Below are 54,620 nucleotides of genomic sequence, written 5' to 3' on the forward strand. Positions count from 1 at the left end.
GCGAGCCTGGTGGCCAGCACGCGGGTGTTGGCGCAGTGCCGTTCCATCCGCAGCGGCAGCGTCTGCATCCCCCGCAGGGTCAGCCATGCCGCGAACGGGTCGGGGGTCGCGCCGAGTTCGATCGCGAAGTGCCACACCTTGCGATAGAGCTCGTCGTCGGCGAAGACGGCGATGCCGCCGAGCACGTCGGTGTGTCCCGACAGATACTTCGTGGTCGAGTGGACGACGATGTCCGCGCCGTGTTCGAGCGGGCGGCAGAGCACGGGCGAGGCGAAGGTGTTGTCGACGACGGTCACGAGGCCGAGGTCCTTGGCCGCCGCGCACATCGCGGGCAGGTCGGCGACCTGGCAGACCGGGTTGGCGATGGTCTCCAGGTAGACGAGCCTGGTCTCGGGGCGGGCCGCCGCGCGCAGGGCCGCCGGGTCGTCCTCGGCGACGTAGCTGACGGAGATGCCGAAGCGGCTCACGAGGTCGTTGATCATCGCGGCGGTCCCGCCGTACAACGCCTTCTGGGCGATCAGGTGGTCGCCGGGCTTGAGCAGGCCGAGCAGCACCGAGTTGATCGCGCCCATGCCCGAGGCGGTCGCGACGGCGGCGACGCCGCCCTCCAGACCGGACACGGCCTCCTCCAGCGAGCGCACCGTGGGGTTCGAGAGCCTGCCGTAGACGAAGGCTCCGTCGGGCCTGCCCATGCCGTCGGCGAAGACCTCGGGGTCGTCGAAGACGAACCCGGAGGTCTGGTAGATCGGCACGGAGATCGGGACGCTTCCGCTGATCACGGGCTTGGGTAGGTGAACGGCACGGGTCTCGGGACGCAGTTGGCTCATACCGATAAGAATGTCCTGTTTGACGGTTCCATGTCAGATCCAATCACCGATAATTGGTCCATGGATGAGGCCAATCTCGCGGATCTCCTCGGCCGGTGGGCGTCCGGACGGGGCCCGCTCTACCTGCTGCTCGCCGCCCGGCTGCGCGACCTGATCGACGACGGGCTGCTGCCGCCAGGCGCCACGCTGCCGCCCGACCGGGTGCTCGCCAAACGGCTGGCGGTGGCCAGGGGCACCGTCGTGGCCGCCTACGACCTGCTCCAGCAGGAGGGACGCGTGGTCAGGCGCCGGGGCAGCGGCACCCGCGTGGCCTCGGCCGACCTGCCCGCCACCCGCGCCACGAACGAGGTGGGCAGCAATCCGCTGCTGTCGCACATCCTCCACCCGCCGGACGGCGTCACGCTGCTCACCTGCGCCGCCCCCGACGAGCCGCCGACGCTGCTGGCCGACGCCTTCAGCGAGGCCGTCACGCTGCTGCCCCACCGCGACCTCGGCTACCACCCCGCCGGGCATCCCGCGCTCCGCTCGGCGATCGCCGCCTACTACACCGGGCGCGGCCTACCGACCGACGCCGCCGAGATCATCGTCACCACCGGCGCCCAGCAGGCGCTGACGCTGCTCACGGGGCTGCTGGTCAGTCCCGGCGACACCGTGCAGACCGAGGCGCCCACCTACCCCGGCGCGCTGGAGGTCTTCCGCCACGCCGCCGCGGTGGTACGGCCCGGCGTCGACGCCGCCCAGCGGCCCGCGCTGATCTACGTCACGCCCACGGCCAGCAACCCGACGGGCGCGATCATGGATACGGCCGAGCGGAGGCGGCTGGCTGCCTCGGCCACCGCGCACGACGTCCCGCTCATCGACGACGAGGTCTGCGCCGAGCTGTGCTTCTCGGGCGACACCCCACCGCCGCTGGCCTCCTTCACGCATGGCGAGCAGGTCATCACCATCGCGTCGCTGAGCAAGCTCGTGTGGGGCGGGCTGCGCCTGGGCTGGATCCGCGCCGCCGCGCCGCTGGTGGCCCGCCTGGCCAGGCTGCGCGCCATCCACGACCTCGGGGGCGACGTGCTGTCCCAGCTGGCGGCGGTCTCGGTGCTGTCCAGGCTCGACGCCGTACGGCGGGCACGGGTCGAGGTGCTCCGCACCGGCCACGACCACCTGCTGGGCCAGTTGCGGGCCAAGCTGCCGTCGTGGGAGTTCGCCCCCGCGCTCGGCGGGCAGACGATCTGGGTCAGGCTCCCGCGTGGCGACGCCGACGCCTTCGCCCAGGTCGCGCTGCGGCACGGGGTGGCGATCCCGCCCGGCCGCTCGTTCGATCCTCTGGGCGGGCACGCCGACCACCTGCGGCTGCACTTCCTGTTCCCGCCCGCGGAGCTGACGGCTGCGGTCGACGCGCTGGCTGCCGCGTGGAATGCCTACGACGGCGCCCACCACACCGCCTCCCGCCACACGCTGATCGTCTGACGCCCCGTCCGGGTCGCGGCCGGATGTGGGGATCGAGGACGGTCGGATGGCATCGACGGGACCCTGCGGATGGTCTCCGGGAGGACCCGGAACATGCGGGGACGACGGGCGCCCATCCGAACTCGCTCCCCGGAACCCGCAGGCACCCGAGGAGCGAGAACCCCACGTCGCATGGCCTCGGGAGGACCCCGGGGTATGCGGGGACGACGGGCGCCGACCGGAACGCAGGCGTCCGGGGAGCGAGGGACTCCACGTCGCATGGCCTGGAGGGGAGCCCAGGGCAGGCGAGGACGAGGGGCACCGGGGAACCGCGAGCATCGAGGGCCCATGTGGCGGCCTTCCGGGGCGGGAGCCGCGAGGAACCGGACGTCGGCTGGCCTTCCGAGGCGGAAAAGCGGGGCAAGTCGTGAATTCTTCACTGCCCACCGCCGACGCCGGCCCGAAGAATCAACCCCATGATCCAGGTGAACGGACTCACCAAGAGCTACGGAGACTTCCAGGCGGTGAAGGGCATCTCCTTCGAGGCCGCCCCAGGCGAGATCTTCGCGCTCCTCGGCAGGAACGGCGCGGGCAAGACGACCACGATCGAGGTGCTGGCCGGTTTCCAGCGCGCCGACGCGGGCGAGGTGCGCGTGCTCGGCCTCGACCCCGGCAAGGACCGCAGGGCGGTACGGCGGCGCACCGGCATCATGCTGCAGGAGGCGGGCTTCTTCCCCGACCTCACGGTGGCCCAGACCGTCGACTCGTGGCGCGACTTCACCGCCTCGGCCCGGCCGACGGGTGAGGCGCTGGAGCTGGCCGGCCTGCTCGACAGGGCGGGGACGAAGGTGCGGCAGCTGTCGGGCGGCGAGAAGCGCAGGCTGGACCTCGCGCTCGCCCTGCTCGGCCGTCCCGACGTGCTGTTCCTGGACGAGCCGACCACCGGGATGGACCCCGAGGCGCGGCGCAACACCTGGGACGTCGTCCGCGACGTGGCCGCCTCGGGCACGACGATCCTGCTGACCACGCACTACCTGGACGAGGCGCAGCACCTCGCCAGCCGTATGGCGATCATGGACAGGGGCGAGATCGTGGCCGGCGGCGGCATGGCGGAGACGCTGGCCGCGCAGGCGGGCCGGGTGTCGTTCGAGCTGCCCAGCGGCATTTCGCCGGAGGATCTGCCGCTGCCGGCGACCATGGCGGGGCGCGTGGCTACGTGCCGGGCGGAGGATCCCGACCTGGCCGCGCAGACGTTGCTGAGCTGGGCGGCCGAGAAGGGCCTGCGGTTGCGCGGCCTCGAGGTGCGGACGGCGTCACTCGAAGACCTGTTTCTCGAAGGGATTGACCATGCGTGAATTGGTGGCGGTGGCCAGGTTCGGCGGACGGCTGTACTGGCGGGACAAGGTCGCGCTGTCGACCTCGGTGGCGTTGTCGCTCGGGCTCGGCATCGGCCTGCCGTTCATGATGGCGAAGGTGCAGCCGGGAGCCCCTGGTGTGCTGTTGGACACGCACCTCGGCCTGCTCGCAATGATCATGACGCTGACGGCCTTCATGCAGGCGGCGATCACGCTGACGGCGCGCAGGGACCAGCTGATCCTGAAGCGGATGCGCGCCACGGGCCTGAACGACCGCGAGATCATCGGTGGCGAGCTGACGAACGTCGCCGCGCAGAGCGTGCTGCTCGCGCTGGTCGTGTGCGCGGTGCTCTACGCCGGAGCGGGCCTGCAGCTCCCACGCAACCCGCTGGTGCTGGTGCTGTTCGTGGTGGTGGGCGCGGGCGTGCTGGCGCTGCTCGGCGCGGCGTGGACGGCGGTGATCTCCAGGACCGAGATGGCCGCGACCATGTGCATGCCCTGGTTCCTCCTGGCGGGCGTGGGTGCGGGCGGCTTCGGACCGGTCCTCCAGTTGCTCCCCTCGTGGGTGGGTACGGTGCTCGGCGTACTGCCCACCAGCGCCATCGCGGAAGGCGCGCGCTTCGCCTACACCGGGGAGGGCGACGTCGTCCTCGCGCTGCTGAAGCTGGCAGCCTGGGCGGCGATCGCGTTCGTCACGTTCCGCTCCAGGTTCCGATGGGAGCCCAGGAAGTCATAAAAGCCATAATTGGTCGCACCATGACTTTTGACGCCTCCCGCCGACTCGCGATCGCCGTGATTGCCACCGTCTCCGCCTGCTACACAGTGATGGCGGTCGTGCTCTATCTGCTGTCCACCGCGCTCGTCCACGTCCCCGTGTCGATGAGCCTGTGGGCCCTGGCGGCGGGGCTGTGCATCGGCGTCGTCCACTACCTGCACGTGCGGGCGGGCCTGCGGGGCGAACAGCCCCCGCTGTTCCCCGCGACCCTCGTGGTGCAGGTCGCGGCCACCTACCTCACCGACCTGATCCTCCCCTACGGCTGGTCCGCCGTGGTCTCGCCGCTCCTCGCGGGGTCGCTGCTGATCCTGCTGCCGGGGCGCGTCGCGTGGCCGCTGGTCGCGCTCGCCACGGGGTTCCAGTTCTGGCAGTTGTTCGTGGCGACGCAGGGCTACTGGGCGCTCACGCTCTTCTACTCCGTCACCGTCTTCAGCACCGGCACGATGATCTACGCGCTGGTCAGGAGCGTCAGGATGGCTGAGGAGCTCGACAGGGCGAAGGCGGAACTGGCGGAGGCGGCGGTGCTCAAGGAGCGGCTGCGGATCTCCCGCGACCTGCACGACGGCCTCGGCCGCAGCCTGACCGCCATCGCGTTGAAGGGCGATCTGGCCGCACGGCTCGTCGAGCGCGACCCGGTCTCCGCCAAGACCGAGGTCGGCGAGCTGGTGCAGGTCGCCCGCGAGGCCGTCCAGGACGTACGGCAGGTGGCGCGCGGCTACCGGCAGATGTCGCTGCCCGGCGAGGTCGACAGGGCGGTCGCCCTGCTGGAGGCGTCGGGCGTCGCCTGCCAGGTCAACCTGGCCGCCGCCGCGCTGCCCCGCCCCTCGGAGGAGACGCTGGCATGGGGCGTGCGCGAGGGCGTCACGAACATCCTGCGCCACAGCCGCGCGACCACCTGCTCCATCAGCACCTCCGTCAGAGCGGGCACAGCACGCCTGGAGGTGGTCAACGACGGCGTCGGGGCGCCGGAGCCGGAGGCGGTGTCGGAGGCGGTGTCGGCCCAGGCCTCGGCACAGGTGTCTGCGCAGGCGTCGGCACAGGTCTCGGCCGGGGTGTCGGCGCAGGTGTCCGCGGGTAACGGGCTGACCGGTCTCGGCGAGCGCGCCCGGCAGGCGGGCGGCACCGTCACCGCCGAACCCTCGGGTCCGAACGGTTTCCGCCTCACGATGGAGGTCCCCGCGTGATCAGGGTGCTGCTCGCCGAGGACATGCACATGATCAGAGCCGCGCTGACGGCGCTGCTGCGCCTCGAACCCGATATCGAGGTCGTCGCCGAGGTGACCAGGGGCGACGAGATCGTCCCCACGGCGATGGACGTCCGGCCCGACGTGGCGATCGTCGACATCGACCTGCCCGTGGTCGACGGCATCACCGCCGCCGCCACGCTGCTCACCCGGCTGCCCTCGTGCCGGATCCTGGTGCTGACCGCGATGGGCCAGCCAGGTCAGGTACGGCGGGCGCTGGAGGCGGGCATCGAGGCGTTCCTGGTGAAGGACGCGCCAGGAGACCGGCTCGCCGACGCCATCCGCAGGACCGCTGCGGGCCTGCGGGTGCTCGACGCCGACCTGGTGTCCTCGGCGATGGAGTACGGCGAGAGCCCGCTCACGCAGCGCGAACGCACGGTGCTGGCGGAGGCGGCGCGGGGGGCGACGGCGGAGGAGATCGCCTCGCGGCTGCACCTGTCGGCGGGGACCGTGCGCAACTACCTCACGGGCGCGATCGCCAAGACGGGCGCCCGGAACAAGATCGACGCCATCAGGATCGCGGAGGACGCGGGCTGGCTCTGACCGGGCGGTTCGGGTCCCCACCACGCCCGGATGGCGGGCTCAGGAAGCCCCCACGACCGCCCGGAGTGGGCGGCGCCGGGGCGATCGCCACCACCGCCCGGAGTTGGGCGGTGCTGGGGCGGTCGCCACCACCGCCCGGAGTTGGGCGGCGCCGGGGCGGTCTCCGCCGCCGCCCCGGAAACCCACGTCAGACGTCGGTGACCCGGATGCCCGCGTGCGCCTTGTACCGGCGGTTGATCGAGATGAGGTTCGCCGTGAACGCCTCGACCTGGTGGGCGTTGCGCAGCCGCCCGCCGTACACGCCGCGCGCCCCCGGGATCTCGGACGCGAGCGCACGCACGAGGTCGGTGGCCTCGCGGTCGTCGCCCAGCACCAGGATGTCGAGGTCGATCTTCTCCACCGCGGGGTCGAGCAGCAGCACGGCCGACACGTGGTGGAAGGCGGCCACGACCCGGCTGTCAGGCAGGACGGCGGCGGCCTGCTGGGCGGCCGAGCCCTCCTCGACCGGCAGCGCGTAGGCGCCCTGCTTGTCGAAACCCAGCGGGTTGACGCAGTCGATCACGATTTTTCCGGACAAGGGGGTGCGGAGGGATTCCAGCGTCGCCTTGTGCCCGTCCCACGGCACGGCGATGATCACGATGTCGGCCTCGGCCGCGACCTCGGCGTTCTCCGCGCCCCTGGCGCCGTTGCCGATGGACTCGGCCGCCTCGTGGGCGCGCCCCGCGTTGCGCGAGCCGATGAGCACGGGGTGCCCGGCCAGGGCGAATCGACGGGCCAGGCCCTTCCCCTGGTCGCCAGTGCCGCCCAGGATGCCGATCGTCAACCCGCTCACTTCAGGAAGGTCAGTCATATCGCAGAATCATGCCAGTACCGGGGTTCGTGTGCCGAACCCAGGTCCCCCGTGGACGAGCCGTACCGACAGAAAGCGGCCGCGGAAAGGACACAGGTCAGGCACCATGGACGGATGGACGCAGGCTCGGTGGCTTTCCTTCGCGAGGTTCTGGCCGAGACGGGCTGGCTGGAGCGCACACGCGAGCTGGGCATGGCGCTGCGGGCCACCCGCTCCCCCGGTGGCCTGCTCCTCGTCGGCACGCCCGACGACGAGCCCTGGCACCTCACCGCGCACCTCGGCGACGAGGCTCGGCTGTCGGGGATGCCGCAGCTGGCGCCCACGCTGGTGCGGTGGCAGCCGCCCCTGCGGGCGCCGGCGCACCTGCGGGTCGGCCTCGACCGCATCGAGCGCGCGGGCAAGGGCGAGACGCTGTTCGTGGTCGCCGAACGGCAGGCGCCGGTGCCGCTGCTGGAGCGGGTCGACGACGCCAGGCGCACCGGCGCGACGATCCTCGCGCTGGAGGGCGGCGACCGCGAGCTGGCGGCCCTGGCGCACGACGCGCTGGCCATCCCCGCCGACGGCCCCGTCAGCTTCGACGGCGTCCAGCACCTGGTGAGCGCCGCCGCGGGTGAGCTGCCGCAACGTCCCGGGCTACGGGACCGGCTCGCCAGGCTCCTGGAGCGGGTCAGCGGCCCCCAGGTGACCGACTAGAAGCGGGTCGGCGGGCCTCACGTGGCCGAAGAGAAGCGGGTCGGCGGCCCTCAGGTGGTCGGCCAGCGCCTCCTCGATCGCCGCGATCACGACGGCGTGCACGGGGTCGGGCTCTCCCGATCGGGTACGGCCCAGCCGGGTGACGGCCTCGAGCCTACGCGCCCCCACCTCGGCGATCTCGCTCACCCTGACGAACCCGTCAGGCACGTCGAGCAGCGCGAGCTGGGGCACGATGGCCACCCCGTGTCCGGCCGCCACCAGGGCGAGCGTCGGCGGGAACTCCTCGATGACGTGCACCCGCCTGGGGGTGAACCCGTGCAGCGCCGCCAGCCGTTCGAGCGCCTGGCCGCAGGCCTGGTCGGGCCGCCCCGCCACCCATGGCGCCGCGGCCAGCTCGGCGACCGTCGTGGGCGCGGACGGCCAGGTGGGCGGCACCACGACGCGGAACGGGTCGACGTGGAACGTCCGCGAGACCAGCGACGGCTGCGCCGGGGTCGGCAGGCTCGCGTCCCGCTCGGTGATCACCAGGTCGACCCCGCCCAGACGCAGTTCCTCCAGCGCGGGCGGCCCGACCAGCTCGCGGATCACGGGCGTGATCCGCGGATGCCGTACGGCCAGCGCCCCCAGCGCGGGCACCAGCAGGTGCGTGATGACCGTGGGGAACGCGGCGACGGTCACGGGCCCGGCGAGCCGTTCGGCGAACAGCGTCAGCTCCCGCCTGGCCTCGGCGAGCTCGTCCTCGATCCGGTCGGCGTATCCGGCCAGCACGCGCCCTGCAGGGGTGAGGGACACCCTGCGCTGGGACCGGTCGATCAGCGCCAGCCCGACCTCGCGTTCGAGCTGTGCCAGCTGCTGGGAGACCGCGGAGGCGGTCAGATGCAGCGCCTCGGCCGCCCGCATCACCCCGCCGCGCCTGGCGACCTCGCGCAGGACCCGCAGCCGCCGGGGATCGATCTCCATTAGCTCAGCTTAACCCGAACTGAAGATTTCGTTATTTGCGCTGCACCAACGCCGCTCACCACAATGGGCCGCATGATTGTCGAGCTCAGCCACCGGATCACGGAGGGCATGACCACTTATCCAGGTGTGCCGGGCCCCGTCCTCGGCTCCCACCTGACCAGGGAGGACTCCCGCGAGGTCTACGCCCCCGGCACGGAGTTCCACCTCGGGACCATCACCATGGCGTGCAACACGGGAACCTACGTCGACACCCCGCATCACCGCTACGCCGAAGGCCCCGACCTGTCGCAGGTGCCGGTGGACCAGCTGGCCGACCTGCCCGGCCTGGTCGTGCGCGCCGCAGGCCGCCCGAACGTCGGCATGGACCTGCTGGACGGCCTCGACGTGCGCGGCATGGCCGTCCTCCTGCACACCGGATGGGACAGACACTTCGGCACGCCGGAGTACCAGCAGGGACACCCGTACCTGACGGCCGAGGCGGCGGCGTGGCTGGCCGAGCAGGGCCCGGCGCTGGTCGGCATCGACTCGCTCAACATCGACGACACCCCGCCGAGAGGCGAGCGCCCCGCCCACACCCTGCTGCTCGCCGCGGGGATCCCGCTGGTCGAGCACCTGACCGGGCTGGCCGGGCTGCCCGACAGCGGATTCCGCTTCCACGCGGCGCCGCCGATGATCTCCGGCCTCGGCACCTTCCCCGTCAGGGCGTACGCGGTGGTCTAGTCGTCGTCATCCTGATCCTGCTCGTCCCATGCCTTGTTGCGGTCGGCGGCGCGTTGCAACGCGCCCGCCGCCTCCTCTTCGGAGGCGTAAGGGCCCATGCGGTCCTTGTTCGGGCAGCCCTGGTCGGGCTCGACGCGCATGTGCTTGAGGCAGAACCACCACTGACCATCGCTCACGGGGTGAATTGTGCCCCGTAAACTCGGTTTCATGACCACACTGCTCCAGCCCGGGCGGATCTCGCCCATGCGCAAGGTTCCCGCCCACATCCAGCGGCCGGAGTACGTCGGCAGGAAGCAACCCAAGACCGGCGAGGCAGACGTCAAGACCCCGGAGCTCATCGAGCGGATGCGCGTCGCGGGCAGGATCGCCGCGCAGGCCCTCGAAGAGGTCGGCAAGCACATCGCCCCCGGCGTCACCACCGACGAGCTCGACCGGATCGGCCACGAGTTCCTGCTCGACCACAACGCCTACCCGAGCACGCTCGGCTACCGCGGCTACCCCAAGTCGCTGTGCACCTCGATCAACGAGGTCATCTGCCACGGCATCCCCGACGACACGGTGCTGCGCGACGGCGACATCGTCAACATCGACATCACCGCTTTCATCGGCGGCGTCCACGGCGACACCGACGCCACCTACCTGGTCGGCGAGGTCGACGAGGAGTCGCGCCTGCTGGTCGAGCGCACCCGCGAGGCGATGATGCGCGCGATCAAGGCGGTCGCTCCCGGCCGGCAGCTCAACGTCGTGGGCCGCGTCATCGAGGCGTACGCCAAGCGGTTCGGCTACGGCGTCGTGCGCGACTTCACCGGGCACGGCATCGGCACGACGTTCCACTCAGGGCTGATGGTCCCGCACTACGACGACCCGTCGCTGCAGGTGGAGCTGGTGCCGGGGATGACGTTCACGATCGAGCCGATGCTGACGCTCGGCACGATCGACTACGAGATCTGGCCCGACAAGTGGACCGCCGTCACCAAGGACCGCAAGCGGACCGCGCAGTTCGAGCACACGATCCTGGTCACCGACACTGGCAGCGAGATCCTCACCCTGCCCTGAGTACGGCGGGCCCTGGGTAAGGCGGGCCCTGAGTACGGCGGGGCCGCCCCGCCGTACCGGATCAACGCCTGCGTGGCATCAACGTCTGCGTGGCACGCTGCCCGTCACGGTCGTGCCCTCGCCCTGCACGCTGGTGACCGACAGGTTGCCGCCGAGCTCGGCCATCAGCGCGCGCATGCGGGCGATGCCCCTGCGCTCGTGCGGCATGGCGAAGCCGTCGCCGTCGTCGCTCACCGTCAGCCGCAGCCCCTGCCTGCCCGCGGTGACGGCCACGGAGACCGTGGCGGCGCGGCTGTGCAGCTCGACGTTGAGCAGCGCCTCCTCGACCACGGCGAGCACGCCTCTGGCGATCGTCGCGGGCACGTCGCTCTGTGGAAGTGCCCAGACCTCCACGGCGATGCCCGTGCGCTGCGACCAGTCCGTCAGATATTCGTCGAGGGCCTCTGCCAGGCCCTGCCCCCCGCGCATGCGCGTCTCATCCACCAACTCCGCACTCGCCTTCCTGAGCACATAGCGGACGATCACCGAAGCCGTGCCTGGCGCCCCCACGATGGCCAGGACCGGCGGCTCACCACATGTGATGCCCGTCTCCCCCGCCCGCAAGGTTACCGGGCGGTTGGGAAGCGCGCGGGCGAAGATAGAAGGCCGTAGCCGCGTGGCTACTCGCCCTGGTCGCGGCGGTTGAGTTTGGCCAGGTAGTCGTTGTAGGAATCGAGCTCCGCGTCGCCCGTGCCGCCGGTGCGGGCGGCCAGCGCGTCGGCCCTCCTGTCGGCCCTGCGCGCCTTCCTGTCGTCGTCGCGGTACCACTGGAAGGCCAGTGCGAGCAGCACGATCAAGGTGGGGATCTCGCCGAAGCCCCAGGCGATCGCGCCGCCGTCCTGCTGGTCGAGCAGCGACGACTCCCCCCAGGTACGGCCGAGCTGTTCGTACCACTCGGCGGCGACGACAGTGCCCATCATCATCAGCGCGATGCCGAAGAAGGCGTGGAAGGGCATGGTGACGAACAGCGTCAGCAGGCGGCCGACGTGCGGCAGCTTGTGCGGCGCGGGGTCGACACCGATGATCACCCAGAAGAACAGCGACCCGCTGGCCAGGAAGTGGAGCGTCATCGTGATGTGGCCGAGGTGCTCCTCCATCGCCGCGCCGAACAGCGGCGTGAAGTAGAGCGCGTAGGTCGAGGCGATGAAGATGGCGGTGGCGACCGCGGGATGGGCGACGACGCGGACGAACCTGCTGTGCAGGATGACGTTCAGCCACTCGCGGGGTCCCCTGTCACCGCGGCGGGCGGCGGGCTTGAGCGCGCGCAGGGCCAGCGTGACGGGCGCGCCGAGCACCAGGAAGATCGGCACCAGCATCGCGAGCGTCATGTGCTCGATCATGTGGACGCTGAACAGCACCTTGGCGTAGCGGGCCATGCCGCTCTGCGTGGCGATGACGAGGATGGCGACGCCGACGAACCAGGCGACGGTGCGGCCCCACGGCCAGGCGTCGCCGCGGCGGCGCAGCCGTACGACACCTGCCGCGTAGAGGCCGCCGAGTGCGGCGGCGAGCAGCGCGAAGAACAGATCGAGCCACCACAGGGTGGCCAGGTTGGCGAGCGAGATCTGCGGCGGCATCGCGAAGCCGAGCAGCTCGAAGGCGCGGTCGGCGGGCAGCGTCGTGGCGGGCGGCGTGGTGCGCGAGAGCGCGACGGCCAGGCCCATGGTGGCCGACATCAGCACGAGCTCGCCGACGGCCAGGCGGGTGAACGCGCCGGGCTTGCCCTTGTCGAGCTGGCCGACCGTGTGCTGGCGGTGCCACCAGCCGATGTAGCCGAGAATGACGAACGCGACGGTCTTGGCCACGAGGAGCACGCCGTACGCGGAGGTCCACAGGTCGCTGATCGCGGTCAGCCTCGCCAGGACGCTGAAGACGCCGGACAGGCCGACGCCGATGTAGCACCACACAGCCATCCTGGAGAAGCGGTTGGCCGCCACCTCCAGCTGCGGCTGCCTGCGCAGCCCGTGGATGATCAGCACGGTCAGCCCGCCGACCCACAGCGCCAGCGACACCAGGTGGACGGCCACGCCGGTGGTGGCCAGGCCATGGTTCGGCGAGGAGGAGACGTGGCTGGTCAGCGCGGGCGGCAGCAGCGTCACCAGCGCCAGGATCAGCAGGCCCGCCGAGGCGCCGGCGGTGATGACCCCGCGGGAGAACAGCGCGATGGCGACGCCGAACAGCACCACGAGGGTGAGCGCGATGCCCTGGCCGACCTGGCTGGCGAAGCTGGACAGCTCGTTGCCGCCGAGCACGTCGGCGACGGGCAGGCCGAGCTGCTCCGACAGCGTGAAGATCATGGTGAGCGCACCCGCGCCGGCCCAGACCAGCGCCGTCCAGGAGGACTGCTGCACGTAGCGCAGCGCGGACTTGCCGAGCATGCCCTTGTCGTTGGGCAGGAAGGCGGTGGCGGCCAGCAGGAGGCCGACGGTGACGACGCCCGCGAGGTCCATCGTCATCTTCGCGATCGGCAGGCCCCACCGGGTCAGCGTGCCCTCGTCGGGCAGGCCCGGGATGATCCGCGGGAACGCCGCGCCCCCGGCGATCATGCCGATGACCAGGGCGACGAGCGCCGCCCCTGCCAGCGCGAGCGCGAGCCGCGCGGTTCTGGTCACTTCTTCTTCCTGGCGCTCAGCAGGAAGCCGATGCCGATGCCGACCAGCGCGCCGATCACGATGATCAGCCAGACGGGGAAGCTCGGGGTGGACTGGGCCGCCGGCTGCGCGGCAGGCTGCTGTACGGCCGGCTGGTCCGCGGCCACGGCAGTTGCGCTCTTCTGGGGAGCCGCGGAGGCGGGCTCCTCGGAAGGAGCCGCAGAGGCGGGCTGCTCGGAAGGGGTCGGCTGCGGCGCGCCCTTCACCTTGAACGGGATCTCGCCCTCGATGGGGTGCCCGTCGGAGGAGACCACCCTGAAGGCGATCGTGTAGCCGCCGTCGGGCAGCACGCCCTTGAGCCGCTGCGTCACAACCTTGCCGTCGATCTCCGGCTTGCCCTCCTGCACCTCGGCGCCGTCGGCGGAGCGCACGATCACGAACGGGAGCTTCGGAGTGGCGTTGAACTCCAGCTCCACCTGCTCCAGCGTCTTGACGGTGGAGTCTTTCTTCGGGTCGCTGCTCTTGAGCGCGTCATGGGCGAACGCGGGCGGCGCCGCGACGACGACGGCGGCGACCAGGCCCGTGAGCAGGGCGGCGAGCAGGGCGGTGAGGGCCGCCAGCGGGGATCTGTTCATGGCATCCCCAAGGCTACCCACCGCCCTGCCCGGTAGTGACCTCGCTACAGCCCCACGCAGGCCAGGGCCCGGTGGTAGGCCTCGACCGTGGCCTCCTCGTCGCCGAGCTCCTCCAGCGTCTCGGCCACCGCGTACCACTTGGTGGCCGCCTGACGCGAGGTGGAGACCCGCTCCATGAAGCCCACCGCCTCGCGGACGCTGGCCAGCGCCGCCTCGGTGTCGCCCATGGCGCCCTGCGCCCTGGCCAGCAGCATCCGCATGTGCGCGTCCATCTCGGGCGTCTGGTCGGCCAGCAGGGCTTCGGCCGCCCTGGCGTGCTCGGCCGCGCGCTCGGGGTTGCCCGCGGTCAGCTCGACCGTGGCGAGCTGCAGCTCGGCGATGGCCTGGTCGGTCACGCCCGCCGAGGTCTCGGCGATGTCCTTGGCCGTCTGGGTGAACAGCTCTCTGAGCTTGTCGGTGTCGTGCGGCTGGAGCCTGGCGCGGTGGGCCGCCACGGCGCCGCGGAGCCTGGCCAGGTTGCGGGGGGCCGTGGCGTTCTCCGACTGGATGGCGTAGGCCCGCTCGACGAGGTTGAGCGCCTCTTCTGCCCGCCCGACGGACTCGGCGATCCTGGCGGCGTTCCAGCTGGCCGCGACGGCCGAGCGCGGGGTGCCGAGGAGCTCGGCGGCGGCCAGCAGCTCGGCGGAGAACTGGCGGGCGCGCAGCAGGTCGCCGCGCACCCAGTAGACCGACAGCAGCGTCGCGCCCAGCTCCACCAGGCCGTCGGTCCAGGCGGGGCGCACCGCGCCGGTGAGGATCCGCTCGCCGACCTCGACGGCGGCGACCAGCTCGCCCCTGTCGCGGTAGCAGCGGCACAGCGCCAGCGCGATCTCCACGTGGCGATCGGCGCTGAGGCCCTCGCCGTCGAGGCGCCTGAGGATTCTGATGGCCTCGGCGATGTCGCCCGTGGCCTCGGTGGCGAGCGCCAGGCCGTACTCCGCCTCTTGACGAAGAGCGGTCAGACCCGTCAGGTTGTTGTCCGCGACAAGCTCGGCGAACCTGGTCCGGGCCTCGTGAACCTCGCCGTTCTCCAGGGCGAGCCGCGCGTAGCCCAGCCCGAGCTCGAGGTCGTTCATCTGCTCGGCGGTCACGCCGTTGACGAGGTAGCTGAGCGAACAGTCGAGCTTCTGGGCCAGGAGCTCCAGCACCGCGGGGGTTGGCGTACGCTTACCGCTCTCGATCAGAGAGACATAACTGTCCGACAACTCAGGGTGGGCGAGCTGGGCCTGCGACAGGCCACGCTGGCGGCGGACCGTCTTGATACGGAGTCCGACCAGATCAGATGTAGTCACGGCGACGTCTCCCTGGGATGATGTACTTCACGCACCACCTGAGCGAGGGAGAACCCCCCATGCGCAAGCGACTTGTCATGTCCGCACTCACTGTCCTCTTCGCGGCTGTTGCCACGGTTGGAGGACATGTTACGACCGCTGGCGCCGAAGTGTCTCCTAAGCGGCCGTACGACTACCTCTGCTGCTAGTACGGCCGGTGCTTACTGGAAGACGCCGCTTCGTCAAGCCCTCGAATCGCCACAATTCGGGGGCTTTCGGCATTCCTATGAGGGATTAACAGCGTAGCCAGCCCGTCTATATTTCAACTACAGGCGATATCGATCTTCGATCGGCTGTGTGCTTGAGGCTAGGCTTGCGGCGAATTCCGGAGGCTTGTGTGTTCATCGCTCTCCTGGGCCCGGTGTTCGGACGGCTCCAAGGACGCGAGGTCCCTCTCGGCGCACCACGTCAGCAGGCGATCGCGGCGATGCTCGCCTGCTCGGCCGGCAAGGTGGTGCTGAAAGAACACCTCATCGACGGCCTCTGGGGTGACAACCCGCCGAAAAGCGCCGAACAGAGCGTCTACACGTATGTCGCCGGATTGCGCGGTGTCCTCGAACCCGAGCGTGGCTCGCGTGGAGAGCCGAGGATACTCGTCGGCGTCCCCGGCGGCTATGCCTTACGCGTCGATCCTCTCCACGTCGACTGCGTGGCCTTCTCCGGCCGCCTCGACGAGGCCGCGCGGCGGCGTGCGGAAAACGATTTCGACGGCTGTCTGCGCTGTCTCGACGAGGCGCTGGCACTGTGGCGGGGGCCCGCGCTCCCCGGGGTGCCGGGGCCGTTCGCCGAGGCGCGCCGGCTCCACCTCGACGAGCTGCGCGTCACCGCGATGGAGCGCAGGGCCGAGGTCATGGTCGAGCTCGGCAGGCACCAGGAGGTCCTTCCCACGCTGCTGGGGCTCGTGGCCGAGCAGCCGCTGCGCGAGGGGCTGCGTGAGTCGCTGATGCGCGCCCTGCATCTGGACGGCCGCCAGGCCGAGGCGCTCGAGGTGTTCAGGGAGGGCGAACGGCTGCTGGCCGAGGAGCTCGGCGTCGATCCCGGCGAGCGGCTGCGCGCCTGCCGCGACGCGATCCTGCACGGCCAGACCCCACGCTCGGCGGACCCAGCGCACGAGGGGCATCCGGCGCACCCGGCGGCGACGGTGCCTGCGGTGGTCGCGGCTGTGACAGTGCCGCGCCAGCTCCCCCGCGACCTGCTCGGCTTCGTCGGCCGTACCACCGAGCAGCTCAGGGTCCGCTCGCACCTCGCGCCGTGGGACGAGGCGCCGCCCACGCCCGTGGTGGCGATCTCGGGGCCGCCGGGGGCGGGCAAGTCGGCGCTGGCCGTCCATGTGGCGCACGCCGTCGGTCATCGTTTCCCCGACGGGCAGCTCTACGTGAACCTGCGCGGGGGCACCCCGGGGGTCAAACGGCTGGCCCCGTCCGAGGCCCTCGGCAGGCTGCTGCGGGCGCTCGGCACTGCGCCCGAGCGGGTGCCGCTCGACCTCGACGAGGCCGCGGCGCTGTGGCGCGGCCTGCTCAGCGGGCGGCGGGTCCTCGTGCTGCTCGACGACGCGGCCAACCTCGCCCAGGTGCGGCCGCTGCTGTCGGTCCCCGCGGGCTGCGCGGTGCTGGTCACCAGCAGGGAGACGCTGACGCCCGCCGACGACTGCGTGCAGGTACGCCTGGGGACGCTGCGGGAGTCCGAGGCGGTCACCATGCTGGCCAGGCTGACCGATGCCGGCCGTACCTCCGCCGACCCCGCCGCGACGACCAGGCTGGTCAGGTTGTGCGACGGCCTTCCGCTGGCGCTGCGCATCGCGGGCGCGCGGCTGGCCAGCCGTCCCGACTGGAGCGTCGCCATGCTGGTCGACCGCCTGGCCGACGAGCAGCGCAGACTCCACGAGCTGGAGTACGGTGACCTGGCCGTCAGGTCAGGCCTGACGGCCAGCTGGCAGGCCCTGAACGACAGCGACCATCCCACCGACAGGACGGCGGCCAAGCTACTGGTCCTGCTGGCCCTCGTCAGGGTGCCCGACGTGAGCACGCGGGTCGCGGCGGCCCTGCTGGACACCCCGGCCGCCGAGGCCGAGCGCGCCCTCGACCGGCTGGTCGACGCCAACCTCGTCGAGCGGGGCCGCGCCTGGCACTACCAGATGCACGACCTGGTCAGGCTGTTCGCCGGCGAGCACGCCGTGACCGACCGCGTCGCCTGCCTCGACCGGGTGCTCGGCTACTACCTCGTCTCCGTCGAGCACGCCACCCGCCTGATGGACCCGCACAGGGTGCAGGCCGACATTCCCGCCGTCCAGATGCGCCCGCACCCGCTGACCGGCCGCGACGAGGCGCACGACTGGCTCAACGCCGAGGAGCCCAACCTGGTGGCCGCGGCCGCCCAGGCCATGGACGACCCCGACGAGCGGATCGCGCGCCTGGGAGCGGCGCTCAGCATCGCCCTGCGCTGGTTCCATCGACATTCCTACCGCCTGGTCGACATGATCTCGCTGTGCCAGCGGGCCCTCGCGGTCGCCAGGCGGCTCAGCGACGACACGATGGCGCTGGAGGCCCATGGCGGGATCGCCAGCGGCTTCGGCCACCAGGGCCAGGCCGACACAGCCGTCCGCCATCTCACCGAGGAGCTGAGGCTGGCCAGGAGGCTCGGCGACAGGTTCGCCGAGCAGCGCGCGCTCGGCAACCTGGCCAACTCCTACGTCGACGTGGGCCGCCACGACCTGACCCTGCGCCACGCGATGGCGCAGCTGAGGATCGCCACCGAGATCGGCTCCCAGGTCGGCCAGCGCTACGCGCTCCTCATGGCCGGACACGCCAACGGCCGGCTGCGCAGGTACGACGCGGCGGAGGAGTGCCTGTCCAGCGCGCTGACGATGGCCAGGGAGGTCGGCGACCTCGGTCACGAGGGCGCCATCCTGGGCGCGCTCGGCCTGGTGAAGGTCGACAGGGGCGACCTCGAGGCCGGGGTCGAGGCGCTGTCGTCCGGACTGGCGCTCGCCCGCACGGTGAAGTCGCTGAACACCGAGATGAACTGCCTGATCGCCCTGGCCAGAGCGCATCGGCTGCTGGGCCGCCCCCGCCGGGCGCGCGCCTTCCTGAGCGAGGCCATATCGATGTCGCGCGCCCTGCAGTCCGCCGAGTTCAGCCGCCTGGTGGCGGAGGAGCGGGAGGCCCAGGGGGCGGTCGACGCGCTACCGCTCGCCGGCCTGGTCTGATCGACGGGCGCTCGGAGACGCGGACGCCCTGATCCGGCAGGTGTGCCGACCCTACGGCGGGCTGATCGGCGGGCGGGCCGGTGAAACGGCGGGCGGGCTGAACGGCGGGGGCTGGTCAGCGGGCTCGTAGGGCGAGGAAGAAGTCCACCCGGTCGGCCATCGTCGACAGGTCTCTGCCCGTCAGCTCCTCCACGCGCCTGATCCGGTACCGCACCGTGTTCACGTGCACGTGCATCCGCTCGGCGCACGCGTTCCACGACCCCGCCGTGTCGAGGAAGGCGCCGAGGGTCCGTACCAGCTCCGACTGGTGCTTGGCGTCGTAGTCGAAGAGCGGCTCCAGCAGCCGCCGGGTGAACGAGCGCCGCACGTCGCCTGGCACGGTGGCCAGCAGGAGGGCGTGGGTGTAGATCTCGTCGCTGGTGACGACCCCGCCGGAGCGGGCCTGGGCCATGCGGAGGGCGTGGCCGGCCTCCTCGATCCCGCCCCTGATCGATGATGCTCCGGTGAGGGCGCCGCTCACGCCGATCGACACCGTGGTGTCGCGCAGCGCCGACAGCACCCCGAGACCCGCGCGCAACCGGTCGGCCAGCGCGGAGACAGGACCGGCCAGCGGGACGAGCGCCACCGCGCCCACCACACCGACCGCGCCCGCAGCGCCGCCCGCCGTACCGATATCCACCGTGCCCACTGCGGCGACGATGCCGCGGCCCAGCAGTTCCTCCAGCACCTGCCCACCCAGCGTGGCCGGGTCGGGGCCGCGGGTGGCCCCCGGGCGCAGGGCCGTCGCCGTCACCGCCGCGTACGGCTCGCCCGGCCCAAGACCGCACGTGCGCAATCGGGCGTTGAGCTCGACGGGGTCGGCCTCGGCGGCCAGGGCGGCGGCGACGAGCTGTTCGACGAGCCGGCGCTCGACCCGCCTGCCCTCCTCCATCCTGGTGCGTTCGAGCGCCACGCAGGCGGCCAGCTCGAAGCCGAGGTCGGCGCGGCCGAGCAGGTCGCCCTCGCAGGCCAGCACCCACCCTCCGGCCCGGTGCCCCCGCCCGATGCCGAACAACGTGTGGCCGTGCGCCACGCACGGCAGTCTGGAGGCCGACAGGTAGGCGCGGGCCAGCGCCAGGGGTTCGGCGCAGGAGCCGACGACGACCTCGCCGATGGAGGAGAGCACCGCGCCGCGCACACCGAGCTCGGCGGCGGTCGCGGAGAACAGCTCGGCCAGGCCCGCGCCCTCGGCGACGGCGTCGACGATCCTGCGCTGGCGGCCGAGCGCGGCCCTGACCTCGCCCGACAGCCGCGGGGCCGCGACCTCTTCGACGGCGCGGAAGGAGACGGGGGTCGGGATCTCCAGCAGCGGCAGGCCGGCCTCGGCGCACGCGTCCACCAGGTCGCCGGGGACGTGGCCGAGCCACGCCAGGCCGGCGCCGAGTGCCGCCACTCCCGCGGCTTGCAGTGCCGCGACGAAGCGGGCGGAGTCGGCGGGCTCGTGGCGCCACATCAGCCCGCTGAGCACCAGCTCCCCGCCGGTGAGGTAGCGCCCGGGTTCGGGCAGGTCGGTGACGTGCACGGCGGTGAACTCGGTGTCCTCGTCCCCCGTCAGCAGGGTGAGGCCGAGCTCGGAGACGGCGAGCAGGTCCCTGATGCGCACTTGGAGGAATATACAAGCGGACCCAAGGACGGCTTACCGTGTTTTCACATCACAGACATAGGCCGCCCCTTCGCGGGGTGCTGTACTCGGAAGATGACGGAGACGGTCAGCACGACGCGGCAGGGCGTCGGCGAGAGCGTCAGGAGGCCTGACGCCACCCTCAAGGTGACGGGCGAGTTCGCCTACTCCTCCGACCTGTGGCTCGACGGCATGGTGTGGGGCGTGACACTGCGCAGCCCGCACGCCTCGGCGTGGATCAGGTCGATCGACATCGGCCCCGCGCTGGCCATGCCGGGGGTGCTGGCCGTACTGACGCACGAGGACGTGCCGGGCGAGAAGTTCTACGGCCTGGAGCACAAGGACCAGCCGGTCCTGGCCATCGACCAGGTCCGCTACCAGGGCGAGCCGGTGGCGCTCGTGGCGGCCGAGCATCCGGAGACCGCGCGCAGGGCCGCGGCGGCCATCGTCGTCGACTACGAGGTGCGGGAGGCGGTCACCGACCCCCGCCTGGCCACGGAGTTCGTCAGGAGGCAGCCGGTCAGGGTCGGCGACACCTTCGCGGCCGAGGTCGTCGTCACCGGCGAGTACGAGGTCGGCATGCAGGACCAGGCCTTTCTCGGGCCCGAGTCGGGCCTGGCCGTACCGGCCGAGGACGGCGGGGTCGATCTCTACATCGCCACGCAGTGGCTGCACGTGGACCGCGACCAGCTCGCTCCCTGTCTGGGCCTGCCCCCTGAGAAGGTACGGCTGACGCTGGCGGGCGTGGGCGGCGCGTTCGGCGCCCGCGAGGACCTGTCGATGCAGGTGCACGCCTGCATGCTGGCGCTGCGTCTCGACCGGCCCGTCAAGATCGTCTACGGCCGCGAGGAGTCGTTCTTCGGGCACGTGCACCGCCACCCCGCCTGGATGCGCTACGAGCACGGCGCCACCCGCGACGGCAAGCTCGTCTACGTCAGGGCCGAGATCCTCCTCGACGGCGGCGCCTACTGCTCCTCCTCCCCCGCCGTCGTCGGCAACGCGGCCTCGCTCGGCGTCGGCCCCTACGAGGCGCCGAACGTCGACATCGTGGCCACCGGCGTCTACACCAACAACCCGCCGTGCGGCGCGATGCGCGGGTTCGGCGCGGTGCAGGCCTGCTACGCCTACGAGTCGCAGATGGACAAGCTGGCCGCCGCCTGCGGGCTCGACCCGGTCGAGATCCGCGTCCGCAACGCCGTCTCCCAGGGTTCGGCGCTGGCCACCGGCCAGATCATCGACTCTCCCGCGCCGCTGGCCGAGATGCTGCGCGAGCTGGCCGCGATGCCCATGCCGGGCCCCGCCGCCGAGGACCTGCGCGACCTGCCGGGCGGCGTCTCCCAGACCACCCACGGCGAGGGCGTACGGCGGGGCGTCGGCTACGGCGTCGGCATCAAGAACATCTGCTTCTCCGAGGGCTTCGACGACTACTCCACCGCCAGGGTGCGGGTCGAGCTGATCGGCGGCGAGCCCCACGCCACCGTGCACACCGCGGCCGCCGAGGTCGGGCAGGGCCTGGTGACGATCCAGGCCCAGATCGCCCGCACCGAGCTGGGCATCGACAAGGTCACGGTCGCCACCGCCGACACCAAGGTGGGCTCGGCCGGCTCGTCGTCGGCCTCCCGCCAGTCCTACGTGACCGGCGGCGCGGTCAAGGCGGCCTGCGAGGCCGTACGGGAACGGTTCGAGGGCCTGCCGGTCGTCGAGGCGCTGGAGAAGCACGGGCCGATCGAGGAGACGCGGGAGTTCCGGCACCGGCCCACCTACCCCATGGACCCCGTCACCGGGCAGGCCGACTCCCACACGCAGCTCGCCCTGTGCGTGCACCGGGCGGTCGTGGACGTCGATGTGGAGCTGGGCCTGGTGAAGGTGGTGGAGCTGGCCGCCGTCCAGGACGTCGGCCGGATACTCAACCCGGCCGCGCTGGAGGGGCAGATCCACGGCGGCTCGGCGCAGGGGCTCGGCCTGGCGCTGATGGAGGAGATCCAGGTGCGCGACGGGCGGGTGCTGAACCCGTCCTTCACCGACTACCTCATCCCGACCGTGCTCGACATGCCGCCCATGCAGCTGTCGATCATGGAGAATCCCGACCCGGCCGCGCCGTACGGGCTGCGGGGGGCGGGCGAGCCGCCGACGCTCTCCTCCACGCCCGCGATCGTGGCCGCCGTCCGCGACGCCACCGGCGTCGCGCTGACCAGGGTGCCGGTACGGCCCGAGCACATCGTCGGGATCCCCACACGCTAGGTTGGATCGTCCACAAGCCCAACCACAACGGCCCAACCAACACGGAGGAACAAACCCCCATGTCCGAAGCGCGCGAGGCGGCCAAGGCCGAGTTCGAGAAGTTCGACACCGACCACGACGGCGTGCTCACCGCGGTCGAGATCCGGCAGGTGAACCAGGCGCTGGGCGGTCACGGGGTCACCGACGAGGAGATCGAGGCGTTCGTCGCCTCGGCCGACCGTGACGGCGACGGCAGCATCACGCTGGACGAGTTCGTCGCCCTGGTCGGCGGCGGCAAGCACGAGCAGCGGTAGCCGCAGGGCGAACCGGGGTAGATAAACGATCATCCCCCTTCGACGGCAAGGGGGATGATCGTGCTCGACCGGCTGTTCGAGCTCTCCGCGCGCGAGGCGACGGTCGGGCGCGAGATTCGTGGCGGGGTCACGACCTTCATGGCGATGGCCTACATCATCCTGCTCAACCCGATCATCCTGGCCGGCGCCACGGACGTCACCGGGGCGCGCCTCGACATCGGCCAGCTCACCACGGCGACCGCGCTGGCGGCGGCGGTCAGCACGCTGCTCATGGCCTTCGTCGGCAACGCCCCCTTCGGGGTGGCGGCCGGGCTCGGGCTGAACGCCGTCGTCGCCTACCAGGCGGCCCCGTTCATGACGTGGGCGCAGGCGATGGGCCTGGTCGTGCTCGAAGGCCTGGTGATCATCATCCTGGCGGTCTCCGGCATCCGCCGGCTGATCATGGACTCGATCCCGCTGGCGCTCAAGCACGCCATCAGCGTGGGCATCGGGATGTTCATCACGCTGATCGGCCTGGTCGACGCGGGCTTCGTCTCCGGCACCGGCGCCACTCCCCTGCAGCTCGGCGCGACCGGACGGCTGACCGGCTGGCCCGTGGCCGTCTTCTCCTTCGGGCTACTCCTCATGATCGTCTTGTTCGTCCGCAAGACGCCGGGCGCGATCCTGCTGTCCATCGTGATCACCGCGGTCGTCGCGATCGTCGTGAACGCCGTCGCCGTGATCGACCCCAAGCAGTGGGGCGTCGTCGTGCCCAAGGTGCCCGAGGCCGTGATCTCTCCGCCCGACTTCGGGCTGATCGGCCAGGTCGACGTGTTCGGCGGGTTCGCCACCGCAGGGGTGGTCACCGCCTCCATCGTGCTGTTCACGCTCGTGCTGTCGGGCTTCTTCGACGCGATGGGCACCATCATCGGCGTCGCCGACGAGGCCTCGCTGGTCGACGAGCAGGGCAGGGTGCCGCGGCTCGGCGCGATCCTGACGGTGGACGGCGTCGCGGGCGTGATCGGCGGGGTGTGCAGCGCCGCGCCCAACACGGTGTTCGTGGAGTCGGCGGCGGGCGTGGGAGAGGGCGCCCGCACCGGTCTGGCCAGCGTCGCGACCGGTGCGCTGCTGGGGCTGACCATGCTGTTCACACCGCTGGCCGAGGTGGTGCCGGCCGCCGCCGCGGCTCCGGCGCTCGTGCTGGTGGGCGCGCTGATGATGACGCAGAGCCGTAACGTGCCGTGGGAGGACCTCGAACTGGCGGTGCCCGCCTTCCTGACGATCGCGCTGATGCCGTTCACCTACAGCATCACCAACGGGGTGGGAGCGGGCGTGATCGCCTACACGGTCATCAAGGCGGCGCGCGGGAAGTTCTCCGAGATCCCCTGGCTGCTGTGGGTGGTCTCGGCGGTGTTCCTGGCCTACTTCGCGATCAGCGGCCTCTTCTGACAGATTGCTCACCGTCCTGACCAGGTGAGACAGTTGAGGAGAACGAACAGGGGGCTGCCACGATGAGCCACCTTCGTAGGTACACCGCCGTGAGTGCCGTCGGCGTCGCCCTGCTCGGCGTCCTCGGCGCCGCGCCCGCGACCGGAGCGCGGGCGCAGCCCACCACGTGGCGACTGGCCGAGATCAGATTCCATCCCACCGATCCTGACGCCGTGTTCGAGTCGGTGCGCGCGCCCAGCGTGCGGGGCGGCGAGATCCGGATCCGCGTCCCGGGCGAGAGGTACCAGCTCTGCCCCGGCGGCAAGGAGACGCTCCGCTTCAGGTGGAACTTCACCCGCTCCGTGCGCCAGCTCCGCAGCGGCGACACGATCACCGCGTCGATGCAGTTCAGGACCGAGTCCGTGGCCGACCCCTGCGCGGGAGAGCTGGGCGGGCGCAGTGCGGGGCAGGTGGTCGGCGCCGACGGCATGGGCAACCCGTTCGACGCGCAGGAGAGCCGCGAGATGGACGGCGGCTTCACCGGCTCGGTCGGTGAGGGACCGCTGCGGGCCGTCCCGTTCGTGCGGCCGGTGCCGACGTCCCTGTGCTGCAAGACCGGCCGGGTCAGGGTCGCCGCGAGCTCCTACGTCCCGACGCGGCCGAAGACGTGGTTCGCGCTGCTCATCGAGACGCCCGGGTACTCCAACCTGGTCATCTACGTCTACGAGGTCGTCTCGGGGCCCTACCGGCCGTGAGCCTCAGCCGTCCTGGGGGTCGCAGGCGAAGCCGTCGGCGTCCTTGTCGGTGTACCAGAGGTACTGGGGGTGCCGGCCCTTCTGGTACGGCCCGCCGTACCCTGCCGCCTTGGCCTCCGCGCAGCTCGGGTAGCGCTTCTCCGCACCGGCGCTGAGCGAGGTACCCGATTCCTGGGTGCCGGTGCCCTGGGTGCCGGTAGGGGCCGTGCCGGTCGGAGTCGTACCAGTAGGTGTCGTGCCGGTGGGGGTTGTGGCGGGGGCGGGCGTGCCGGTGTCCGAGCCCGGCGTGGTTCCGGGCTGGGGAACGCCGGTCTGAGTGGTTCCCGGTGGGGTGGTCCCCTGGCTCGGGGTGACCGGCGCGCTCGGGGTGGCGGGCGGCGTCACGGCGCCCAGCATCGCCTTCACCAGCTCGTCGGCCTTCTCCTTGGTGAAACCCGCGATGCTGAGGCTGTCGCCGCTCATCTGCTGGGCGACCGTGGGGGCGGCCAGCACGGTGGCGTTCTGCTCCTGGCCGACCACGATGGCGATCTGCTGGTCGACGCGCTCCTTGATCAGTGCGGCGAGCGCGTCGCGGAAGGCGGGGGCGACGGCGATCCTGACGCCGTAGCCGTCCTTCTCCCTGACCGACTCGATCGTCTGCACGGCGGAGACGGCCACCGCCGGCGACAGGAAGTAGCAGATCTTCCCGTCGAGCGAGAGCGCCACCTCCTCGCCCGGGCACGGCGCGGCCTTCTGATCGTCGATGGGGGCGAAGTAGATCGGCTGGCCCAGCCGGATCGGCGGCTTGCCGCCGAACAGCGGCGAGTCGGGGTTTCGGGTCATGAGCACCGCGACGGTGCCGAGCACGCCCGCCGTGAGCACGACCAGGACGAGGGAGACGATCAGCACGATGGTGGTGAGCCTGCTCGCCCTCGGTCCTTGTGGGAGTGCTGCGGGCTGCGCGCCGGGCTTCTGGCCCGCCGGCGGCGGTTTCTCCATCCGTGACCCCATCCTGACTGGTGCTTCCGCAGAGCCTAGCGAGGACGGTTAAAACCTGGAAATCATCGACATTGTGCCAAGAACCTTGGCACGGTCCATACAGAGTGTCGCTCCCAGCCGGGGAACATTGGTCTTATGAGAGTCGGAGTTCCTCGCGAGGTCAAGAACCACGAGTATCGCGTGGCCCTCACTCCTGCGGGCGCGCACGAGCTGGTCAGACACGGTCATCAGGTGTTCGTCGAGCGTGATGCGGGCAGGGGGTCGGCGATCCCCGACGAGGACTTCGCCGCCGTCGGCGCGACGATCCTCGACGGGCCCGACGAGGTGTGGGGCGCCTGCGACCTCATCCTGAAGGTCAAGGAGCCGGTCGCCGAGGAGTACCACCGGATGCGCAAGGGGCAGGTGCTGTTCACCTACCTGCACCTGGCCGCCTCGGAGCCCTGCACGCGGGCGATGCTCGACTCGGGTGTGACCGGCATCGCCTACGAGACCGTGCAGGCCGACAGCGGCGCGCTGCCGCTGCTGGCCCCGATGTCGGAAGTGGCCGGACGGCTGGCCCCGCAGGTGGGCGCCTACCACCTGATGCGGCCAGAGGGCGGCAGGGGCGTGCTGATGGGCGGCGTCTCGGGCGTGCGCGCGGCCGAGGTGGTCGTGATCGGCGCGGGCGTGTCGGGGATGAACGCGGCGGCGATCGCGCTCGGCATGCAGGCCGAGGTGCTGCTGCTCGACCGCAACATCGACAAGCTGCGGCAGGCCGACGTGATCTACCAGGGGCACTGCCAGACGATCGCGTCGAACACCCTGGAGATCGAGAAGGCCGTGCTGGAGGCCGACCTGGTGATCGGCGCGGTGCTGGTGCCGGGCGCGAAGGCGCCCATGCTGGTCACCAACGAGCTGGTCAGCAGGATGAAGCCGGGCTCGGTGCTGGTCGACATCTCCATCGACCAGGGCGGCTGCTTCGAGGACTCCAGGCCCACCACGCACGCGGACCCGACCTACCGGGTACACGAGTCGATCTTCTACTGCGTGGCGAACATGCCGGGGGCGGTGCCGCACACCTCGACGTACGCGCTGACGAACGTCACGCTGCCCTACGCGCTGGCCATCGCCGACAGCGGCTGGCTGGTGGCGCTGAGGAGCGATCCCGCGCTCGCCCGCGGCCTGAGCACGCACGAGGGGCGCCTGATCAGCGAGCCCGTGGCCGAGGCGCACGGGCTCGTGTCGACGCCCCTCCTGGAGGTGCTGGGTTAGGACTTCGCCGGGGACGGCGTGGCCGAGGGCGCGAGCGACTCGCTCGGCGCCGGCGACGCCTGGCCCTTGGGCTCGGGCGGCAGCGGCTGCTCGTCGGCGGTCGCGGTGATCGCGTACTCGCCGCCGCAGGTCGCGCCGAGCTCGGGGGTGTCGGGCCCGTTCTGGTACTTGGTGACGAACCTGGGCAGCTTCGCGTCGTCGGCGTTCTGGAAGGTCATCTGCTTGCCCCACGAGCTGGCCACGATCGGGGCCGGCAGGTTGGGGTACGGGCTGACCAGCATGTAGTTGGCGTCACCTGTCGACTCGGCGATCGACTTGATCTTGTCGATCTGCGCCTTGGGCAGGTCGGGGCGGTAGGTGATCCAGACCGCGCCGTGCTCAAGGGAGTGGACGGCGTGCTCGCTGTGGATGGGCTTGTCGTAGACCGCGCACTGCTGCCAGTAGTTGTTGTGCTGGCCGCCGACCGGCGGGTTCTCCTTGTACTTCACCGGCGTCCAGACGTGCTCACCGCCGGCGTAGGACACGCTGGTCACGGCGTCGAGCGAGGTCGCCTGCCGGTCCTTGACGACGTACCAGCCGACGCCGCCGACCAGAAGGAGGATGACGAGACCGCCGACGCCCCACATCATCATGGCGGTCCGGCGCTCCTTGGCCTTCTGCTCGGCGCGCATCTTGGCCAGATGCTCGCGTCGCGCCTGCGCCTTCTCCTTCATCAGGTCTCCTCCATGGACTCGCCAACTGCGGGTCACCCTATGCCCTCGGGGCGTATGTGGCGAATAAGGAAGGACAGGTTAGTACCCTGGAAAACGATGACGAAAAAGCCTCTTCAGATCGCGGGCCTCGTGGTGCTCGCCGTCGCCGCCCTGCTGTTCTTCGTGGTGGGCAGGAGCGGCACGCCCACCGACTCCTCCCCCGAGGCCGGGTTCGCCCGCGACATGGGCAAACACCACGCGCAGGCGGCCGAGATGTCGTTCATCGTGCGCGACAGGTCGACCTCGCCCGACGTCAGGAACCTGAGCGAGGACATCATCGTCACCCAGACGGCGCAGCGCGGCATGTTCATGGGGTGGCTGCAGCAGTGGGGGCTCGGCCAGGCCACCGACCGGCCCGAGATGGCGTGGATGGTCGGCCACGCGGGGCACGGCGGCACGCAGGAGAAGCCGGAGCCGATGCCGGGCGTGGCCACCAAGGAGGAGATGGCCAAGCTCAGGAGCCTGCAGGGCAAGGAGGCGGAGGTCCTCTACCTGCAGCTGATGATCAGGCACCACGAGGGCGGCGTCGACATGTCGAAGGGGCTGCTGGAGCTGACGGACCGGGCCGAGGTGAAGGGGCTGGCCCAGCAGATCGTCAACAGCCAGACCAGTGAGATCAACCTGATGACCGACCTGCTGAAGCAGCGCGGCGCCGCTCCCCTCCCGTCGATCCTGAAATAGGGCACGATGGCGGTATGGGAGAGCCCGAAAGCCGCCTGGAGGTCAGCATCTCGCCGGAGGTCGAGGCGGGGCAGTACGCCAACTTCGCCTCCGTCTGGCATACCCGCGACGGGTTCGTGCTCGACTTCGCCGTGATCACCCGGCCGCCGCAACTGGCGGAGGAACCCGAGACGGGACAGCCCGTGGTGAGCGTCCCGACTCGGATCGTCAGCCGCATCAGGATTCCGCCGAGCCAGGTCTTCGAGCTGATGAAGGCCCTGGAGCAGCAGCTGACCGCCTACGAGAACGAGGTGGGCGGCTCGCCCTGAAGCTCCTCGGCCACGGCGGCGGCGAACGCGTCGATGTCGGCCTCGGTGGTGTCGAAGGAGCACATCCAGCGCACCTCGCCGATGGCCGCGTTCCAGGTGTAGAAGCGGAAGCGCTTCTGCAGACGCTCGGTGACGTCCTCGGGCAGGCGGACGAAGACCGCGTTGGCCTGCGCCTCCCGCGACAGCTGCACCCCGGGGATGTCGCGTACGGCGGCGGCGAGCCTGGCGCCCATCGCGTTGGCCTGCCTGGCGTTGCGCAACCACAGGTCGCCGGACAGCAGCGCCTCGAACTGCGCCGACACGAAGCGCATCTTCGACGACAGCTGCATGAACGTCTTGCGCAGGTAGTCGACGCCCGAGGCGGCCTCGGGGTTGAGCACGACGACGGCCTCGCCGTACAGCAGGCCGATCTTGGTGCCGCCGAAGGAGAGCACGTCGACGCCCGCGTCGGTGGTCAGCGCGCGCAGCGGCACGTCGAGCGCCGCGGCGGCGTTGGTGAGCCGCGAGCCGTCGAGGTGGACGGTCATGCCGAGCCCGTGGGCGTGCTCGCAGATGGCCGCGATCTCGTCGGGCGTGTAGAGGGTGCCGAGCTCGGTGGTGTTGGAGATGGAGACGACCTTGGGCTGGGCCCGGTGGACGTCGCCGAAGCCCCACGCCTGGGTGTCGATGAGCTCGGGCGTGAGCTTGCCGTCGGGCGTGGGCACGGTGAACAGCTTGATGCCGCCCACGACCTCGGGCGCGCCGCCCTCGTCGGTGTGGATGTGCGCGGTGTCAGCGCAGACCACGGCCTCCCACTGCTGGGTCATGGCGCGCAGGGAGACGACATTGGCGGCGGTGCCGTTGAAGACCGGGTAGGTCTGGGCGCTGTCGCCGAAGTGACGCTTGAACAGATCCTGCAGCGCCTCGGTGTAGACGTCCTCGCCGTAGGAGATCTGGTGCCCCTCGTTGGCCGTGACGATGGCCTGGAGGATCTCCGGGTGCACGCCCGCGTAGTTGTCGCTGGCGAACGCCTTGAGGGCGGGGTCGTGGCGGGGAATCACTGGGTGAGGTCCAATCGGGTGCCGTTGATCTCGTGGGCGGGCCGCTCGTAGAGCCCGGCGATCGCCTCGGCGAGGTCGTCGACGTGGGTGAACCCGGCGAACTTCGCCTCCGGCTTGGCGGCCTTCATGGCGTCGTTCAGCAGGGCCTTGACCACGAGGATGGTCGCCGCGGAGCCGGTATCCTCCAGCGCGTCGGCCAGCGAGAGCGTCCACGCCTCCGAGGCGGCCTTGGCGGCGGCGTAGCAGGCGCCGCCCGCGGTGGGCTTCTCGGCCGCCTTGGCCGACACGATCACGAACCTGCCGTTGCCGGACTTGCGCAGCAGCGGCTCGACGGCGAGCGACACGTGCTGCAGGGTGCGGATGAGCAGGTCGTGCAGGGCGGTCCAGTCGTCCAGGTCGGTGTCGGCGAAGCTCTTGCCGCCGCGCCACCCGCCGACCAGGTGCACGACGCCGTCGAGGCGGCCGTGCTCGCTCTCGATGCGCGCGGCCAGATCCTGTACGGCGGAGCGGTCGAGCAGGTCGACGTCGTCCTTGTCCACCCCGATGACCGTGTGACCGTCCTTGGTGAAGCGGTGCGCGACGGCCTGCCCGGTGGGCCCAGCCGCACCCGTAATCAGAATGATCATGCCCGGATACCCTTCGTGGACTCGACGACGTCACCGAGCTTACGGCGCAGGGCCTCGTAGAACATGCTCAGGGGGAACTCGTCGGGCAGTACGGCGTCGACCATGGCCTTCTGCTCCTCGGGCAGGTCGCCGCGCTTCCACGCCGAGCGCGGGTGCGGCTCGACGTAGGCGGTGACCAGCTCGTAGGCGGCGATCCAGTGCGCCAGCTTGGAGCGGTCGATGCTGTCGCGGTAGAGCTTCTCCACCTCGCCGCGCAGGTCGGCGACGCCGTCGGCGACGCGGTTCCAGTCGACCGACAGCCGGTTGTCGGTCCACCTGATGATGTCGTTGCGGTGCAGGTAGGCGAAGAGCAGCTGCCCGCCGAGGCCGTCGTAGTTGCGCACCCGCTCGCCGGTGATCGGGAAGCGGAAGAGCCGGTCGAACAGGATGGCCAGCTGCACGTAGCGGGCGTGCGGCACACCGGCCGCCTCCAGCTTGACCGCCTCACCGAACGCGGTCAGGTCGCAGCGCAGCTCCTCCAGCGAGTACAGCCAGTACGGCATGCGCTGCTTGATCATGAAGGGGTCGAACGGCAGGTCGCCGTGGCTGTGCGTGCGGTCGTGGATCAGGTCCCACATGACGAAGGTGTCCTGGGCCAGCTCCTGCGACTCCAGCAGCCTGGCCGCGTCCGGCGGCAGGTCGAGCTTGAGCGTCTGGGCGGCGGCGGTGCTGACCTTGCGGAAGCGCGCGGCCTCCCGGTCGGCGAAGATGCCGCCCCAGGTGAAGCGCTCGGGCGCCTGCCGTACGGCGACGGTCTCGGGGAACAGCACGGCCGAGAAGGTGTCGTAGCCGGAGGTGAAGTCCTCGAAGGCGATGGGCACGAACAGCGGGTTGTCGTAGCCGCCCGACTCGAGGGCGGCCAGCCACTCGGGCCAGATGGTGCGGATCCAGACCGCTTCGAGGTTGCGGTTGGGGTTGCCGTTCTGGGTGTACATGGGGAACACCACGAGGTGCTCCAGCCCGTCGACGCGCTGGGTGTCGGGGTGGAAGAGGTTGAGCGAGTCGAGGAAGTCGGGCACGCCGAGGCCCTGCTCGACCCACGCGGCCAGGTCGGCCTGGACGGCCTGGAGGTAGGCGGCGTCGTGCGGGAAGTAGCCGGACAGCCTGCCCACGAGGTCGGAGACGTAGCCGACGAGGGCGGTGGCGGCCTGCTTGTCCTCAGGGACGGAGCCGTCCTTGATCTGGAGCGGGCGCAGCTCCTCCACGACGGCCTTCAGCTGGGCGAACAGCTCGGCCTTCGCGCCGTCCTGCGCGCCGGCCGGGCGGGTGGCCTCGGGCACCCTGGCGGCCCAGGTCACGACGTTGCCCCACAGGGTGCGGTGGTCGTAGTCGTCGATGGAGTCGTCGCCGAACAGGTCGGAGTCGGCGAAGGCGACGACCTTGCCCTTGCCGTACTCGACGGAGACGGCCAGCGGCGCGCCCGCGGGGTCGGCGGTGGCGGAGGTGGCGAACAGGACGGTGGCGTCGTCGCGTGCGGTGAGCACACCCGAGCGGTAGAAGCAGGCGTTCTCGACGCCGGCGAGCACGCCGCCCTTGGCGGGGGCGCCGAGCACCCAGGTGGCGACGCCGCGGTGGGCGTTGCCGGGGTCGCGGACGGTGGTGTGGGTGACGCCGATGCCGAAGCGGGCCAGCAGGTCGGCCAGGTTGTTGCCGTACTTGTCCTGCTCCTCCTCGGCCAGGACGATCAGGCCGCCGCCGTCGGCGACGAACGACTCGATCGCGTTCAGCTCGTCGGCGGTGAAGACGGGGCTGCCCTGGCCGGTGGTCCGCTCCCAGCGCTCCTGCGACGGGTGGGCGATCACCAGGACGTCGTGCTCGGCGAGCGCGTCCAGGCCGCCGGAGGTGACCTGATGCCCCAGGCGGCGCAGCAGGCCGGCCGCGCGCGCGTAGCTGTTGTCGTCGGGATGCGCGGGGTTGATGGCCTCGGCGACCTCACGCCGGATGGTCCATGACTCGCTGTGCGTCTCGTCGAACAGCACCCTGGGGAACGCTCGCATGAAAATCTCCTGTTTCAGATGCCTTCTTACGGAAAATATACACACAAGATGGGCATGCACCGCCATACCCTCCCGAAATGCGAGACGTCCCCCGGCCGGATGACATCGGGTCGGTCAGCAGGCGGACGACCGGGAGCCCCGGCGCGACCTACCGTCCGGGCATGCTCAACAATCACGTCGCCTTCCGCAGGATCGCCGCGGGCACCCTCCTCATCACCGCACCGCTGCTCCAGGCGGTCGCCGTCGTCGTCGACCCCGGCACCTGGGGCGACGAGCGCGAGGCGGTCAGCTTCGGGGTCAACCCCACGCTCGCCCAGATCCAGTCCGCCCTCTATCACTGGAGCTGGTTGCTGATGGCCGTGGCCGCGCTCGGCCTGGCCCACCTCACCCGCCGCACCGCCACCAGGCTCGGCCACGTGGCCTCGGTCATGTCGGTGGTCGGCTACAGCTCCCTGTCCGGCATGCTGATCATCGACCCGGTCGAGTGGTGGCTGGGCAGGCACTACCCGCCGGAGCGGGCGCAGCAGATCATGGACGAGATGCTCGACCTGCCGATCACCGTCGGCGCCTTCCAGCTGCCCTGGATCTTCCTCGGCATGGTCGGGCTGCCGCTGCTGACCGTGGCGGTGTGGCGGTCGGGGTTCGTCGGCTGGTGGGTGCCGGCGGTGGTCACCGTGGGCTACCTGGGCTCCTTCGCCGTGCCGTACGGCCCGCTGACCGTGCCCTTCTGGGCCGCCCCCGTGCTCGCCCTCGGCTGGACCGGTCTGAAGGTGCTGCGGATGGGCGACGCGGCGTGGGCCGCCTACTACCCGATGGCCGCGCCCGGCCGGACCACGCCCGACTCGTACGCGAACACGACGGCCTGAGCCCGGTCGCGCAGCCGCAGCTTCATCAGCACGCGGGCCACATGCGTCTTGACCGTGGCCTCACCGACGAACAGCTCGCGGGCGATCTCGGCGTTGGTCAGCCCGCGGGCCAGCAGGCGCAGCACCTCGAGCTCGCGCGGGGTCAGGTCGGCCAGCTGGGGCGGCGGGGCGGGGTCGTGCCGTCCGGCGAAGGAGGCGATGACGCGGCTGGTCACCGCCGGGTCGAGCAGCGCGTCGCCGGCGTGCACGACCCTGATCGCCTCCACGAGCTGCTCGGGCGGCGACACCTTGAGCAGGAAGCCGCTGGTGCCGGCCCGCAGGGCCGCGTAGAGGTTCTCGTCGGTGTCGAACGTCGTCAGCATGACGACCTTGGGTGGAGCGGGCTCCTCGAAGATCTGCTTGGCCGCGGCGAGGCCGTCCATGCGGGGCATGGAGATGTCCATCAGGACGATGTCGGGGCGGGTCCGCCTGACGACGGCGAGCGCCTCGTGGCCGTCGGACGCCTCGCCGACGACCTCCATGCCCTCCTCGCTGTCGACGACCATGCGAAGGCCGACTCTGACCATGGCCTGGTCGTCCGCGATGACGATGCGAATACCCACATGCGGAGAGTAGACGTTCAGGATGCCCTTGCCCATAGGGGTACAGCGGGCTCCAAGTCAGGCTCAAGTGAGCGCGACGCTGGTCCTGATCTTCGCCAGCAGCGCGGGGTCGCACGCGGCCGGCGCGCAGAAGTAGAGGAAGAGCGCGGGCCTGGTCGGGGTGTCGACGAGGTAGCCGGTCACGTTGAGCGCGCCGGTGGTGGTGGAGCTGCGCATGATGCCCTCGAACTTCGTCGCCTTGCGGCCGGCGAGCAGCGCCTCGGTGGGCTCCTGGGTGACGGTGACCTTGCCGGGCAGCATCGTGTTGAGCGTGTCCTGTATGCCCTGCAGGTCGGCGCTGGGGTCGAGGGTGTCGGCCAGCGTGACGTACACACCGGTGGCGTCGGTCGGCTCCAGGGCGTCGACCTGGCTCCAGTCGGCGCCCGCGCTCGCCGCGAACAGCGAATCGAACTGGGGAGCGCTCGGCGAGGCCACCGCGAACAGGTCCGCGTGCGTCCTGGCCGTCCAGGAGTCCGGGTACTCGAAGGTCATCGGCACGCCGGTGGTCGGCTTGTAGGTGAGCATGCCCTCGCCGCCGCTGGACAGGACCAGCACCACGGCCACCGCGATCGCGGCGACGGCGGCGCCCACACCGCCCAGAATGTAGGGCAGCTTCCTGCGTCCGCCCGGCTTGGCCGCCTTGGGCTTCGGCCTGGCCGCGGGCTTGGGGGGCTTGGGAGGTTTGGCCGTCTTCCTGGCCGGCTTGGGCGCCGACACCGGCTGCTGCGGGCGGGTGGGCGCGTACTCGCCGCTGATGGCGTCGCGCAGCGCGCCGACGAACGCCGTGCACGTGGGATAGCGCTGGTCGGGCGACTTGGCCAGCGCCTTCATCATCACGCCGTCGACCTCGAGCGGCAGCTCGGGGCGCAGGTGTGACAGCGGCGTCGGCGACTCCGCCAGGTGGGCCCACAACAGCGCCACGTCGTTGTCGCGCTCGAAGGGCATGCGGCCGGCCAGTGCCTCGTAGACCACACAGGCCAGCGCGTACTGGTCGGCACGGCCGTCGATGTGCTCCTTGTTGATCTGCTCGGGCGACATGTAACGCGGGGTGCCGATGAACTGGTCGGTCTGCGTCAGCCCGGTGATCGAGGTGCGGTGCTTGGTGATGCCGAAGTCGGTCAGGTAGACGTGGTCGCCCGCGAGCAGGATGTTGGCGGGCTTCACGTCACGGTGGATCAGGTCGTGCGCGTGGGCGGCGTCGAGGGCCGCGGCCACCTGCGCGGCGATGCTGTTGACCTGTCCGACAGGCATCGGGCCCCTGTCGTAGATGAATTTGCGCAGGTCGAGACCGTCCACGTAGCGCATCGAGATGTAGAGCACGCCCTGCTCGTCGGAGTTGGCCTCGTAGATCGGGATGATGTTGGGATGCTCGATGCTGGCGACGGTCCTCGACTCCAGGATGAAGCGCTGGCGGAAGCGGTCGTCCACGCTGAGGATGGGATTGAGGATCTTCAGCGCCACCCGGCGGCTGAGGCGGGGATCCAGCGCAAGGTAGACCACCGCCATGCCGCCTTTGCCGATGACGTCCTCGATGTAGTAACCGGCGACCTCCTGGCCGATCAGCGATCTCTCGTTCAAGTGCATCACGTTTCGATTGGGTGGCCGCAGTAGCCACAGAACCGGTGCGCGGGGCCCAGTTTCATACCGCATGACGTGCAGAACTTCACCTGTTGCTGTGCGGTCAGCACAGGTTGTTGCGGTTGGTGTTGCGGTTGTTGCGATGGAACGACGGGGAAGGGCTGGGATCGTCTGACCATCATGGTCGGGTTGGCGCCGTCATCGGGAGGACCGGTGGCCAGTTGCATCTCCTGCGGTGGCAGCTCCTCCTGCTCCTCCTCCTCGAGCGCCCGACGTCGCCGCCGCCACAGCAGCAGCGCGAGCCCCGCGGCCAGGGCGAGCACGAGCGCGGCTCCGGCGATGAACGGCCACAGCGGGATCGTGGTGCTCGGCTCCGGCGCGGCCTTGCGGGCGCCGATGTCCGCGGCGGTGCCCTTCTTGGTCAGCGACTCCTTCAGGTGCGCCGCGGCCACGGGCTGGCCGGGGTAGAGGTCGAGCACCCGCTGGAACAGGGGCGCGGCGGCGGTGTAGTTCTTGGTGTGGAAGCGCTGCAGCGCCGCCTCGAAGGCCCCGTCGACCGTCCCCCTGCGCGCGGGCGTCTTGGCGACGGCGAGCGCGGAGGTGATCTCCCGCACGCCGATCATCTTCGCCGTGGCGCCGCCGCCGACCAGCAGGCCGATAACGTGACCGTCCTTGTCACCGATGACGGGCGCGCCGCGCAGGCCCTGGTCGATCAGCTTGCCGAGCTTGACGGGCTCGTCGACCTTCTTCTGGGGGTCGGTGAAGACGCGGCCGCCCTCACCCGCGCCGCCCTGACCCAGGTGGCCGATCTCGAGCTTGAGCGCCTGGTTCGGTGCGGGCCTGCCGAGGAATCCGGCGATCGAGGTGGGCGAACCCGCCTTGTCCGGCACCTTCTCGGCCAGCGGCGCGGTAGGCAGCCCGATCCCGCCGTCGGCCCTGGACGTCGGCCGCAGGACGGCGGGGCTGTCGGGGCTGTCGCCGAGCTTCACGACCTCGGCCTTGAACCCACGCCCGTCAGCGGGAGTGATGTTCGGGAAGATCGTGATGTCCTGTTTGATGTCGACGATGCAGGTCGACATCTTGCTCTTGAGGTCGTAACAGAGCTCCAGGTGGTGGTTGAGCGTCTCGTCGTCGACCTTGTGCTTGGCGAAGTCGGCGGGGATGTCGGCCTTGTGATAGTCGGCGAACACCCTGTTCGCTGCGTAGACCCCCAGGTCCTTGTCGGTGTTGACCACCTGGGTGAGCGTGACCAGCGTGCCGTCGGGGTTGACCACGGTGCCGGTGCCGACGCCGAGGGGCAACTCGTAGCTGCGCTCGATGTGCAGCAGCTCGCCCACGTGGTCGAGCAGCGTGATGTCGATCAGCGCCTTGGTCTCCACCCTGACCACCGCGGGGGTGACCAGGTCGGTGATCCCACTGGGATGCTCATGGGCCGACGCGGCGGGCGCGCTCAGCAGCACGAGGCCGACCGCGACTCCTGGCACTGCGAGACGCCTCATATCGAGCTCCCTCCTTACGACAGAACCAGAGTCCCAACCGCCCACCGAAAGTCAATCCTGACAAGCGCTTGCTTGAGTCCTACCGTATCGACGTGGAGTACCAGACAGGGGTGGTCGGTGCGGCGGGATGCACGTCGCCACGTGTCCGCGCACCGGACGACCCCCCTCACGGGCATCGTTTCCAGTATCTGACCAAGTCCGCGCCGACGCCACCCCCCTCCTGGTCAGGAGCACCAGGAGGGCTCGGCTACGGCTTGTCGCGGGGACGCCACTCGGCGGCGCCCTGCCGTACGGCCGCGTGGACGGCGCGGGCGAGCCTGGAGCCGTAGTCGGAGCGCGGGCCGCCGAACAGCTCCTCGGGGCCCGACGCGGGCACCGCTACGCAGACGGCGTCGGAGGCGGTTCCCGTGCAGGGGAAGCCCGCCTCGACGAGCGCCTGGGTCTTGGCCTCCGTGGCGGTCATGACCGCGTTGACCAGAGCCGCGTCGGTCATCGCCACGGGAACGGTGATCATGAGGTTGATGGTGCCGACCCGCATCGGCGCCAGCTCGGGGTCGAGGTGGCCGGCAGGGGCGGCGGCCCAGGTGGGCACGCGCAGGCCGACGGTCGCCACCGCCTCGACGCCGCCGTCGGAGGCGGTCGTGTAGCGGTCGACGGAGGCGGCGGTCATCATGCCGACTCCCTCTCCCCCGGGACCTAGCGAGGTCAAGTGGTCGACCGGGTCCATGCGTGAATACCCGGCGACGACCTGGGCGTTCAGCACCCAGGAGCGGGGGCCGATGCCGCCGCCGAGCATGGCCGAGGAGATCATCCGCCAGCCCGGCCCGAACTCCCACAGCAGCGAGCCGAGCCTGGCCCCGTCCTCGACGCGATACGACAGCTTCAACGGCCCCTCACCAGGTGAACGACGGGCCGCCCGTCGGGGCCCGGCTCGATCTTGACATGCGCGTCGAAGTGCCTGCCCACCAGCTCGTCGGTCAGCACCTCGACCGGCGTGCCCGAGGCCACCGCGCGGCCTTCGGCGACCAGGAGCAGCGTGTCGGCGTACTGTCCCGCCAGGCTGAGATCGTGCAGGGTGGTGACGACGGTCAGTCCGTCGGCCAGCCGCAGCTGGTCCACCAGTTCGAGGACCTGCTGCTGGTGGCCGAGGTCGAGGGCGGTGGTGGGCTCGTCGAGCAGCAGGACCGGCGCCTCCTGGGCCAGCGCCCTGGCCAGCACGACCCGCTGACGCTCGCCGCCCGACAGGTTCTCCACCCGCCGCCCCGCCAGCGCCGTCAGGTCGAGCCGGTCCAGCACCGAGGCGGTCACGTCCCTGTCGCGCCTGCTCTCCCGCCCCAAATAGCGGATGTACGGCGTGCGGCCCAGCAGCGCGTAGTCGAAGACGGTCATGCCTGCGGGCAGCGCGGGCGTCTGGGGGGCGAAGGCGACCCGCCGCGCCCGTTCTCTCGGCCTGCCGGGCGGCGCCCCGTCGAAGCGGACCGAGCCCTCGCGGGGCACCAAGCCCATGATCGCGCGCAGGAGCGTGGACTTGCCCGCGCCGTTGGGCCCGATCACCGCCAGCCACTCGCCCCGCCGTACCGTCAGCGAGACCTCGGAGAGCACCTGCCGCTCGCCCAGGACCACCGAGAGCCGTTCGGTCTCGATCACAGCTCCGCCTTCCTGGTCATCCGCAGCACCCCCACGAAGAAGGGCGCGCCGACGAAGGCGGTGACGACGCCGATGGGCAGCTCGGCGGGGGCCATGACGGTGCGGGCGATGAGGTCGGCCAGGACGAGGAACGCGCCGCCGCCGATGAGCGAGAGCGGCAGCACGATCCGGTACGAGCCGCCCGCCAGTCTGCGCACCACGTGCGGGACGACGATGCCGACGAACGCGATGAGCCCGCTGACCGCGACGGCCGAGGCGGTGGCCAGGGAAGCGCCGAAGAGCACGGCCAGCCGTACCCTGGCCGCCCTGACGCCCAGGGCGGTGGCCTCCTCGTCGCCGACCGACAGCACGTCGAGCATGCGCCCGTGCAGCAGGAGCAGGACTGTGGAGACCAGCGCGTACGGCGCGACCAGCGCGAGCTGGTCCCATCCGCCGCTGACGTCGCCGAGGATCCACGAGTAGATGCGCCGCAGCTCCTCGACCTTGAGTTGCTGGACGAAGGTCTGGATGGCGGTGAGGAAGGACGTGACGGCCACCCCCGCCAGCACCAGGGTGGCGGTGCCGCCCGAGCGGCCCGCGGCGTTGCCGAGGGCGTAGGCGAGGAAGACGCCGCCGACCGCGCCGGCGAAGGCGGCCAGCGGGATGCTCGCGGCGTTGCCGGGCAGGAGCACGATCACCACCGTGACCGTCAGGCCCGCACCCGAGGCCGCGCCGAGCAGGTAGGGGTCGGCCAGCGGGTTGCGGAAGACGCCCTGGTAGCCGCCGCCCGCGATGGCCAGCAGCCCTCCGACCGTGGCGGCGACCAGCACGCCTGGCAGCCTGATCTGCCACAGCAGGTCTTGTTCGATGGGGGCGAGCCCGGAATCGACGTGGATGCCGGGCAGCCAGTCGGCGGCCTGGAGCACGACCTGCCAGGGCGAGATGCCGGCCGCGCCGCCCAGCAGTCCCGCGATCATCGAGATCACGAGGACCACGAGGGCGGCGGCGACCCACAGCGGTCTGGCCCTGGCGGGCACGCGCGGCTTCACTGGCTCGCGTCGGCCTTGCGTACGGCCTCGCCGATCGCGGTGGCCAGGTCCACGATGCGCGGACCCCACCGGGAGGCGATGTCGTCGTCGAGCTGGATGACGCGGTCGTTCTTGACCGCCTTCAGGTTCTGCCATCCTGGCCGCTTGGCCAGCGTCTCCTTGCTCTGCTGGCAGCACTTCACGTCGGCCAGGAAGATCAGGTCGGGGTCGGCCTTCGCCACGAACTCCGCCGACAGCTTGGGATAGCCGCCGGCCGCCTCGGGAGCCTTGTCGGCCACGTTGACCAGGCCGAACATGCCGTAGATCTGGCCGATGAACGTGGTGGAGGTGGCGGCGTAGGGCGTGGTGTCGAGCTCGTGGTAGTAGGTGAGCTTCTTGGCCTGCGGCGCGGCCGCGGCGAGCTCTTCCAGCTTGCCCTTCATCCCGGCGACGACCTCGTCGGCCTTGGCCTTGTTGCCGGTGGCGACGCCGAGGTCGACGATCTCGTCATAGGCCTCGTCGATCTTGGTGGCGGCGGGCTCCACCAGAACGGGGACGTTCACCTTGGCGAGCTGGGCGGCGACCTTGTCGTCCGAGGCGACGACGAGGTCGGGCTTGTGCGCGATGATCGCCTCGACGTTCGGGTTGAAGCCCGACAGGTCGGTCTTGGGGGCGTCCGCCGGATAGGTGGACATCTCGTCGACTGCGATGACCTGGGGGCCCGCGCCGATCGCGAACAGCGTCTCGGTGGCGGTCGGCGAGATCGAGACGATGCGCTCGGGCTTCTTGGCGATGGTGACCGCGCCGTTGCCCGCCTGCACGGTGGCGGGGAAGGCGGCGTCCTGCGCGGCGGGGGCGCTCGATGCGGGACTGGGGGCGGGTGCGGAAGCGGGGGCGGAAGCGGGGGCGGAGGTGGGGGCGGTCTGGCCGCAACCGGCCAGGACGACCGTTCCCAGCAGCGCGCCCGCGAAGACCGTGCGTACGGGCCTCACGAGTAGTCCTTTCACACTGTCGGAACCGAGAGACCCGCGAATGTGCGACGGATCACCCTTTTCCACGAGGGTTGATGACGTCGGCGCGGCGGCAGGCGACCTGGCTATGACAGTTGCGGGACAGCGCCGGATTCACACCGGACTTCGCTGCAACGCTGCGCGTCGGACAAACGCTATCAATCCTCCGCGCAAGGCCGAAGTCAAGGGGTGGTGAGCTGGGCCTCCGCCTCGGCGATGATCTCCTGCAGGTGCAGGCCACGCGCCGCGTCGAGCGGGTGGCCGCCGCCCCGCCGTACGGTGGCCGCGAACTCCTCGGCCACCACGTCGAGCGGGTCGTCGTCGAAGGCGGGCAGTTGGACGCTGCCGGCGGCGCCGTACACCTCGACGCGCATGGGAGTGAAGTCGCCCGCGGCGGACATCGACATCGATACTTCGCTGACCGCGCCGCCCTCGTGGTCGAGGAGCAGGCCCATCCACCTGAGCGGGTCGCCGTGGGCGCGCACGCCCACCACCCTGCCGAGGGCGGCGTCGAGCAGGTCGATGACATGTGGCCCGACGTCGAGGAGCGCGCCGCGTTCCAGCCGCCACGGTGTGGCGAACGGCCCGCCGCCCGTGAGCGTGCCTGAGACGGCCGTCGCTTGGCCGCCGAACGCCTCGACCTCGGCGCACCTGGACAGGAACTCCCGCGCCTGCGGCGAGTAGCGCAGCGTGAGCAGCATCTGGGACGGCACGCCCGCCTCCGCCACCGCGCCGGCGAGCCTGCGCGCGCCGTCGAGGTCGGCCGCCAGCGGCTTCTCCAGCAGCAGCGCCTTGCCCGCCTTGGCGGCCAGCACACCGAGCTCGGCCTGTACGGCAGGCGGCACGCAGAAGGCCACCGCCTCCACGTTGTCGAACAGCTCCTCGATCCGCTCGTAGACGGGAGCGCCCAGCCTGGCCGCCGCCTCGGGACGGCGGGCCCACACGCCCGCGAGCCTCGTGTGCGGGCCCTTGGCCAGCATCGGCGCGTGCGCCATCTCCGCCCACGGGCCCGCGCCCACCAGTCCTACCGCCAATGGCTCCATGGGCCTTCACCTTAGATGAGTAGGGGCCTACTCATGCGCCGAGCCCGCGACGGACGGACGCTCTGACCATGACCAGTCTCGACACGACTCCCCGGTCGGGAGCCGACACCTTCGCCCGCTACGCCATGATCACCGCGGCCGTGATCTCACCGCTGACGATCGCCGTGTCCATCCTGCTGGCGCCGGGCGACGTCACCTCCGAAGGAGAGGCGTACGTGCGGCAGTTCGCCGCCAGCGCCTCCGCCTACCCGATGTTCGCCTGGCTGTCGGCGATCAGCGCCATCGCGATCATCCCGGCCGCGCTCGGCGTGGCCAGGGTCGCCCGCAGGGGCAGGCCCACGCTCGGTTTCGTCGCGATGATCCTCGCCTTCATCATGATCGTCCCGGTGGCCGGCGACTCGGACGACGTGCTGTACGCGGGCATCAAGGCCGGCCTCGACCCCGCCGAGCTGACCAAGCTGTACACCGCCTACGGCGAGGGACTGCCGACCTCGGTCCTCGGCATGTCGTTCCTCCTGGGGCTGGTCGGATTCCTGCTGATGGGCGTCGCGGCGCTGCTGGGCAGGAGCGCGCCCGCCTGGGCGGCGATCGCGCTGATCGTGGGTCCCGTGGTGGTTCCCGTCGCGTGGTTCGCCGGGCTGGGGAACGTGTTCGCGGGGGTCGCCTGGCTGGTCATGACCGTGGGGATGGGCGGCGTCGCGCTCGGCCTGCTGAACGAACGCTGACCCGGGCCCGGCCGATCGGAGGGGCTCGGCCGGGCCACTCGGTCAGGGGATGAGGACGACCTTGCCGCTCGTCGCGCGGCTCTCCAGTGCCGCGTGGGCCGCCGCCGCCTCCGCCAGCGGGAACGTCCACACCTCGGGGACCAGGCGGCCCGACGCCGCCTCCGCCAGAGCCCGTTCCTCCAGCTTCCGCAGCCCGCCGGGCCAGGCGAGGATCCGCTCGATCGCGTAGATCGAGGTGATGTCCTTCGCCTTCACCTCCTCGGGTGTGGGCCCGTCCGTCGCCTCGCGGGAGGCGTTGCCGTACGTGATGTGCCGCCCGCCGGGAGCCAGCAGTGAGAACGCCTCGCGGCCCCGGGTCCCGCCGACGCCGTCGAACACCAGCGTCACCTGCCCGACCTGGGAGCCCCACCCCGGCACGTCGTAGTCGACGGCCCGCCCCTGCACGGTCGCCACCTTCGCGGGTCCGCCGGCCGCGCCGACGACCTCGGCGCCGATGGCGCGGGCGTGCTGGACGAGCAGCCTGCCGATGCCGCCCGCCGCGGAGTTGACCAGGACGACGTCGTCGGCGGTGGGTGCGCCCAGTTCGATCAGGGCCATGGTGGTGGTGCCCGTCACGATCATGGCGACCGCCTCCTCGAACCCGAGCCCGTCGGGTACGGCGTGCAGATCCTCCACCGCGGCGACGCTCAGCTCGGCGTACCCGCCTGGCCTGCTCGTGCCGGTGACCACCCTGCGCCCGATCCACGACTCGTCGACACCGGGGCCGACGGCGTCCACCACACCCGCCACCTCACCGCCGAAGATCGTCGGCAGCTCGGGGACCGGCGGCCCGATGGTGACGCCGGTACGCAGGAGGGTCTCGATGAGGTGCACGCCCGCGGCCTTCACCAGGACCCGCACCTCGCCCGCTGCGGGGACGGGGTCGTCGACGGTCTCGTAGGTCAGGTTCTCCGCGGGCCCGAAGGCGTGCAGGACGACGGCGCGCATGGGGATCTCCATCCGATAGGCGGCTCCGGACCCCACGATGCAACCTCAAGCTGACTTGAGGTCAACCGCGGCGTGGGGCCGAAGAACGCGCGGGGGCGGCGCGGGAATGGGAGGGGGCGCGGGAATGGGAGGGGGGATGTGGAGTGCAACGGGTGAGCGGCGTTCCATGACGACGCGGACCCTCGCGATCGTCCTCGACGGGTGGCGGGCGAGGGGCGGACCACCGACTGGGTTGACCCGGGGAGATCGGGAAGGCGGCGGTCGGCGATGATGGTCCTGATATGGATGAAATGATGCTCTTGAGACACGGCGAGACCGAATGGAGCAGGACGGGCCGGCACACGGGCCGTACCGACCTGCCTCTGACCTCCACCGGCGAGGACCAGGCCAGGGCGCTGGCCCCGCTGGTGAAGGCGCGCTCGTTCGACCTGGTGCTGGTCAGCCCCGCCACCAGGGCCCGCCGTACGGCGGAGCTGGCCGGGCTGGCCGACTACGAGGTGGACCCCGACCTGTGGGAGTGGGACTACGGCGGCTACGAGGGCATCACCACCCCGACGATCCGCGAGAGCCGTCCCGGCTGGTACCTGTGGCGCGACGGCGTGATCCCCGGCGACGCCGACCATCCCGGCGAGAGCGCCGAGCAGGTGGCGGCCAGGGCCGACAGGGTGATCACGCGGGCGAAGGCCGTGGAGGGCCAGGTGGCGCTGGTCGCGCACGGACACTTCCTGCGCGTGCTGACCGCCAGGTGGCTGGGCCTGCCGCCGCAGGACGGCAGGTTCTTCAGGCTCGACACGGGCACCTACTCGCGGCTGGGGTTCGAGCACGCCGAGCCGGTGATCCTCAACTGGAACGCGCCCGTCTGAGGCGGGTCAGGCCACGGCGGGAACCGGTTGGGGCCCGCGCCCCGTCAGCCACTCCAGAACCCGCCGGTGCCCTGAGGCGGCGTCCTCGAAGTGCCCCCAGTGCCAGTAGCGCGGCTGGTCGCGCACCCCTGTCACCCAGGTGCGGTAGGAGACCTCTCCATCGGGTACGGCGGAGCCGACGCCATAGGTGCGGATCACGACCCTGCCGCCCGGTGCGATGAGCACGTCGTCGGCTATCGGGTAGAGCGTCATCTGGTCGATCATGAGGACATCCTGCTCGAGACACGAAACCGGATCATTTCCCGTCCGGCGCACCCGGGTTACGCGGGTGCGCCGGAGGTGAACACCGTGTTAAACCCTCAGACAAGCAGGCCGTCGAACTCCCCGTCCTTCACCCCGAGCACCAGCGCCCGGATCTCGTCGCGGGTGTAGATCAACGCGGGGCCCTCGGGGAAGCGCGAGTTGCGGACCGCGATCCCGCCGTTGGGGAGCTCCGCGAGCTCCACGCAGTTGCCCTGCGAGTTGCTGTAGCGGCTCTTGCGCCAGGCGACCTCGGTCAGGTCGGTGGCGGGCATGCCGTTGTAGGTGTGCTCCATCTACATCTTTCTGAGAAGACCGTCGATGAGCTCCACGGTGCCGCCCGGCGTGGTGCTCTCCACGCACAGCTGCTCCATCGCAGTGAGGTACGGGTCGATGTCCTCACGCTTGTCCAGGTACAGGGCACCCCAGAGCTGTTCGACGTAGACGACGTCCGACAGGTCGGACTCGGGAAACCGCATGATGCTGAACGCGCCCCCTTCGGCGGCGTGCATGCCGTACCTGAAGGGCATCACCTGGATGGTGATGTTGGGGAAGGTCGCCACGTGCAGCAGATGCTGAAGCTGTTCGGACATGACCTCTCCCGCCGATCGTTCTCCTCAGGGTCGCCTCATCGATGACGGCCCACAGGCGGGGGCCGTCCTTGCTGGTGAAGCGTTCCTGTCGCTGCATGCGCAGATGCACGCGCCGGTCGATGTCCTGAGGTGTCGCGTCGGGATTGCCGAGTTGGTAGACCGCCCTCGCGTAGTTCGCCGTCTGCAGCAGGCCGGGCACGAACTGCACCTCGTAGGTGCGGATCAGGCTGGCGGCCTCTTCCAGTCCCACGTAGGTGGAGAACCAGTGGGGCAGGACGGCTGAGTACTTGTGCCACCACCCGGGGGTGTTGGCTTCGCGGACCATCTCCAGCAGGGCGCGCCGCTCGGCGTCGTCGACGACGCCGTACAGCGTGAGCAGGTCTTCCACATCACGTGTCTTGAAGCCGACGCGGCCGAGCTCCATGCGGCTGATCTTGGACTCGGAGGCCCTGATGTGGAATCCGGCCACATCGCGGGTGAGTCCGCGCTGCTCGCGCAGGCGACGCAGGCTGGCGCCGAGCATGATGCGCCGTACGGTTGAGCCTGAACCCGGCGGATCCATGGACACGTGCTGCTCCTTGGTCGTTTCCGTACCACACAGTCTGTCACTTCGCGCCCCAAAGATCATGGGTCGCGGAAAGATCCCCCCTTTGTCGGCCGATTTACCGATACACGGCAAACCGTAGCGGCTGGGAATGGCTTCTGCACGTGCATTCGCTCTTGCACCTGCACGAGACTCTCCTCCAGAATGATCTACGTGCAGTCCACCAAATCCCTCGGCCTGTGGACCACGCTCGACTGGTGGCCCCCGGTCGGCTGGTGGCCCGAGGCGGCGCGCGACCTCCTCGTCCCCGGCACCGCGATCGGCGCCAGCGCGACGTTCGTCCTGCCTCCCGCGGCCTCCTCCGTCCACTCCGCCCGCAGCTTCACCGCGGGCACGCTCGCCGGCTGGGCCATGGGCGAGCTGGTCGACAGCATGGAGTTGGTGGTGTCCGAGCTCGCCACCAACGCGCTACGCCACGGCCTGACGCTGGACGAGGTCCGCCACCACGAGCCCGTGCGCATGTCGCTGGTGCGCAGGGGCGCGCTGGTCACCTGCGCCTTCACCGACCCGGCCGCCGCCGTGCCCGTGCTGCGCTACCCGGGGCCGCTCGACGTGGGCGGGCTCGGCCTGCACATCGTGGAGTCGCTGAGCCTGCGCTGGGGCTGGTCGGCGCTGTCGCCGTACGGGAAGATCGTCTGGGCCGTCCTGTCCTGACGCCGGGTCGTCCCGCCACGACCGGCTCCGGGCCGCCCGATGAGCGGCTCCGGGCCGTGCCCGATGAGCGGCTCCGGGTCGTGCCCGATGAGCGGCTCCGGGTCGTCCCGCCATGAGCGCGAAGGCCCGGACACCCGGGCACTGAGCGCGTATGCTGAGGTCTGCCTCGTAGTGAGGCCCACGTGGATGATCAAGGCTCAAGGCGAGTCCCCGCGCGCGACCCACTGAGAGTGCTGACAGATGGATGATCACCTGCTCGGCTGGCTGCGAACCCTGGACGAAGCGAGACTCGCCCGCGTCCTGTCCAACCGACCAGATGCCATAGCGGCCCCGTGGCCGCGCCGGCTCGACACGCTCGCCCAGCGGCTGGGCAACGGTTTCGCCGTCATGGAGGCGATGCGCGCGCTGCCGCTGCCGTGCCTGGAGATCGCCCAGACGTGCCTCGCGCTCGGTGACGGCGTCACCCCCGAGCGGCTGGCCCGCTTTCTCGACGCGCCCGTCGCGCAGATCGTCCCCTGGCTCGAGGTCGTCTACGACCACGCGCTCGCCTGGCCGGACGCCGACGGCGGCGTCCATCTGGCCACGGCCGTCTCCAGATGGTGGGCCGCCCCGCTCGGCCTGGGCGAGCCGCTCGACCACTACCTCAACTCCTGGACGATCAGCAACGACACGCTGCGGGCCCTGGCCCGCAACCTCGGCCTGCCGCCCCACGGCAACAAGCGCCGCACGATCATCAGGGTGACCGAGGTGCTGTCCGACGGCTCACGGCTGGCGGCGCTGCTGCGCAACGCGCCGGAGGGCACCGACCGGCTGCTGGCCGACTTCGCGTGGGACGGCCCCGTCAGGGAGGTCGACGGCGGCCGGTTCGTCACGCTCGGCACACCGGAGAAGTGGGCGGCCGACCACGGCCTGCTCTACCGTCCCCGTTGGGAGCTGGCGGAGATGCCGCGCGAGGTGGCGCTGTCGATGCGCGGCGCCGCCTACCATCCGCCCTTCACCTCCGAGCCGCCCGAGGTGCCGACGATCCCCGTCGACCCCGAAGAGGTCGACCACCTGATGACGCTGGCCGCGCCCCACGTGGTCGAGCGCTGCGCGGCCCTGCTCGACAACACCGCCAAGACGCCGCTGCCACTGCTGAAGACCGGTGGGGTGGGCGTGCGCGAGGTGCGCAGGGTGGCCAGGGAGACCGGCTGCGACGAGGACGAGACCAGGCTGCTGCTGGAGCTCTGCGCGGTCGCCAGGCTGCTGGCGTGGGATGAGCAGTCGAGCGGGATGGTGCCCACCGAGCGATTCGACCGATGGCGGCTCGACGAGGGCTCGGCCAGGCTGCGGGTGCTGCTGTCGGCCTGGTGGCGGATGGAGCGTTCGTCGCTGCGCAAGGTCGAGGGCAAGTACCTCACCGTTCTCGGCGACGACCAGGGCGGGGCGGCCGTCGCGCGCGTGCGCAGGGCGTTGCTGGGGGTGCTGTCCCACCTGCCGTCCGGCACCGCCTTCGTCGACAGGGGCAGCCTCGTGCGCACCGCCCACTGGCACGCCCCCCTGCTCGACCAGGCGCTGCTGACCGACTGCGCCGCCGCGGTGCTGGAGGAGGCCAGGCTGCTCGGCCTGCTGGCCAATGACGCGCTGACCGACCTCGGCAGGGCGCTGGCCGGGCTGGCGGCCCACGCGGGCGACGAGAACGACGACAGCGTGCCGCTCGTCGAGCACGACCCCGTCCTGGTCGAGGCCTCGACGCGGGCGCTGGCGAGCGTGCGCAGGAGCGCGCTGTTCGGCCCCGACCTGACCGCCGTGGTCACCGGGCCGCCCTCCACCGAGCTGGCCGAGCTGCTCGACCGGGTGGCCGAACGGGAGTCGCGCGGCGCCGCCTCCGTGTGGCGCTTCACCACCGAGAGCGTGCGCGGCGCGCTCGACCGGGGCTACGACGCCGACGAGCTGCTGGCCGAGCTGGGCGCGGTCGGCGTGATCCCGCAGCCGCTGGACTACCTCGTCCGCGACGTGGCGCGCAGGCACGGCGAGGTGACGGTGACGACGGTGGCGTGCATCGTGCAGGCCTCCGACCCCGCCCTGCTGGCCGAGATCGCCCAGCACCGCCGCCTGGCCAGGCTGGGCCTGCGGCTGCTGGCCCCGACGGTGCTGGTCAGCTCCACACCGGCCGAGCGCACGCTGGCCGCCCTCAGGGAGAACGGCTACGCGCCCGTGCCGATCGCCGACACGGGCGAGATCGCCATCAGGCGCACCAGGATCGCCGGCTCGGCCGACCCGCAGAACGGCAAGCTGATCCTGCTGCCCGGCGGGCAGGTGGCCGAGGTGGAGGTGCCCGCGCACGTCCTGGCCGAACCGGCGCCCGACCCGCACGAGCACGCCCGCCGCCTGCTCGTCGCCCAGGACGGGGTCGAGCAGGGCGGGCGCACCTGGGCGATCATCGGGCGCAACGCGACCAGGCTGCCGACCGCCCAGCAGTCGCTGCTGGGCTTCGTGGTCGACCGCGGGGTGCGGGCGGGCATCACGCTGACTGACGGGCTGACCGCGACGATCAGCCACGGCGAGCTGCGGGGCGGGGCGCTCGACGCGTGGTGCGAGGAGGCGGGCGACTATCTGGAGTTCCCGCTGGCGGAGATCGTCGAGGTCAGGGGAGCTTACTAGCTTTCTGCAGGTCGGCGACCAGGCCGTCGAGCAGGTCGGCCCACTTCTGGTAGCTGTAGGGGGTCTCGACCCACATCGGGTAGACCTGGCCCTTGGCCACGGCGGGAAGCTTGGCGAAGGTCGGCTTCTTCTTCATCTCCTCCAGGCCGAGCGCCTGGGTCCTGCTGTCGAACAAAAGCACGTCCGCCTCGTACTTGTCGGCGTTCTCCCAGCTCAGCGCCTCGAAGTAGCCCTGGGCGTCGACCTTCGGCTCGACGATGTCGAGGCCGGAGTCGCTCAGCAGCTTGAAGTCGGGCACCATCTCGGGCGTCGAGACGTACATCGCGTCGGGACTGCCGGAGATCAGCGCGATCTTCAGGCCCTTGGACGAGAGCTTCTTCAGCTCCTCGAGCGCGGCCTCGTAGCGGGTCTTGGCCTGAGTGATCTCGGGGGTGTCGATGTCGGCGCCGAGCTTGGCGGCCAGGTCACCGTACTTGGCGATCACCTCGGTGGCGTTCCTGCCGGTCAGCATGACGCCGGCGGTCGGGGCGACCTTCTCGATCGTGTCCTTGGACTTCTCCGGCACGTACCAGAGCGTGTCCTTCAGGTACATGCTGCTGACCAGCAGTTCAGGCCGCAGGCCGATGTACTGCTCGACGTTGAACTCGTCCCAGACGTTGCCCAGGCCCGTGACCTTGGTGATGTCGACGTTGCCCACCTGGGGGTCGCGCTCGCCGCTGTCGAGCTTGTGCGGGCCGAAGACGGCGACCGGCTTGACGCCGAAGTCCCACAGCGCGGCGGCCGCGCCGACCTGGGCCACGATCGTGGTCGGGGTCTTGGGCAGGTCGATCTTCTTGCCGCGGTCGTCGGTGTAGGAGAAGGGGGTGGCGGCGCCGCTGGTCTGCGCCGCGGCGATCCGCGAGGTGAGGGTGCCGCGCACGATCCTCGGCCTCGGCGTCGGCGCAGCGCTCGGCCTGGCCGGGGCGCTCATGCAGAGCCTCACCCGCAACCCGCTGGCCGACCCTGGACTGCTCGGGATCAACCAGGGCGCGGCGCTCGGCGCGACGCTCGCGATCGGCGTGCTCGGGCTCACCAACCCCGCCGTCTACGTGTGGTTCGCCTTCGGCGGCGCCGCGCTGGCCTCGGCGCTCGCCTACGCGCTCGGCTCGGCCGCGCGTTCGGGCGCCTCCCCCGTACGGCTGGCGCTGGCGGGCGTCGCGCTCGGCATGGTCTTCACCGCCATCTCCCAGGCGATCCTGCGCATGGACTCCCAGGCGTTCGACCGCATGCGGTTCTGGCTCACCGGATCACTGGCCGCCCAGACCGCCGACGTGATCATGCGGCTGGTGCCGTTCATGGTGGCGGGTATCGTGCTCGGCCTGCTGCTGGCCAGGCCGCTCAACGCGCTGGCGCTGGGCGAGGAGGCGGGTAGGGCGCTGGGCGTGGCGGTCGGGCGTACCAGGGTGCTGACCGCCGTCGCGGTCACGCTGTTGTGCGGGGCGGCCACGGCGGGGGCGGGCCCGCTGTGGTTCGTCGGCCTGGCCGTACCGCATGCCGTACGGGCGGTCGTGGGGCCGGACCAGCGGTGGCTGCTGCCGTACGCGGCGGTGCTCGCGCCGGTGGTCCTGCTCGTCGCCGACATCGCCGGGCGCTTGGTCGCGACGCCGGGAGAGGTGCAGGTCGGCATCATGTGCGCGGTGATCGGCGCCCCCGTCTTCATTCTGCTGGCCAGGCGCAGGAGGTTGGCCGCGCTATGACCTCCCCTGTTCGTGTCGGCCCCTACTCGATGCGGCTGGCGCCGCGCGCGTTGCTGGTGAGCCTCGTGCTGCTGGCGGCCGCGGTCGTGCTCGCGCTGGTCGCGGTCTCGACGGGCGAGTTCACCGTGCCCGTCGGAGAGATCGTCACCGCGCTGTTCGGCGAGGGGACACCGGTGGCCGAGCTGATCGTCAGCGAGCTGCGCGCGCCCCGGGTGGTCACCGGCCTGGCCGTCGGCGCCGCCTTCGGCCTGAGCGGGGCGATCTTCCAGTCCCTCACCCGCAACCCGCTCGGCAGCCCGGACTTCATCGGCTTCACCGCGGGCGCGGCGACCGGCGGCGTCGTCGCCGTCATCACGGGCGGTACGGCGGCGCAGATCGCCGGGGGCTCGATGCTCGGCTGCGTGATCTCCGCGGCGCTGGTCTACGGCCTGGCCTTCCGCAGGGGCGTGCAGGGCTACCGCCTGGTCCTGGTCGGCATCGGCGTCAACGCCCTGCTGCTGTCGGTCGACCACTACCTGCTGACCAAGGCGAACATCAACGACGCGGCCACCGCCGGCGCCTGGCTCACCGGCAGCCTCAGCGGTCGCGGCGGGGACCACGCGATCCCCGTGGCCGTGGCGCTCGCCGCGCTCGCCCCCGTCTGCGCGTACGTCTCCAGGCCGCTGCGGATGATGGAGATGGGCGACGACGCGGCCAGAGCCGTCGGCATCAGGGTCGAGCCCGTGCGGGCGGCGGCGATCGTCGCGGGCGTCCTGCTGTGCGGGATCGCCACCGCGGCCGCCGGACCCGTGATCTTCGTCGCGATGGCGGCGCCCCAGCTGGCCAGGAGGATGACCCGCTCACCCGGCGTGACGCTGATCGCCTCCGCGCTGACCGGCGCGGTGCTGCTGACCGCGGCCGACCTGGCCGCCCAGCGCCTGCTCGCCCCCACCCAGCTGCCCGTCGGCGTGCTGACCGCCGCCATCGGCGGCACCTACCTGGCCCTGTTGCTGAGAAAGGAACGCCGCTGATGGCTCGGCTGACCGGCTCCGACCTCACCCTCGCCTACGAGCAGCGGGTCGTGGCGACGTCGCTGAACGTAGAGATCCCCGACGGGTCGTTCACCGTGATCATCGGCCCGAACGCCTGCGGCAAGTCGACACTGCTGCGCGCGCTGGCCAGGATGCTGAGGCCTCGCGCGGGCACGGTGCACCTCGACGGCAGCGTGATCACTTCCCTGCCGTCGAAGGAGGTGGCGCGGCGGCTCGGGCTGCTCCCGCAGACCTCGATCGTGCCCGACGGGATCACGGTGGCGGACCTGGTGGCCAGGGGACGCTACCCGCACCAGCGGCTGATGCGGCAGTGGTCGAAGGCCGACGAACTGGCCGTGGCCGCGGCGATGGCGGCCACGGACGTCGGCTCGCTGTCGGAGCGGATCGTGGACGAGCTGTCGGGCGGTCAGCGGCAGCGCGTGTGGCTGGCGATGGCGCTGGCCCAGGAGACGCCGATCCTGCTGCTCGACGAGCCGACCACCTATCTCGACATCTCGCACCAGATCGAGGTGCTCGACCTGTGCGCCGACCTGCACGAGGCGGGGCGGACGATGGTGGCGGTCCTGCACGACCTGAACCAGGCCTGCAGATACGCCACCCACCTCATCGTCATGCGCGACGGGGTGGTGGTGGCCGAGGGCGAGCCCGCCTCGGTGATGACGCCGACGCTGGTCGAGCAGGTCTTCGACCTGCGGTGCGAGATCATCGCCGACCCGCAGTCGGGGACGCCGCTGATCGTCCCCGAGGCCCGCAGGGCGCACCGGCCCGTGGCGGCGGGGCTGGCGCGCGGCTGACTTCGCGGGTTATCGGACGGGAGCCAGCGCGGCCTGTCTGAGGGCGGCGCGGGCGCGCGGCTCGCCGTACCTGTCCTTCAGTACGGTGGCCGGCTCGCCCGCCAGCACCGCGAGGACGGCATGCGACAGCACCTCAGGGTCGGCGTCCGGCAGCGCCTGGCCCAGCAGGATCGCCACGTGCCGGTGCCAGAAGCCGTAGGCGCCGATCCGGTACCGCGCGCCCGGACTGGCGGTCTCCGACATCCGCACCAGGTCGAGGTGGGCGAACAGGTAGTCGAGGTAGGCCTCGACGAACGCCGCGAGCCGTTCGGCGGGCGCGGCTCCAGGCCCCAGCGGAGGCGGGCCTGACAGGATGCGCTCCTGCAGGTCGCGCTCGCGGGCGTCGAGCAGCGCCACCGCCAGCCCCGATTTGTCGCCGAACCTGCGGAACAGCGTCCCCTTTCCGACGCCCGCCTCGGCGGCGACCGCGTCCATGGAGACCGCTTCCACGCCCCTGTCGGCGAACAGCCTGGCCGCCGCGGCCAGCACCTTCTCACGGTTGCGGGCCGCGTCCGCCCGTTCCTGGGGCGGGCGGCTGCGCAGGATCTCCAGCACCTCGCTTGACGAACCGGACTGCGGTCCGGTAATTTCCATGCCATCCACAAACCGGACTGTAGTCCATTTACTTTGGAGGCCGCAATGACCACCCTCATCACCCGCGAGGAGCTCAAGGCCGCGATCGACGCGGGAGAGGTCACCGTGGTCGACGCGCTCGGCGGCGACTACTACGCGCAGCAGCACCTGCCGGGGGCCATCGCGCTGGTCGAGCGCGACGTCGACGCGCTCGCGGCCAGCCTGCTGCCGGACAGGCAGGCGGCGATCGTCACCTACTGCTCCAACCCCGCCTGCCCCAACAGCCAGGCCGTCGCCAACCGGCTGGAGGCGCTCGGATACACCAACGTGCGCAAGTACCGCGAAGGGATCCAGGACTGGGTCGAGGCGGGCCTGCCCGTGGAGTCCTCGGTCACCGTCTGATGTAAGGACGCGCGGCTGCACCGAGAGCGTCGAGGTTCTTCACGGTTTCTGCACACCCAGCAGGTAGGTTCCGCATCATGATCCGGACTGTGCTCGCCTGGCTGCTGGTCGTGCCGTTCGCCGTGTGGGCGACGCTCAGAGTGACCGGGGTGGACCTCGCCGACCGATGGATCCAGCTGGTGGCGTTCACCCCCTACGTCGCCGCCGCCTCCGTGGTGCCGCTGCTGGCGGCCGGTCTGCTCAGGCGGTGGGCGCCGCTGGCGGTCGCGGTGGTGACGGCCGGGGCTCTGGCGCTGGCCGTCCTGCCGAGATACTTCACCGACGCCGACCCGGCGACCGGCGACAGGACGTTCAAGGTGCTGGCGGCGAACCTGGCCGTCGGCGCGGGCGACACCGCGGAGCTGGTGAAGCTGGTCGAACGGCTCCAGCCGGACGTTCTCGCCATCCAGGAGCTCACCCCCGACGCCATGAAGAAGCTCGACGCGCTCGGTCTGCGCGAGCGCATGCCGTACAGAGTCGACAGGTCCCACACCGGCGTCTGGGGTTCGGGGATCTACTCCCTGCACCCGCTGACCGAGAAGCCGCTGCTCGCGCTCGGCAACTTCCGGCAGGCCAGGGCGGCGGTCAAGGTCAAGGGCGGGCCCGAGATCGAGGTGGTCTCCGTGCACCCGTGCGCGCCCAGCAGCACCGCGAAGATGGCCTGCTGGAGGTCGGGGCTGGCGGCGCTGCCCCGGGCGGGAGGGCAGCTGAAGGTGCTGGCGGGCGACTTCAACGCCACGCTCGACCACTGGCCGGTGCGCGACCTGCTGCGCTCCGGCTACCGGGACGCGGCCGACGTGACGGGGCAGGGGTTCACGGCGACGTGGCCGCAGCAGGGATGGCGGCCCGTGCCGGGGGTGACGATCGACCACGTGCTTGCCGACGCGCGGATGGGGGTGCGCTCCTTCAGCGTCCATCCGCTGTCCAGTACGGATCACCGACCCGTCTTCGCCGAACTCACGCTGCCATGAACGCGGTGATGCTCAGGTCGTCGAAACGGACGGGGAAGCCCTTGC

At 71.1% G+C, this 54,620-nt stretch carries 54 protein-coding genes, 1 pseudogene and 1 riboswitch (2 of these 56 cut by a window edge); of the genes and pseudogenes, 26 read left to right on the forward strand and 29 right to left on the reverse strand.

What is annotated here, in order from left to right; translation table 11 throughout:
- Positions 1-827 carry the 5' portion of a trans-sulfuration enzyme family protein gene (locus ACFXJ8_RS04585; RefSeq protein ID WP_379642404.1) on the reverse strand. 355 nt of this gene lie to the left of the window's left edge, so only the first 827 of its 1,182 coding nucleotides appear in the window; the start codon lies at positions 825-827; its stop codon lies beyond the left edge, outside the window.
- A gap of 60 nt (positions 828-887) precedes the next feature.
- Between ACFXJ8_RS04585 and ACFXJ8_RS04590 the strand changes: the two genes are divergently transcribed.
- From ACFXJ8_RS04590 to ACFXJ8_RS04610, 5 genes are all read left to right on the forward strand, one after another.
- Positions 888-2,288, forward strand: a complete 1,401-nt coding sequence (locus ACFXJ8_RS04590; protein ID WP_379642405.1) for a PLP-dependent aminotransferase family protein — start codon at positions 888-890, stop codon at positions 2,286-2,288.
- Positions 2,289-2,743: 455 nt separating this feature from the next.
- Positions 2,744-3,622 (forward strand): ABC transporter ATP-binding protein, encoded by an 879-nt coding sequence (locus ACFXJ8_RS04595; protein ID WP_379642406.1) that lies wholly within the window; start codon positions 2,744-2,746, stop codon positions 3,620-3,622.
- Entirely contained in the window at positions 3,615-4,358 is a 744-nt protein-coding gene (locus tag ACFXJ8_RS04600) for an ABC transporter permease (protein WP_379642407.1), read from the forward strand. Before ACFXJ8_RS04595 ends, ACFXJ8_RS04600 begins: the two co-directional genes overlap by 8 nt.
- A 20-nt stretch (positions 4,359-4,378) precedes the next feature.
- On the forward strand, positions 4,379-5,581 hold the full coding sequence (locus ACFXJ8_RS04605) for a sensor histidine kinase (RefSeq protein ID WP_379642408.1): 1,203 nt from the start codon (positions 4,379-4,381) through the stop codon (positions 5,579-5,581).
- Positions 5,578-6,183: a DNA-binding response regulator gene (locus ACFXJ8_RS04610; RefSeq protein WP_379642409.1), complete on the forward strand. Its 606-nt coding sequence runs from the start codon at positions 5,578-5,580 to the stop codon at positions 6,181-6,183. The genes ACFXJ8_RS04605 and ACFXJ8_RS04610 overlap by 4 nt, the downstream gene beginning before the upstream one ends.
- Positions 6,184-6,370: 187 nt before the next feature.
- Here ACFXJ8_RS04610 and npdG read toward each other — a convergent pair whose 3' ends face one another.
- A complete protein-coding gene (gene npdG / locus ACFXJ8_RS04615) occupies positions 6,371-7,033 on the reverse strand; it encodes an NADPH-dependent F420 reductase (RefSeq protein WP_379642410.1) in 663 nt (220 codons plus the stop codon).
- Between the two features lie 114 nt (positions 7,034-7,147).
- On the opposite strand from npdG, the gene ACFXJ8_RS04620 reads away from it, so the two are divergent.
- Positions 7,148-7,726, forward strand: coding sequence for a hypothetical protein (locus ACFXJ8_RS04620; protein ID WP_379642411.1), 579 nt, complete (start codon positions 7,148-7,150; stop codon positions 7,724-7,726).
- On the opposite strand, the gene ACFXJ8_RS04625 is transcribed toward ACFXJ8_RS04620, so the two are convergent.
- Entirely contained in the window at positions 7,667-8,686 is a 1,020-nt protein-coding gene (locus ACFXJ8_RS04625) for a LysR family transcriptional regulator (RefSeq protein ID WP_379642412.1), read from the reverse strand. The genes ACFXJ8_RS04620 and ACFXJ8_RS04625 overlap by 60 nt on opposite strands.
- A 72-nt stretch (positions 8,687-8,758) precedes the next feature.
- Between ACFXJ8_RS04625 and ACFXJ8_RS04630 the strand changes: the two genes are divergently transcribed.
- Positions 8,759-9,406 (forward strand): cyclase family protein, encoded by a 648-nt coding sequence (locus ACFXJ8_RS04630; RefSeq protein WP_379642413.1) that lies wholly within the window; start codon positions 8,759-8,761, stop codon positions 9,404-9,406.
- Here ACFXJ8_RS04630 and ACFXJ8_RS04635 read toward each other — a convergent pair.
- Positions 9,403-9,615, reverse strand: a complete 213-nt coding sequence (locus ACFXJ8_RS04635; RefSeq protein WP_379642414.1) for a hypothetical protein — start codon at positions 9,613-9,615, stop codon at positions 9,403-9,405. The genes ACFXJ8_RS04630 and ACFXJ8_RS04635 overlap by 4 nt on opposite strands.
- On the opposite strand from ACFXJ8_RS04635, the gene map reads away from it, so the two are divergent.
- On the forward strand, positions 9,614-10,462 hold the full coding sequence (gene map, locus ACFXJ8_RS04640; protein WP_379642415.1) for a type I methionyl aminopeptidase: 849 nt from the start codon (positions 9,614-9,616) through the stop codon (positions 10,460-10,462). The genes ACFXJ8_RS04635 and map overlap by 2 nt on opposite strands.
- Positions 10,463-10,540: 78 nt before the next feature.
- Here the strand turns inward: map and ACFXJ8_RS04645 are convergent, their stop codons facing one another.
- From ACFXJ8_RS04645 to ACFXJ8_RS04660, 4 genes are all read right to left on the reverse strand, one after another.
- On the reverse strand, positions 10,541-10,987 hold the full coding sequence (locus ACFXJ8_RS04645) for a sensor histidine kinase (protein WP_379642416.1): 447 nt from the start codon (positions 10,985-10,987) through the stop codon (positions 10,541-10,543).
- Between the two features lie 134 nt (positions 10,988-11,121).
- Positions 11,122-13,113: a cytochrome c oxidase assembly protein gene (locus tag ACFXJ8_RS04650; protein WP_379642417.1), complete on the reverse strand. Its 1,992-nt coding sequence runs from the start codon at positions 13,111-13,113 to the stop codon at positions 11,122-11,124.
- The gene (locus tag ACFXJ8_RS04655; protein WP_379642418.1) at positions 13,110-13,727 is read right to left on the reverse strand and encodes a copper resistance protein CopC; all 618 of its coding nucleotides are present in this window, start codon (positions 13,725-13,727) and stop codon (positions 13,110-13,112) included. The genes ACFXJ8_RS04650 and ACFXJ8_RS04655 overlap by 4 nt, the downstream gene beginning before the upstream one ends.
- Before the next feature lie 44 nt (positions 13,728-13,771).
- Positions 13,772-15,058 carry a helix-turn-helix domain-containing protein gene (locus ACFXJ8_RS04660; protein ID WP_379642419.1) on the reverse strand — a complete coding sequence of 429 codons (1,287 nt, stop codon included), beginning with the start codon at positions 15,056-15,058 and terminating at the stop codon, positions 13,772-13,774.
- A gap of 376 nt (positions 15,059-15,434) precedes the next feature.
- Here ACFXJ8_RS04660 and ACFXJ8_RS04665 point away from each other — a divergent pair, with 376 nt between their 5' ends.
- The gene (locus tag ACFXJ8_RS04665; RefSeq protein ID WP_379642420.1) at positions 15,435-18,302 is read left to right on the forward strand and encodes a BTAD domain-containing putative transcriptional regulator; all 2,868 of its coding nucleotides are present in this window, start codon (positions 15,435-15,437) and stop codon (positions 18,300-18,302) included.
- Between the two features lie 115 nt (positions 18,303-18,417).
- On the opposite strand, the gene ACFXJ8_RS04670 is transcribed toward ACFXJ8_RS04665, so the two are convergent.
- Entirely contained in the window at positions 18,418-19,944 is a 1,527-nt protein-coding gene (locus ACFXJ8_RS04670; RefSeq protein WP_379642421.1) for a helix-turn-helix domain-containing protein, read from the reverse strand.
- Positions 19,945-20,037: 93 nt separating this feature from the next.
- Here ACFXJ8_RS04670 and ACFXJ8_RS04675 point away from each other — a divergent pair, with 93 nt between their 5' ends.
- The 4 genes from ACFXJ8_RS04675 (at position 20,038) to ACFXJ8_RS04690 (ending at position 24,658) form a co-directional block, all read left to right on the forward strand.
- Complete coding sequence (locus ACFXJ8_RS04675; protein ID WP_379642422.1) at positions 20,038-22,203, forward strand: xanthine dehydrogenase family protein molybdopterin-binding subunit; 2,166 nt, start codon at positions 20,038-20,040, stop codon at positions 22,201-22,203.
- A gap of 5 nt (positions 22,204-22,208) precedes the next feature.
- Positions 22,209-22,496 carry an EF-hand domain-containing protein gene (locus ACFXJ8_RS04680; RefSeq protein WP_379642564.1) on the forward strand — a complete coding sequence of 96 codons (288 nt, stop codon included), beginning with the start codon at positions 22,209-22,211 and terminating at the stop codon, positions 22,494-22,496.
- 54 nt (positions 22,497-22,550) lie between these two features.
- On the forward strand, positions 22,551-23,924 hold the full coding sequence (locus ACFXJ8_RS04685; RefSeq protein ID WP_379642423.1) for an NCS2 family permease: 1,374 nt from the start codon (positions 22,551-22,553) through the stop codon (positions 23,922-23,924).
- A 62-nt stretch (positions 23,925-23,986) separates the two neighbouring features.
- The gene (locus ACFXJ8_RS04690) at positions 23,987-24,658 is read left to right on the forward strand and encodes a hypothetical protein (protein ID WP_379642424.1); all 672 of its coding nucleotides are present in this window, start codon (positions 23,987-23,989) and stop codon (positions 24,656-24,658) included.
- A 3-nt stretch (positions 24,659-24,661) separates the two neighbouring features.
- Here ACFXJ8_RS04690 and ACFXJ8_RS04695 read toward each other — a convergent pair whose 3' ends face one another.
- A complete protein-coding gene (locus ACFXJ8_RS04695; RefSeq protein WP_379642425.1) occupies positions 24,662-25,636 on the reverse strand; it encodes an excalibur calcium-binding domain-containing protein in 975 nt (324 codons plus the stop codon).
- A gap of 135 nt (positions 25,637-25,771) precedes the next feature.
- On the opposite strand from ACFXJ8_RS04695, the gene ald reads away from it, so the two are divergent.
- Positions 25,772-26,887, forward strand: a complete 1,116-nt coding sequence (ald, locus tag ACFXJ8_RS04700) for an alanine dehydrogenase (RefSeq protein ID WP_379642426.1) — start codon at positions 25,772-25,774, stop codon at positions 26,885-26,887.
- Here ald and ACFXJ8_RS04705 read toward each other — a convergent pair.
- Positions 26,884-27,600: a DUF3105 domain-containing protein gene (locus ACFXJ8_RS04705; protein ID WP_379642427.1), complete on the reverse strand. Its 717-nt coding sequence runs from the start codon at positions 27,598-27,600 to the stop codon at positions 26,884-26,886. The two genes, ald and ACFXJ8_RS04705, sit on opposite strands and share 4 nt — an antisense overlap.
- Positions 27,601-27,696: 96 nt before the next feature.
- Between ACFXJ8_RS04705 and ACFXJ8_RS04710 the strand changes: the two genes are divergently transcribed.
- Together ACFXJ8_RS04710 and ACFXJ8_RS04715 are read left to right on the forward strand one after the other, a co-directional pair.
- Positions 27,697-28,320, forward strand: coding sequence for a DUF305 domain-containing protein (locus tag ACFXJ8_RS04710; RefSeq protein WP_379642428.1), 624 nt, complete (start codon positions 27,697-27,699; stop codon positions 28,318-28,320).
- A gap of 14 nt (positions 28,321-28,334) precedes the next feature.
- A complete protein-coding gene (locus tag ACFXJ8_RS04715) occupies positions 28,335-28,628 on the forward strand; it encodes a DUF3467 domain-containing protein (RefSeq protein ID WP_379642429.1) in 294 nt (97 codons plus the stop codon).
- Here the strand turns inward: ACFXJ8_RS04715 and ACFXJ8_RS04720 are convergent.
- The 3 genes from ACFXJ8_RS04720 to ACFXJ8_RS04730 are packed head-to-tail and all read right to left on the reverse strand — an operon-like array spanning position 28,598 to position 32,330.
- Positions 28,598-29,668 carry a threonine aldolase family protein gene (locus ACFXJ8_RS04720; protein ID WP_379642430.1) on the reverse strand — a complete coding sequence of 357 codons (1,071 nt, stop codon included), beginning with the start codon at positions 29,666-29,668 and terminating at the stop codon, positions 28,598-28,600. The genes ACFXJ8_RS04715 and ACFXJ8_RS04720 overlap by 31 nt on opposite strands.
- The gene (locus ACFXJ8_RS04725; protein ID WP_379642431.1) at positions 29,665-30,294 is read right to left on the reverse strand and encodes an SDR family NAD(P)-dependent oxidoreductase; all 630 of its coding nucleotides are present in this window, start codon (positions 30,292-30,294) and stop codon (positions 29,665-29,667) included. The genes ACFXJ8_RS04720 and ACFXJ8_RS04725 overlap by 4 nt, the downstream gene beginning before the upstream one ends.
- Positions 30,291-32,330, reverse strand: a complete 2,040-nt coding sequence (locus tag ACFXJ8_RS04730) for a DUF6421 family protein (protein ID WP_379642432.1) — start codon at positions 32,328-32,330, stop codon at positions 30,291-30,293. Before ACFXJ8_RS04730 ends, ACFXJ8_RS04725 begins: the two co-directional genes overlap by 4 nt.
- Positions 32,331-32,407: 77 nt before the next feature.
- Between ACFXJ8_RS04730 and ACFXJ8_RS04735 the strand changes: the two genes are divergently transcribed.
- Positions 32,408-33,196: a hypothetical protein gene (locus ACFXJ8_RS04735; RefSeq protein WP_379642433.1), complete on the forward strand. Its 789-nt coding sequence runs from the start codon at positions 32,408-32,410 to the stop codon at positions 33,194-33,196.
- Here ACFXJ8_RS04735 and ACFXJ8_RS04740 read toward each other — a convergent pair.
- The 8 genes from ACFXJ8_RS04740 to ACFXJ8_RS04775 all read right to left on the reverse strand — a co-directional run bounded on the left by ACFXJ8_RS04740 (position 33,136) and on the right by ACFXJ8_RS04775 (position 41,621).
- Positions 33,136-33,798 carry a response regulator gene (locus ACFXJ8_RS04740; protein WP_379642434.1) on the reverse strand — a complete coding sequence of 221 codons (663 nt, stop codon included), beginning with the start codon at positions 33,796-33,798 and terminating at the stop codon, positions 33,136-33,138. The two genes, ACFXJ8_RS04735 and ACFXJ8_RS04740, sit on opposite strands and share 61 nt — an antisense overlap.
- 63 nt (positions 33,799-33,861) lie before the next feature.
- Positions 33,862-35,421 (reverse strand): serine/threonine protein kinase, encoded by a 1,560-nt coding sequence (locus ACFXJ8_RS04745; protein ID WP_379642435.1) that lies wholly within the window; start codon positions 35,419-35,421, stop codon positions 33,862-33,864.
- Positions 35,421-36,914 (reverse strand): zinc ribbon domain-containing protein, encoded by a 1,494-nt coding sequence (locus ACFXJ8_RS04750; RefSeq protein WP_379642436.1) that lies wholly within the window; start codon positions 36,912-36,914, stop codon positions 35,421-35,423. The genes ACFXJ8_RS04745 and ACFXJ8_RS04750 overlap by 1 nt, the downstream gene beginning before the upstream one ends.
- Before the next feature lie 247 nt (positions 36,915-37,161).
- Positions 37,162-37,800, reverse strand: a complete 639-nt coding sequence (locus ACFXJ8_RS04755) for an adenosylcobinamide amidohydrolase (RefSeq protein ID WP_379642437.1) — start codon at positions 37,798-37,800, stop codon at positions 37,162-37,164.
- On the reverse strand, positions 37,797-38,561 hold the full coding sequence (locus ACFXJ8_RS04760; RefSeq protein ID WP_379642438.1) for an ABC transporter ATP-binding protein: 765 nt from the start codon (positions 38,559-38,561) through the stop codon (positions 37,797-37,799). Before ACFXJ8_RS04760 ends, ACFXJ8_RS04755 begins: the two co-directional genes overlap by 4 nt.
- A complete protein-coding gene (locus ACFXJ8_RS04765; protein WP_379642439.1) occupies positions 38,558-39,589 on the reverse strand; it encodes a FecCD family ABC transporter permease in 1,032 nt (343 codons plus the stop codon). Before ACFXJ8_RS04765 ends, ACFXJ8_RS04760 begins: the two co-directional genes overlap by 4 nt.
- A complete protein-coding gene (locus ACFXJ8_RS04770; protein ID WP_379642440.1) occupies positions 39,586-40,560 on the reverse strand; it encodes an ABC transporter substrate-binding protein in 975 nt (324 codons plus the stop codon). The genes ACFXJ8_RS04765 and ACFXJ8_RS04770 overlap by 4 nt, the downstream gene beginning before the upstream one ends.
- Positions 40,561-40,632: 72 nt before the next feature.
- A riboswitch (cobalamin riboswitch) is annotated at positions 40,633-40,753 on the reverse strand.
- Positions 40,754-40,760: 7 nt separating this feature from the next.
- On the reverse strand, positions 40,761-41,621 hold the full coding sequence (locus tag ACFXJ8_RS04775; RefSeq protein ID WP_379642441.1) for a Gfo/Idh/MocA family protein: 861 nt from the start codon (positions 41,619-41,621) through the stop codon (positions 40,761-40,763).
- A 68-nt stretch (positions 41,622-41,689) separates the two neighbouring features.
- Here ACFXJ8_RS04775 and ACFXJ8_RS04780 point away from each other — a divergent pair, with 68 nt between their 5' ends.
- Positions 41,690-42,346 (forward strand): hypothetical protein, encoded by a 657-nt coding sequence (locus tag ACFXJ8_RS04780; protein WP_379642442.1) that lies wholly within the window; start codon positions 41,690-41,692, stop codon positions 42,344-42,346.
- 42 nt (positions 42,347-42,388) lie between these two features.
- Here ACFXJ8_RS04780 and ACFXJ8_RS04785 read toward each other — a convergent pair whose 3' ends face one another.
- Positions 42,389-43,333: a zinc-binding dehydrogenase gene (locus ACFXJ8_RS04785; protein WP_379642443.1), complete on the reverse strand. Its 945-nt coding sequence runs from the start codon at positions 43,331-43,333 to the stop codon at positions 42,389-42,391.
- A 281-nt stretch (positions 43,334-43,614) separates the two neighbouring features.
- On the opposite strand from ACFXJ8_RS04785, the gene ACFXJ8_RS04790 reads away from it, so the two are divergent.
- Entirely contained in the window at positions 43,615-44,196 is a 582-nt protein-coding gene (locus ACFXJ8_RS04790) for a histidine phosphatase family protein (protein WP_379642444.1), read from the forward strand.
- Between the two features lie 6 nt (positions 44,197-44,202).
- On the opposite strand, the gene ACFXJ8_RS04795 is transcribed toward ACFXJ8_RS04790, so the two are convergent.
- From ACFXJ8_RS04795 to ACFXJ8_RS04805, 3 genes and pseudogenes are all read right to left on the reverse strand, one after another.
- Entirely contained in the window at positions 44,203-44,460 is a 258-nt protein-coding gene (locus ACFXJ8_RS04795; protein WP_379642445.1) for a hypothetical protein, read from the reverse strand.
- Between the two features lie 95 nt (positions 44,461-44,555).
- Positions 44,556-44,792 carry a DUF397 domain-containing protein gene (locus ACFXJ8_RS04800; RefSeq protein ID WP_358124437.1) on the reverse strand — a complete coding sequence of 79 codons (237 nt, stop codon included), beginning with the start codon at positions 44,790-44,792 and terminating at the stop codon, positions 44,556-44,558.
- Positions 44,793-45,612 (reverse strand): annotated as a pseudogene (locus tag ACFXJ8_RS04805) (helix-turn-helix domain-containing protein).
- A gap of 225 nt (positions 45,613-45,837) precedes the next feature.
- Here ACFXJ8_RS04805 and ACFXJ8_RS04810 point away from each other — a divergent pair.
- Both ACFXJ8_RS04810 and ACFXJ8_RS04815 read left to right on the forward strand, forming a co-directional pair.
- A complete protein-coding gene (locus ACFXJ8_RS04810; RefSeq protein ID WP_379642446.1) occupies positions 45,838-46,347 on the forward strand; it encodes an ATP-binding protein in 510 nt (169 codons plus the stop codon).
- A gap of 240 nt (positions 46,348-46,587) precedes the next feature.
- A complete protein-coding gene (locus tag ACFXJ8_RS04815) occupies positions 46,588-48,990 on the forward strand; it encodes a helicase-associated domain-containing protein (protein WP_379642447.1) in 2,403 nt (800 codons plus the stop codon).
- Here the strand turns inward: ACFXJ8_RS04815 and ACFXJ8_RS04820 are convergent.
- Positions 48,974-49,909, reverse strand: a complete 936-nt coding sequence (locus ACFXJ8_RS04820) for an ABC transporter substrate-binding protein (RefSeq protein WP_379642448.1) — start codon at positions 49,907-49,909, stop codon at positions 48,974-48,976. The genes ACFXJ8_RS04815 and ACFXJ8_RS04820 overlap by 17 nt on opposite strands.
- Between ACFXJ8_RS04820 and ACFXJ8_RS04825 the strand changes: the two genes are divergently transcribed.
- Genes ACFXJ8_RS04825 through ACFXJ8_RS04835 form a run of 3 tightly spaced genes read left to right on the forward strand, consistent with a single transcriptional unit; the run spans position 49,854 to position 52,551 of the window.
- Positions 49,854-50,726, forward strand: a complete 873-nt coding sequence (locus ACFXJ8_RS04825) for a FecCD family ABC transporter permease (RefSeq protein ID WP_379642449.1) — start codon at positions 49,854-49,856, stop codon at positions 50,724-50,726. The two genes, ACFXJ8_RS04820 and ACFXJ8_RS04825, sit on opposite strands and share 56 nt — an antisense overlap.
- Entirely contained in the window at positions 50,723-51,736 is a 1,014-nt protein-coding gene (locus ACFXJ8_RS04830; RefSeq protein ID WP_379642450.1) for a FecCD family ABC transporter permease, read from the forward strand. The genes ACFXJ8_RS04825 and ACFXJ8_RS04830 overlap by 4 nt, the downstream gene beginning before the upstream one ends.
- Entirely contained in the window at positions 51,736-52,551 is an 816-nt protein-coding gene (locus ACFXJ8_RS04835; protein ID WP_379642451.1) for an ABC transporter ATP-binding protein, read from the forward strand. The genes ACFXJ8_RS04830 and ACFXJ8_RS04835 overlap by 1 nt, the downstream gene beginning before the upstream one ends.
- Positions 52,552-52,560: 9 nt before the next feature.
- Here ACFXJ8_RS04835 and ACFXJ8_RS04840 read toward each other — a convergent pair whose 3' ends face one another.
- On the reverse strand, positions 52,561-53,184 hold the full coding sequence (locus ACFXJ8_RS04840; protein ID WP_379642565.1) for a TetR/AcrR family transcriptional regulator: 624 nt from the start codon (positions 53,182-53,184) through the stop codon (positions 52,561-52,563).
- Between the two features lie 45 nt (positions 53,185-53,229).
- On the opposite strand from ACFXJ8_RS04840, the gene ACFXJ8_RS04845 reads away from it, so the two are divergent.
- Together ACFXJ8_RS04845 and ACFXJ8_RS04850 are read left to right on the forward strand one after the other, a co-directional pair.
- Positions 53,230-53,565, forward strand: coding sequence for a rhodanese-like domain-containing protein (locus ACFXJ8_RS04845; protein WP_379642452.1), 336 nt, complete (start codon positions 53,230-53,232; stop codon positions 53,563-53,565).
- 77 nt (positions 53,566-53,642) lie between these two features.
- Positions 53,643-54,575: an endonuclease/exonuclease/phosphatase family protein gene (locus ACFXJ8_RS04850; protein ID WP_379642453.1), complete on the forward strand. Its 933-nt coding sequence runs from the start codon at positions 53,643-53,645 to the stop codon at positions 54,573-54,575.
- On the opposite strand, the gene ACFXJ8_RS04855 is transcribed toward ACFXJ8_RS04850, so the two are convergent.
- Positions 54,562-54,620, reverse strand: the end of a protein-coding gene (locus tag ACFXJ8_RS04855; RefSeq protein WP_379642454.1) for a DUF1349 domain-containing protein. The gene runs 514 nt beyond the window's last position; only the last 59 of its 573 coding nucleotides appear in the window; its start codon lies beyond the right edge, outside the window; the stop codon is at positions 54,562-54,564. The two genes, ACFXJ8_RS04850 and ACFXJ8_RS04855, sit on opposite strands and share 14 nt — an antisense overlap.

The organism is Nonomuraea sp. NPDC059194, assembly GCF_042754765.1.
Lineage (GTDB): Bacteria > Actinomycetota > Actinomycetes > Streptosporangiales > Streptosporangiaceae > Nonomuraea.

Excerpts from the sequence above, each read along its gene's own strand:
- ACFXJ8_RS04590 (WP_379642405.1), top strand. The coding sequence starts at position 888 with ATGGATGAGGCCAATCTCGCGGATCTCCTCGGCCGGTGGGCGTCCGGA.
- ACFXJ8_RS04595 (WP_379642406.1), top strand. The coding sequence starts at position 2,744 with ATGATCCAGGTGAACGGACTCACCAAGAGCTACGGAGACTTCCAGGCG.
- ACFXJ8_RS04600 (WP_379642407.1), top strand. The coding sequence starts at position 3,615 with ATGCGTGAATTGGTGGCGGTGGCCAGGTTCGGCGGACGGCTGTACTGG.
- ACFXJ8_RS04605 (WP_379642408.1), top strand. The coding sequence starts at position 4,379 with ATGACTTTTGACGCCTCCCGCCGACTCGCGATCGCCGTGATTGCCACC.
- npdG (WP_379642410.1), bottom strand. The coding sequence starts at position 7,033 with ATGACTGACCTTCCTGAAGTGAGCGGGTTGACGATCGGCATCCTGGGC.
- ACFXJ8_RS04620 (WP_379642411.1), top strand. The coding sequence starts at position 7,148 with ATGGACGCAGGCTCGGTGGCTTTCCTTCGCGAGGTTCTGGCCGAGACG.
- ACFXJ8_RS04625 (WP_379642412.1), bottom strand. The coding sequence starts at position 8,686 with ATGGAGATCGATCCCCGGCGGCTGCGGGTCCTGCGCGAGGTCGCCAGG.
- ACFXJ8_RS04630 (WP_379642413.1), top strand. The coding sequence starts at position 8,759 with ATGATTGTCGAGCTCAGCCACCGGATCACGGAGGGCATGACCACTTAT.
- map (WP_379642415.1), top strand. The coding sequence starts at position 9,614 with ATGACCACACTGCTCCAGCCCGGGCGGATCTCGCCCATGCGCAAGGTT.
- ACFXJ8_RS04635 (WP_379642414.1), bottom strand. The coding sequence starts at position 9,615 with ATGAAACCGAGTTTACGGGGCACAATTCACCCCGTGAGCGATGGTCAG.
- ACFXJ8_RS04655 (WP_379642418.1), bottom strand. The coding sequence starts at position 13,727 with ATGAACAGATCCCCGCTGGCGGCCCTCACCGCCCTGCTCGCCGCCCTG.
- ACFXJ8_RS04675 (WP_379642422.1), top strand. The coding sequence starts at position 20,038 with ATGACGGAGACGGTCAGCACGACGCGGCAGGGCGTCGGCGAGAGCGTC.
- ACFXJ8_RS04685 (WP_379642423.1), top strand. The coding sequence starts at position 22,551 with ATGATCGTGCTCGACCGGCTGTTCGAGCTCTCCGCGCGCGAGGCGACG.
- ACFXJ8_RS04690 (WP_379642424.1), top strand. The coding sequence starts at position 23,987 with ATGAGCCACCTTCGTAGGTACACCGCCGTGAGTGCCGTCGGCGTCGCC.
- ACFXJ8_RS04695 (WP_379642425.1), bottom strand. The coding sequence starts at position 25,636 with ATGGAGAAACCGCCGCCGGCGGGCCAGAAGCCCGGCGCGCAGCCCGCA.
- ald (WP_379642426.1), top strand. The coding sequence starts at position 25,772 with ATGAGAGTCGGAGTTCCTCGCGAGGTCAAGAACCACGAGTATCGCGTG.
- ACFXJ8_RS04705 (WP_379642427.1), bottom strand. The coding sequence starts at position 27,600 with ATGAAGGAGAAGGCGCAGGCGCGACGCGAGCATCTGGCCAAGATGCGC.
- ACFXJ8_RS04710 (WP_379642428.1), top strand. The coding sequence starts at position 27,697 with ATGACGAAAAAGCCTCTTCAGATCGCGGGCCTCGTGGTGCTCGCCGTC.
- ACFXJ8_RS04715 (WP_379642429.1), top strand. The coding sequence starts at position 28,335 with ATGGGAGAGCCCGAAAGCCGCCTGGAGGTCAGCATCTCGCCGGAGGTC.
- ACFXJ8_RS04725 (WP_379642431.1), bottom strand. The coding sequence starts at position 30,294 with ATGATCATTCTGATTACGGGTGCGGCTGGGCCCACCGGGCAGGCCGTC.
- ACFXJ8_RS04730 (WP_379642432.1), bottom strand. The coding sequence starts at position 32,330 with ATGCGAGCGTTCCCCAGGGTGCTGTTCGACGAGACGCACAGCGAGTCA.
- ACFXJ8_RS04735 (WP_379642433.1), top strand. The coding sequence starts at position 32,408 with ATGCGAGACGTCCCCCGGCCGGATGACATCGGGTCGGTCAGCAGGCGG.
- ACFXJ8_RS04745 (WP_379642435.1), bottom strand. The coding sequence starts at position 35,421 with ATGCACTTGAACGAGAGATCGCTGATCGGCCAGGAGGTCGCCGGTTAC.
- ACFXJ8_RS04750 (WP_379642436.1), bottom strand. The coding sequence starts at position 36,914 with ATGAGGCGTCTCGCAGTGCCAGGAGTCGCGGTCGGCCTCGTGCTGCTG.
- ACFXJ8_RS04775 (WP_379642441.1), bottom strand. The coding sequence starts at position 41,621 with ATGGAGCCATTGGCGGTAGGACTGGTGGGCGCGGGCCCGTGGGCGGAG.
- ACFXJ8_RS04780 (WP_379642442.1), top strand. The coding sequence starts at position 41,690 with ATGACCAGTCTCGACACGACTCCCCGGTCGGGAGCCGACACCTTCGCC.
- ACFXJ8_RS04785 (WP_379642443.1), bottom strand. The coding sequence starts at position 43,333 with ATGCGCGCCGTCGTCCTGCACGCCTTCGGGCCCGCGGAGAACCTGACC.
- ACFXJ8_RS04790 (WP_379642444.1), top strand. The coding sequence starts at position 43,615 with ATGGATGAAATGATGCTCTTGAGACACGGCGAGACCGAATGGAGCAGG.
- ACFXJ8_RS04795 (WP_379642445.1), bottom strand. The coding sequence starts at position 44,460 with ATGATCGACCAGATGACGCTCTACCCGATAGCCGACGACGTGCTCATC.
- ACFXJ8_RS04800 (WP_358124437.1), bottom strand. The coding sequence starts at position 44,792 with ATGGAGCACACCTACAACGGCATGCCCGCCACCGACCTGACCGAGGTC.
- ACFXJ8_RS04810 (WP_379642446.1), top strand. The coding sequence starts at position 45,838 with ATGATCTACGTGCAGTCCACCAAATCCCTCGGCCTGTGGACCACGCTC.
- ACFXJ8_RS04815 (WP_379642447.1), top strand. The coding sequence starts at position 46,588 with ATGGATGATCACCTGCTCGGCTGGCTGCGAACCCTGGACGAAGCGAGA.
- ACFXJ8_RS04830 (WP_379642450.1), top strand. The coding sequence starts at position 50,723 with ATGACCTCCCCTGTTCGTGTCGGCCCCTACTCGATGCGGCTGGCGCCG.
- ACFXJ8_RS04835 (WP_379642451.1), top strand. The coding sequence starts at position 51,736 with ATGGCTCGGCTGACCGGCTCCGACCTCACCCTCGCCTACGAGCAGCGG.
- ACFXJ8_RS04840 (WP_379642565.1), bottom strand. The coding sequence starts at position 53,184 with ATGGAAATTACCGGACCGCAGTCCGGTTCGTCAAGCGAGGTGCTGGAG.
- ACFXJ8_RS04845 (WP_379642452.1), top strand. The coding sequence starts at position 53,230 with ATGACCACCCTCATCACCCGCGAGGAGCTCAAGGCCGCGATCGACGCG.
- ACFXJ8_RS04850 (WP_379642453.1), top strand. The coding sequence starts at position 53,643 with ATGATCCGGACTGTGCTCGCCTGGCTGCTGGTCGTGCCGTTCGCCGTG.